This is a genomic window from Bacillus sp. CZDM1 (assembly GCF_055502545.1).
In genome coordinates this window covers 56,805-114,475 of the sequence record NZ_JBUESO010000001.1, presented here as the reverse complement: position 1 = coordinate 114,475, position 57,671 = coordinate 56,805, and the positions used below count along the sequence as shown (strand labels likewise).

Genomic DNA, 57,671 nt, shown 5'->3' with positions numbered 1-57,671 from the left:
TGGATCAATGGAATTTGATATCGAGACTCTTAGTCCGACGTACCGTCTTAATATAGGAAGAGGAGGGGAAAGTCAGGCATTTGCGATTGCTTTAAAACTTGGGATTCATCCGAAAATTATTGAGAGAGCACATCAAGTAACATATAAAGCAATCAAAAATTATGCCAATATGGAAACTGATATCTGGAAACAGAAGGAATTAGAAAAACAGGTAATTGTAAATAAATACAAAAATAGAAAAAAGACCGTTATACCGGAGGAGAAGATTCCTGAATTCATTCAAGGGGACAATGTAAATATTTCACCAACTAATGAGCTCGGGATTGTGTATAGCGGTCCTGATCAACGAGGAAATTATGTGGTCCAGGTGAAAGGTGAAAAATTATCCGTAAACCACAAAAGAATAAAGCTTTATATCGCAGCTAAAGAACTTTATCCGGATGATTATGATTTTGATATTATCTTTCAATCAAAAGAGAATAGGAAGAAAAGTAAAATACTTTCAAAAAAGCATGATGATGAAATAATCATTGATTATACGGATATATAGAAAACAGCCTTCCTATTTGGAAGGCTGCCTATTATTTGAGTATTTTTCAGCGAGCAGCTGTTTCACTTGGTTATAACTTAAGCCTGACTGGCTATTTAATCTTTTTACCTCTTCGATATCCGTTCCGACCACAGTTACTTTTTTTCCGTTAGTTTTCATTTAAATTATTCCTTCCTTATATTGTTTAGGGTAAAAGATTGTTTTTGAGCAATGAAAAGGACATTTTTGGTACATACTATAAAAAAAGGAGGCGGTTCCCATTTTTTATGGTAAAAGGGCTAAGGATGAAGAAATTGAAGTAATTATGCTTGAAACCGAAATCTATTCTTGCATGGACAATGCCTGTATTGGCTGGATGAGAAAGGAATTTGTGACAGACGATTTGCTTTGTCCAATGTGTGGAAATGAAATGGCTACAGAAATAAGAGAGCTTCCGAAAATATAATGAAGAAAGTATTCAAAAAGACTGTCAATAAAAGACAGTCTTTTATTCTTCGCCAAAATTAAAGAAATGTCCCTCGTATGCTCTTTGAGCAGATTCAGAGGTAGGGAAAAGAGCGTCATCGTCTTCAATCACATGAAAGGTTTCGTTTAGGAATAAGGCAAGTGCATTTGGATCCTTGGGATGGGTGACTATTTCAGCAGCTCGAATATTAGCAACAGTTGGTACATGCGGATTACGATAGATTACAAACACTTCGTCTCCTGGCTTAGCACTCGCAATATCAACAATATCCATATCCATTTACCTTCCTCTTTTACAGATTTTCATTTTGTTGACGAATTTCATCACCAGCCAACATGATCGTTGCATCCTCAATATCCTTATGTTCGTCTACAGAATCACCTGGAACATATTTTTGAGAAGGATAGATTCCCCCTTGAATGGATGTTTGCTTCTTTTTGGATGAAGTAGTTTCTTTTGCCACACAAACACCTCCTTTACTAAGCTTTTGCTAACTGAAATGTGTTTATTCCTTCCTTATTTTGAATACAAAAAAACTCCCCATTCTCTGGGGAGCATGCGCATTATATTCTATTCGTTTTTATTAGCTAAACAGCGGTCGCACTCCATTAAGTAGCTTTCTGCTTGTTCCTCCATGTGCTGCCCACATTCTGGACATTCCTTTTTTGGCAGAGTGCGGAAAAATTCAACTGGACTAATTAACATTATAAATACCTCCCCTTTTTCATTACAGTTTATTAACCTTTATTTTGTTGTAGTACAGCTTATTCAAAAAAAATTGTGTTTCCTCTATTCTTCTCTTTTTGATAAACAGCGATCACATTCCATTAAGTAGCTTTCTGCTTGTTCTTCCATGTGCTGCCCGCATTCTGGACATTCCTTTTTTGGCAAAGTGCGGAAAAATTCAACTGGATTCACTAACATATTAAAAATCTCCTCCTTTTTTAATACAGTTTATTTATTATCAACCTGTTGTAGTACAGTATAATCAAAAAAATTAAATTTGTGTAGTCCTTTTTGATAAATAATTTAATTTTTTTGAAAAATGATTCATTTATCCTGTATCAATATTCTGTGTAAGTTTTGTCCAGCTATGTATGTTGTAAATAAATTATTTGGTTAATATAATGTAAATTCGACAATTTTGTGAACAAAAACACTTCCCTCCCGTATTTGTTTCCATTACAATCAGAGTAGAAAGAGAATAGCTCAAAGGGGGAATGCCGTAAATGGACACAGTTTCTAGCGAATTTCATCCATTTTTAATAGTTATTGCCATAGGGTTAACCATCATGGCTTCATATACAAGTTTAGATATGTTTACGTTAATAAAAAATTCAAAGAATAATAAAAGACTTTTATATCTTGGCGGCTCTGTATCGATGGGAGTGGGAATATGGGTCATGAATTTTGTCGGTTTAATTGCTGCTGATATAACTCGTTTTTCTAGTTACCAAATACCCTTGACAATTTTATCCATTCTAATAGGGATTGCTTTTACTGGGATGGCCTTTATACCTTTATTTGGCAAGAAAATTCGTTCCACACATTTGCTTTTTGGAAGTTTATTTTTAACAATAGCTGTTTTTGCCATTCATATAATAAGTATTTATGCGATGAATCTGACGATTGAATATAATGTTCCAATTTTTGTAGTTTCGGGACTATTAATATTTGGGTCTTTTTTATTTTCTTTATGGATTCTTTTTACTTCTAAAACCTACTCAAAAGGAAGTCAGACATGGTTAAAACCAATTAGTGCCCTCATTATTTCAAGTGCGATTGTAGAAGGGCATTTTCTTTTAAAAAGGGCCTCCACGATTATTTCAACCAATAATCCAATGGATGAAATCATTAATGAAGAGACCTTTTTAATCTATTTGGTATTATTTGTAACAGTTTTAATCATAAGCGGGTTAATTGCCTCTAGTACCTTAATTAGTAAGCAGCTAGCTGAAACAGATACGAATCTAAATGATATCAAAGCTGCTTTAGATGCTTCGACAATTGTAGCCATTACAGATCCTACAGGTACGATTGTTTATGTGAATGATAAGTTTGAGGAAATCTCAAAGTATAAAAAGGAAGAAATTATTGGAAAGAACCATCGTATGTTAAATTCAGGATATCACCCTAAAGAGTTTTTTCAGGATTTGTGGAGGACTATTCAAGAGGGGAAGACATGGAGAGGTGAGATTAGAAATAAGGCAAACGATGGTTCCTATTATTGGGTAGATACGACGATTGTCCCTTTCTTAGATAAAAAGGGGAAGCCAATTCAATATATTGCCATTCGTTCTGATATAACCAATCGAAAGAATGCGGAGCAGGCTCTTTTAGAATCGATAAAGGAAACTCAGGATATTACATTCGCGCTTGATCAATCGTCTATCATTGCCATTACAGATGAAAAGGGAAAGATTACAAGTGTAAACGATAAGTTCTGTGAAATATCGAAATATAGCCGGGAGGAATTACTTGGTGAGGATCACAGGATATTAAATTCTGGCTTCCATGAAAAAGAATTCTTCAAAGATCTCTGGAGAACCATTGGTCAAGGAGTAGTATGGAAGGGCGAACTATGTAACAGAGCAAAAGATGGTACACAATATTGGGTTGACACGACAATTGTTCCATTTTTAAATGACAAAGGAAAGCCATATCAATATGTTGCCATACGTACCGACATTTCCGATCGGAAAAGAGCTGAAGAGCATTTAAAGGAATCAATTAAGGATAATACAGACATTCGTTTTGCACTCGACCAATCGACAATTGTTGCCTTTACAGATGCGAAAGGAATTATTACAAGTGTAAATGATAAGTTCTGTGAGATTTCAAAATATAGTCGGGAAGAGATTCTTGGAAAAGACCATGTTATCTTAAACTCAGGGCATCATCCAAAATTATTCTTTAAGGATTTATGGAAAACGATTGGCGAAGGAAAGGTTTGGAAAGGTGAAATAAGAAATAAAGCAAAAGACGGCACCAACTATTGGGTAGATACAACGATTGTCCCTTTCTTAAATGAGAATGGGAAGCCGTATCAATATGTGGCGATTCGCAATGATATTACAGAGCGTAAGAAAACAGAAGAGGTAATCCATCGACAGGATAAGCTTGCAGCCGTTGGTCAATTAGCTGCGGGTGTAGCACATGAAATTCGAAATCCGCTTACATCTATGAAGGGATATGCGGAATTTCTAACATTAGATGAGCAGGATCCTGAGCGCTTGGAATTTATGAATATTATTTTAGATGAAATTGAACGTGTCAATACCATTGTGGAGGACTTCATGGTTTTGGCTAAACCCAAAATGGTGGAATTAGAAGAAAAGAACGTGGTTCCAGTGATAAAAAATGTGGTATCGCTTTTAGAATTTGAAGCAAGGAAGAAGCATGTTAAACTTACGTTTGATTGTCCGCATGCAATTATCCAAATTGATTGTGACGAAAACCGCTTAAAGCAAGTGTTTTTGAACTTTATTAAAAATGGAATAGAAGCAATGCCAAATGGCGGAGAACTGCACGTAAAAACGATGATTCATGATAACAATGTCCAAATTTCTATACAGGACACAGGAGTTGGGATACCAGAAGAAAAATTAAAACAACTCGGTGAACCATTCTATACAACAAAGAAAAATGGAAACGGACTTGGATTAATGGTCAGCTTCAAAATTATTGAAAATCACAAGGGAAAAGTTTTTGTTGAGAGCGAGCCGAATAAAGGAACAACTTTCAATATCCTCTTACCCGCAAAGCCAGCATGATGAAAACGGAAGATACCCTCTTCTGTTTTTTTGTTACCCGAAACTTTTCGAAAAATAGACAATTATTTTTTAAAAAAACAAAGCTACTTTTAGGATAAATAGATTAATATGTTTATATAAGTATAAATGTTTGAATTGGGAGGGGAAAATGTGGGGGAAGCAAATTTTGTTAAAACGATTTGCGGTTATTGCGGTACAGGCTGCGGCTTAGTGTTAGAAGTCAAAGATAATCGAATAATGAAAATACGCGGTGATAAAGATGCACCGGTTAATAAAGGTCAAACCTGTGTGAAAGGTGCCTTTGCTTATGAATACGTTCATTCGAACAATAGATTAATCAATCCTCTTATTCGAAAAGCGGGGCAATTAGTAGAAACAACATGGGATGAGGCATACAAATTTATTGCAGATAAATTATCCTCGATTAGAGATACTTGGGGACCCAATGCAATCTCGATGTTTGCCTGTGCTAGAACAACCAATGAATCTAATTATGTTACACAAAAATTTATGAGGACAGTGATTGGCAGTAATAATATAGATGGATGTAACCGAACTTGACACGCACCAAGTGTTGCCGGTCTGGCAACTGTATTTGGAAGCGGTTTCCCAACGAATACGTTAGAGGATTTTGACAGAGCAGAAGTATTGCTGCTAATGGGATCAAATACCACAGAAGCACATCCGATTATTGCAAACCGAATAAAGAAAGCTATTAAAAACGGACTTAAAGTAATCGTCATTGATCCAAGAAAGATTGACATGGTTAAATTTGCTCACCGTCATTTGCAAATCAAGGTCGGCACAGATATCGCTCTGATTAATGCCTTCCTTCGGGTTATTATAAAGGAAAATCTATACAATGAAGAGTTTATTCAGCAATTTACGATTGATTTTGAGTCATTAGCAAAGCACGTAGAAATGTACACGCCTGAATATGCAGCTTCCATTACAGGTTTGAATGCTGAGGATATTGTAACTACAGCAAGGGAATATGCTAGTTCAAGTGGTTCAATGATAGCTTATACCCTAGGAATCACAGAGCACCATTGTGGTGTTAATAATGTCTTTGATATAGCAAATCTTGCTTTATTGACAGGTAATATCGGTAAAGAGGGAACAGGCATTATGCCATTACGCGGGCAAAACAACGTCCAAGGTGCAGGCGATATGGGGTGCCTGCCAAACCAACTGGCAGGAGCGATGAGTTTAGTCCATGATGAATACCGAGCACGTTATGAGAAAGAATGGAATGTTACGCTAAATCCTCATGTGGGTGACACACAAACAAGAACCTTTGACCGCCTCGAAAATGGTGAATTAAAGGCACTTTATATCATAGGAGAGAACCCATTGCTTGCTGATGTTCATATGAACCATACAAAAAAGCTAATGGAAAAGCTAGATTTGTTAATTGTGCAGGATATATTCCTAACTGAAAGTGCAAAAATGGCAGATGTGGTCCTGCCGGCTTGTTCATGGGGAGAGGTTGACGGAACCTATACCAATACAGACCGAAGGATACAAAGAGTTCGAAAAGCGGTAGAACCAGCTATTAATGTAAAAGAAGATTGGGTAATCCTCTGTGAACTAGCGACAATAATGGGTTATCCAATGAACTATTCAAGCAGTGAAGAAATCTGGAATGAAGTGAGAAGACTCGCTTGGGAAATGTATGGTGGTATTTCTTACGAAAGACTCGAAAAAGAATATAGCATCCATTATCCATGCCCGACGGAGGATCATCCTGGCACGTTTATCATGCATGAGAGATTTCATAATCAGGAGGCTGTTGTGAAAAAATCACCATTCGTACCAGTAGATTTCACAGAGCCATTGGAACTTCCCGATCATGAGTTTCCGTTTACATTAACTACAGGCAGACGTTATGAGTCGTATAACACACATTCGCAAACACGTTACTATGCTCCAGGTGTCAAGGTAAAGCAAACGGAAGAAACGGTGGATATCCATCCCGTTGATGCACAAACTTTGGGGATTACTGACGGTGAATTCGTTCAAGTCCGTTCCCGAAGAGGTGAGTTAACGGTTAAAGCAAAAATTACAGAAATGGTTGTTCCAGGACTTGTCTTCATGAGCTTCCACTGGAGCGAAACACCAACAAATGTTTTAACCCTAAACGAATACGACCCGATATCAGGAACAGCAGAATATAAAGCATGTGCAGTAGCGATATCTCGGATATAAAAAGGAGGCACGGAATTAATTTTCCGTGCTTTTTATATGTCGAAAAGCAAAAACAAGCCGGGGATTACCCGGCTTGTTTGACCATTTGTTTAACAGTTGTTGTTTTTCTTTGATAGTAGAAATAGTTCAGTGCAAAAGCAATAACGTAAAAGCCAATGAAGACATAGAATGCTGTTACGTAAGAACCAGTTGTATCAACGGACCATCCAAAAAGCTTAGGAATTAGGAAGGAACCATAAGCAGCAAATGCTGCTGAAAACCCAATTACTGGCGCTGCTTCTTTTGGAATAAACATGGTTGGGATCATTTGGAAAGTTGACCCAGAGCCAATACCTGAAGCAAGAAATAAAACAAGGAATGAACCTAAGAAACCTGCAAACTGATTAAGATTTAAGAAATAAATAACTCCTAATGCACCGATGGCCATAATCACAAATACATAAGCTGTTACTCTAGCTCCACCGAATTTATCAGCCAGCCAGCCGCCAACAGGTCTTGCTCCAGCTGCAACTAATGCACCAAGGAAGGCAAGTGAAATATATTCAGGGAACTGTGATTTTAATAGAAGCGGGAATGCCGCTGAATATCCAATGAAAGAACCAAATGTTGCGATATAAAGTGCTGTCATAATCCAAGTGTGTTTACGTTTTACAATAACAAATTGATCTGCAACAGATTGTTTAGCACCTGGTACATTATCCATTTTAAAGTAAGCAAGTAATGTCATGATCACAATCGGAATTACCCAAATAAATGCTGCATTTTGTAACCATATTTGTTGGCCATTTGCTAATACTTGACCTTTACCAGCAAATGCGAAAGCACCAGTTGTCACGATTAAAGGTGTAACAAATTGCACAACTGAAACACCCATGTTTCCTAAACCGCCGTTAATTCCTAGAGCTGTACCTTTTTCTTTTTTCGGGAAGAAAAAGCTAATATTTGCTGAAGAGGAAGAAAAGTTACCTCCACCAAGACCACAAAGTGCTGCTAACAATAACATAATTGAAAATGGAGTGTCAGGATTTTGTACTGCGAAGCCAATACCAAGAGCGGGAATGGCTAAGACGGCAGTTGATATGACAGTCCAGTTTTTGCCGCCTATTGAACCGACTGCAAAAGTATATACAAATCGAAGAGTTGCTCCAACAAGTCCTGGGACCGCTGCTAAAGTGAATAATTGTTCATCTGTAAAATTGAAGCCAATATCATTTAGTCTTATTGCAACCACAGACCAAATTTGCCAAACAATAAATGCAAGCATTAAAGAAGGAACGGAAATCCATAGATTTCGTTGTGCGTGTTTTTTTCCTTCTGCTTTCCAAAACTTTTCATCCTCAGGATTCCAATAATTAATTCGTGCCATTTATATCTCTCCCTAAATCCACATTCATTTTTTCTACGTGGAAGTTGTTTGTGTTTTCACTATAAATCAGATAGTAACATGATTTTTGTGACGTACGTCACAAAAATAGTGAAGGAAATGTGAACTCGGGAAGAAAGACAAAAAGTTGTAATAATTTAATCGAGAAAGCTGATTTTTTGAAAAAAAATAGACCTTCCAAAGAAGGTCTTATGGCTATGATTTCTTTTCATCATCGACTTCATGAAACATGCCAACATAATTTTTTGTTTCACCACTGTCATCTCGAATTGCAGTAATCGTTAACCATTCTCGATAGATTTCTTGGTTTTTTCGTTTATTCCAAATGAACCCTTCCCAGTAGCCTGCATTTAACAAACTATCCCACATCTTTTTATAAAAGGCATTATCGTGTTCTCCAGATTGAAGGACACTCGGTGTTTTTCCAATCACTTCATCCAGTGTATATCCCGTAATCTTAGTAAAAGCAGGGTTAACACTTATAATTATTCCATTTTTATCGGTAACCGTTATTCCATCAGTAGCATGGTCGACAATTTTGGCGGAAATTTCTTGCTTTTCACGATAGTAGAGCCAGACTACTAAGATTGAAGCTGCTAATGAAAACTCAGATAGCGACATGAAGCCTATTGCATAGTGTCCAGTCCAATTAAAGAGTATGGTCAAAATAATTGGCGGGAAAAAGCCGCCAAGACCACCCATCGCTGAGACAATACCATTCACGATTCCTGCTTGTTTCGAAAAATATAAAGGTACTAATTTAAAAATAGTACCGTTCCCAAGCCCTGCACAAATAGCCACGAATAAACAGCCAAATGAATAAATAGGCAATGAAGGCGTAAAGGCCAATAGAAAACCGGCGAAAGTAAGTCCAGTAAAAACACCCATCAAAATAAAAAATGGGTTTAATTTATCCCCTAGCCATCCGCCAACTGGCCGCATAAGAGTAGCCAATGCGATAAATCCGGCGGTCCGTAAGCCAGCATCAACCTTATCTAAATCAAAATGATTGACTAAGAAAGAAGGCAAATAGATTGTGAAGGCAACAAACGATCCGAACGTGATGAAATAAAATAAACTTAAAAACCAAAGCTTTTCATTTTTATAAACTTCTTTAATTACATCTGTTAAAGAGTTGTTAACCTTTCTCTCATTTTTATCACCAAAGAGAAAATTTAAGATCGCAAAGACCAAGACAACAACAAGAAATATTTGTATCGTTGTTCTCCAGCCAAATGCATTTGCTAGAACGGGTGAAGCGAACGATGTAAGTGCTGTTCCAATATTTCCGGAACCATAAATTCCATTAATAAATCCATGTTTTTCTTTTGGGTAATATTTAGGCAGGGAGGTAACACCAATAGAAAAAACAGCTCCGCCAATACCGAGCATTAATCCACCCAAAATTAACATGAATAACGAGTTAGCAATACTTAGAATCCCAATCGGAAGCAATAAAATTATAAAACTAATGGTGAAAATGGTTCTAGCACCAAATCGATTTGTCCAAAATCCAATTGGAACTCTTAGTAAAGACCCAAGGATTACCGGTACAGCCGTTGCCAAGGATATTTGCGTTGATGACAGCTTGATATCTGCTTGAATGTAAGGCATGAGTGATGAAATAAGTACCCATACCATAAAACCGGCAACAAGGCTTGTAGTTTGAAGATATAATTGTTTTGCACCTTGAGACATTCCAATCCCCCTTCATTTCCAATATGTGTAGTATTTCCATTAAAGAGCTATACAACCAAAACTTTTGTACAAATTCACTTATTGGTAAATTTTTCTTAGTGTATTATAGAACAATTTTCTAGATATAACTGTGAGGTATAGCACAAATCTACAAGTATAGTAAGATTTTTAAGAAAATGGAAAATATCTCCTCACTCGTGTATTATCATATTAATTTAATATAAATTCAATAAAAAAAATGATGATGATGATAGGGTGGAGGAAGCTTATGAATTTTCAACAATTAGAAACATTTGATCAGCAATATGAGTTGATGAAGGAACTTTCAGAGCGATTTTTGTCAAGAGCTCATCAAGTAGATTTAGAGGGAAGTTTTCCATTTGAGAATATTCAAGATTTAAAAGATAGCGGTTATACCTCATTAACTGTTCCTAAGAAGTATGGGGGAAGAGAAATTTCCTTATATGATATGCTTCGATTTCAAGAGCAAATTGCTGAAGGGGATGGTGCAACAGCGCTATCAATCGGCTGGCATATGGGGATTATCAAAAACCTCTCAGAAAAAAATTCTTGGAATGAAAACATTTTCAAAAAAATCTGTGAAGACGTAAAAAATGGTTCATTAATCAATAGTGCTGCAACAGAGCCAAAAACAGGAAGCCCGACACGTGGAGGAAAACCTGATACCTCAGCCTGTAAAGAGGGGGATAATTGGATAATAAACGGCAGGAAAACCTTTACTACCATGGCCCCCGTATTAGATTATTTTATTGTAAGTGCAACGATAAAAAATACAAATCTAGTAGGAAACTTCCTTATCCCTAGATCTTCAAAAGGAATACTTATTGAAGAGACCTGGGATAGTATTGCATTAAGAGGAACGGGAAGTCATGATTTAGTTCTTCAGAATGTATCCGTACCTAAGGAGTTCTTTGTAGAGCAACTAGGAAATGAGGGTAAGAAACCAAATGGCTGGCTTCTTCATATACCGGCTTGTTATCTTGGGATAGCGAAAGCGGCAAAAAAATATGCGATAGAATTTGCAATAGATTATTCTCCTAATAGTGTGGAAGGTACCATCATTGACTTACCGAACGTACGGCAAAAAATTGGGGAAATGGAATTGAAGTTGATGGAGTCAGAGTATTTCTTACATTCTGTCGCAAAGCAATGGGATGATTTTGACGAGCAGGGCAGGGGGGGAATGGGGCCAATCCTGGGAGCAGCCAAATTAAATGTTACAAATAATGCCATCGCAATAGTGGATTTAGCAATGAGATTAGTTGGAGCAAGAAGCCTATCATTAAAAAATCCTTTGCAGCGATACTATCGTGATGTACGAGCGGGGCTTCACAATCCGCCAATGGATGATATGACCATCCAAATATTAGCAAATCATGCCATCAAACAATTTGATTAATTTTTACTCACCTTGAACACTTTAACTAGTAAGGGGTGAAGAAAATGCCAAGAGGAAAAGAATTAAGCCAGCTTCCTAAATCAGATACCACAATTGATGTAGGAACAAATACAAAAGATTTACTTAAAAAAGGCTTCGACCAACAAATTACACCTCAGCCTAGTAATATAGATAAGGAAAACGAAGATATGATATAGGCGTTAAACTTCCCAATAAAAACTCCTCCACCTTTATTCGAAAGGTGGAGGTATTTTTTAGTCTTCAACAAGTTCCCCTATTTCAACAATCGTTCTTTCTTCAAGAGGACCTCTTAGGTGTACAGTAGCTGTTCTTCCATCCTCGTTTAATTGGTCAATCCAGACAGAAGTTCCATTATATTTAACTTCAATATCTGCAGAAGACGATAGAATTTGTTTAACACGGTTTACATTCATATTTTCACTCCTAATAATATTGTCATTTTATTTTTACCTTCATGAGGGTTTTCATTCGTTAATTTTGTAATCGCTTTCTTCTATTATTAATAGTTCTAAAAGGATAGCTTGTTTTATATTCTGTAAAAGATAAGACTAAAATCATATTGCATGCTCTAAATTTCCGGTTTATGATTACTTAGAAAAAGATACCTAAAATATTTGAAACTTAATGGGTTTCCTTTCGTCTTATATAAAAGAAGTTTAAATCACCTTGGACTGCCAGATATTTTAATTTCGAAATTAACCGAGGAATTTGACCAAGCTTCTAGAATGTTAGATTACTAGCAAAATATAGTGAAAATTGACGAAAGAAATTGGTTATTAATGGAAGTGAATTTGTTTTTATTTTGATGGATATGTGATATAGTAATTGAGGTTCGTTTACCAAAGTTATTGGTAAGTGAGAGGAGAATTAAAAATGAAAAAGATTAGACTGCCTGAAATAAAAAATAATGGATCCATTGCTTTCTTTGCAATTGCCGTTGTTTTATTTTGGCTAAAAACATATGCAGCATATCAAGTTGAATTTACCCTTGGAATCGATAATAACCTACAAAAATTCCTCTTGTTTATTAATCCGCTAAGTTCAGCGCTATTTTTCTTTGGTTTAGCTTTACTTTTCAAAAAGCGCATGAAATTAGTCATTATTATCACAAATTTTATTTTGTCGTTCTTATTGTACGCCAATATTGCCTATTACAGATTCTTTAGCGATTTTATTACGGTTCCAGTTTTAATGTCGACCAAAACAAATGCAGGTCAACTCGGAGATAGTGCTCTTTCATTAATGTCTCCATTTGATTTCTTATACTTCTTAGACTTTTTTATTTTGATTGCATTGTCTTTTACTTTATTTAAGAAGGTTACTGTTGAAAATCGAAAGTCATTTAAAGTAGTTCTCTTGTTTGCGGTCACTGTATTTTTGTTTAATCTTGGGCTGGCAGAAAAAGATCGTCCGCAGCTATTAAGCCGTTCGTTTGATAGAAATTACTTGGTAAAATATTTAGGTGCCTATAACTTTACCATTTACGATGTTATTCAAAATATCAAATCTTCCGGCCAACGGGCACTTGCTGACAGCAGTGATATAACGGATGTGGAGAATTATCGGAAAGCTAATTTTGCAGCACCTAATCCTGAGTACTTCGGTAAAGCTAAAGGAATGAATGTAATCTATATTGCAATGGAATCACTTCAAAGCTTTGCTATCGATTATAAAATGCCAGATGGCCAGGAAGTAACACCGTTCTTAAATTCCTTAGTTCATGGGAATGAAGCATTTTATTTTGAAAACTTTTTTCATCAAACTGGTCAAGGCAAGACGTCTGACGCAGAATTCCTGATGGAAAATGGATTATACCCAATGGCTCAAGGTGCAGTTTTCGTCAATAAAGCACAAAACACCTACCATGCAATGCCAGCCATTCTAAAAGGTAATGGCTATTATTCCGCTTCGTTTCATGGGAACTATAAAACGTTCTGGAACCGAAACGTTATGTACAAAGCTTTAGGATATGATCAATTTTTTGATGCCGAATATTACAATATGACTGAAGAAAATACTAAGAATTACGGTTTAAAGGATAAGCCATTCTTTACAGAATCAATGCCTTTACTAAAGAGCTTACCGCAGCCGTTCTATACAAAATTTTTAACACTTTCTAACCATTTTCCTTTTGAAATGGACCCAGAGGATACTGAGTTTCCTGCTGGAGATACTGGGGATAAAGTGGTCGATCAATATTTTCAAGCAGCACACTATATGGATGAGGCGATTGAACAGTTCTTTAATGATCTAAAAGCTTCAGGTTTATACGATAATACAGTCATTGTAATGTACGGGGACCATTACGGTATTTCTGAAAATCACAATGAGGCAATGGCGAAGGTCCTTGGTGTTGAGGAAATTACTCCAACCCTAAATACCGGCTTGCAGCGTGTTCCTCTACTTATTCATGTTCCTGGAATGAATGGAGGGATTCAGCAGCAATATGGTGGTCAGGCTGATGTGCGTTCAACCATTCTTCACTTATTAGGTATTGATACAAAAGACTACTTGGAACTTGGATCTGATTTATTTTCAAAGGATCACCGTAATTGGGCCTTATTTAGAAATGGAGATTTCGTCTCACCTGAAATCGTTCAAGTAAAAGGGAAATGCTACAGTAACGTAACAGGGGAAATACTCGAAGGTACTGAGGCATGCAAGGAAATTGCTGATAAAGCCGCAACAGAGCTTCAAATGTCAGATGAAATCGTTTATAAAGACCTTTTACGTTTCTACCAGCCAGCTGGATATACACCAATAGATCCTAATGATTTTGAATATTTAGCTCCGAAAGTGAAAAAAGGAGTAATTGAAAGTAACGCAGTAAAAGGCACCGAAGCTACCAATGAAACTGAAAGTACGGATGGTACAGAAGGTACTGGTGAAACTCAAACTGAAACAGAAACAGAAGGTATAAATGAAACTGAATCTGCAAATGAATAACAAGTGAATAAAAAAGTAAAAGTGGAGCTTTCATTAACAATGAGAGCTCCTATTTTTATTAGTAATTATGAATAAATATGTAGCCATACAATTATGTTTATAATATAATAAATGGTAAAAAAATTGCATGATGCATGGTGTGGAGGAGATTGATATGAGAGATGTAAGGTTAATTAACATATTTGAACATCATATTGCACAAAAATACTTGAATCGATCTGGCATTGCACATGCAATTGCAGTGGCCTATCATGCCTTTCATTTAGGCAAAGAACATCAATTGGATGTTGATATTGCAGCAAAGGCGGGGCTTTTACATGATATGGGGCACTACACCTGGTATAAAAATGGGAAATGGGATTATGATTTATATAAACAAAATGACATTCATCCAATTAAAGGGGCGGAGAGAGCTCACAAATTATTAATCCGTCTTGGTGAAAATCCAGTAAAGGCAAAAAATATCGCTTTAGCAATACTGTTTCATACCGATTCATTTTTACCATCAAACGATATTGTTCGTACACCTCTTCAGCAAATTGTGAAATGGGCCGATGAGAAAGACGAAGAAGAGGGTGGAATGCATCATTATCGAAGTATCGATTACGACCGGGCAAAGCAAAGCATTATCCGTTTAGATGACTGGATAGATACAGAACTAAGAAAAATAACAGAGTTGGATTAAAAAAAGCTGTGCTTTGGGCACAGCTTGAATTAATTTTTATTAAACTTTGTGGAAGCCTTCCTCAGTTAAAAACTCTTCTGCTTCACCATAGGTATCAAAGCTTTCTTCAAGATTTAATCCATAGTAAATATTCCAGGTATCGTTCTCGTTAATTAAGATCAGATGATTTTTTTCCTCGTTCACCCAACGTTCTTCAACCTGATTACCAATAATGGCTTCTTCAGCAAATGATTTTTCAACGGGTAATAAGGATTCAATGGAATCCTGAATTAACTTTTTTAATTCATCTGCAGAATAGTCACGGATATTAACCATTCCTTTATCATCGGTTTGATAGGTATGTAGGTTTCCTGCATAAACAAATCCGTTTCCATTTGGGTGAAGATGATAGACCACATTTTTTTTATCAGATGCGCTATTTGGCAGCTGGAAATTAACGCGTTTAAGTGAAACGTCTTTTCGCTCTAGTTCTGGGAATGACTCGATTATGGCTAATTTTTCGTTAAAAGTAAGCATTGATGCCTCCAATATTATCGTAATGTAACTATCATACAGATAGTTTAACTGAAGATACAACAATTTATTTAAAAAATGCTTCAGCGCCTAAACACTGAAGCATTTTTTATTGAAGCTGCATTTTTAAAATCCGCCGCCAATGAAAGCAGACCCGACAATTATTAAAAGTATAAACAAAACAACAATTAATGCAAATGCATTGTTGCTACCACCTTGTTGACCCATTCCATCTTCACCTCCACAGTTATCACTTCAATTTATGATTTAACGGGTTAGAAAGCTTGGACGAAGTTCATGGTTGTATTATTTTATAATAAAAAACCATTGAATGGGCACTAAAGTCATGTTAACATTATGTAAATAAATAAAAACGATTTTTGGAGGAGCCTGTCACCAAGGGATAACTATGTCCCTTGGTGACTGGCTCCTTTTGTATTTCCAAAAATTGAAAGTAAAAATAATGAAATGAATCGAGAGGTGGAATGATAGTGAAGAGTTAATATTGATACCGATAATTTAGCTAATAACCAAAAGGGTTGGTATCTCAGAAATAAGGAGGTTTTGTTTTGTCTTTTCTACACTTGGCGATTGTAGCACCATTAATCCTATCAATTTTTATCCCACTATTTTACAGAACATTTCGTCAAATACATACTGGCTGGTTTGTGTTACCTTTACCGATTTTATTGTTCGGCTATTTTCTCACTTTCCTGCCGGAAACAATGAGTGGGACATCATTTATTAAAATGATTAACTGGATTCCGTCTTTAGGAATTAATTTTACAGCAAAAGTCGACGGACTTGGCCTTTTATTTTCCCTGCTTATAACAGGGATTGGGGCATTGGTTGTTCTATATTCCATCTATTACCTAGCAAAGAATAAAGAAAAGCTCAATCACTTTTATGTATATTTACTTCTCTTCATGGCTGCCATGCTGGGAGTTGTCTTATCGGATAATTTAATTGTGATGTATGCATTTTGGGAGTTAACTAGCTTTTCATCTTTTTTATTAATTGGTTACTGGTACGAACGAGATAAATCCCGCTATGGTGCACAAAAATCAATGCTTATTACAGTATTTGGCGGACTTGCCATGCTAGGGGGCATCATCCTTCTTTACATTATGACTGGAACCTTTAGCTTCACCGAAATTATGTCTCAAGCAAATGAAATTTTTAACCACTCATTATTTGTGCCTGCATTACTTTGTATTTTACTTGGTGCTTTTACAAAATCTGCACAATTTCCATTCTATATTTGGCTTCCTGATGCTATGGAAGCTCCTACGCCAGTTAGTGCTTACCTACACTCGGCGACGATGGTCAAGGCAGGAATATATTTGGCAGCACGTTTTACACCTGTGTTTGGAGAACATATTCTATGGTTCTGGCTTGTTTCAGGTGTCGGAATACTGACCATGATATGGGGTTCTGTATTTGCCGTGAAGCAAACCGATTTAAAGGCGATATTAGCCTTTTCTACAGTCAGCCAATTAGGACTTATCATGTCCTTGCTTGGTGTTGGAGCAGCGGCCCATCATTATGATTTTTTGGATGAAAACATCTTTACGGTAGCTGTAACAGCGGCTATTTTCCACTTAATCAACCATGCAACCTTTAAAGGAAGCTTGTTCATGGCAGCTGGAATCGTCGATCATGAAACAGGTACGAGGGATATACGTAAATTGGGCGGTTTAATGCACTTTATGCCAATCACGTTTACAATATCTATTATTGGTGCATTCTCAATGGCAGGACTTCCTCCCTTTAATGGTTTCTTAAGTAAAGAGATGTTCTTTACAGCAATGGTTCATGTAACCGAAATGGATATATTTAACCTTGAAACCTGGGGGATTTTATTCCCAGTGCTGGCTTGGATTGCCAGCATCTTTACCTTTATATATAGCATGATTCTTGTTTTTCAAACCTTTACAGGTAAATATCAGTCGGAAAAATTTGATAAAAAACCGCATGAAGCGCCTATTGGATTGCTGATTTCACCGATAATATTAGTTTCACTAGTGATTATTTTCGGTTTTTTCCCAAATTTATTATCTGATAGTCTAATCTCACCAGCAATGTCCTCGATTCTTCCAAGTCTTTTAGAAGCGGGGGAAGAATTTAAGGTTCATATTTCCTTCTGGCATGGTCCTACAATTGAACTGTTTATGACACTTGGTGTAATTATTTTAGGATTATTTCTATATAAAACACATTCTAGTTGGAATAAAGTCTATAAAGGTATTCCAGAGAAGCTTGCTCTTAATCGATTCTATGACTTTGTATTAGAAGGATTACAATCAGTCTCCTATAAACTGACAAATACTTATATGAATGGATCAATTAGGTCGTATCTTGTATATATATTTGCATTCTTCATAATAATTCTTGCAGCCACCCTTATAGGAAAGAATGCCTTTACGTTTAGTACAAGTAATGTATCTTCGATAGGAGTATACGAAGTAGCCCTAGCCATTCTTGTTGTTTTGGGGTCGATTTGTATTCTATTTGCTAAATCAAGAATGACTTCTATCATTCTGCTTGGTGCTGTTGGTTATACTGTTTCTCTATTTTATGTTCTATTTAGAGCTCCTGATTTAGCTTTAACTCAACTTGTTATCGAAACAATTTCTGTAGCATTATTCTTGGTTTGCTTCTATCATTTACCGAAATTAAGGAAGTTTGAGACAAGGATGAGATTTAGACTAATTAATGCTCTCATCTCAGTTGGAGTTGGTGCAATTGTAACCTTAATCGCACTTTCCGCTCATAGCAGTAAGCTATTTGACTCTATATCAAAATATTATGTGGAGAATACGTATACAGAGGCTGCCGGCAAAAACATGGTAAACGTAATTCTCGTTGATTTTCGCGGCTTTGATACTCTTTTTGAAATCACAGTATTGGCGATTGCTTCATTAGGAATCTTTGGCATGATCAAATTAAGATTGAACAGGAGGAAAGAAGGATGAGAAAAACAAACAATATCATACTTGAAACAGCCATAAAAGTTCTTCTTTTCTTTATTGTCCTGTACTCAGTCTATATTTTCACTGCAGGCCATTATTATCCCGGTGGAGGGTTTATAGGAGGTTTAATGACAGCCGGTGCGATTGTACTTCTTTTAATTACCTATGATATCAAAACAGTTGAGGAGTTATTGCCAGTAAACTACCGGATTCTCACAGCGATTGGGCTGCTATTTGCAATTAGTACAAGTGCAGGTTCTCTCCTATTTGATGTCCCGTTTTTAACTCATGCATTTGGAGATGTTCAATTACCGATTCTTGGTGAATTATCACTTCATACAGCAACACTTTTTGATTTAGGAGTTTACTTTGTTGTTGTGGGAGTTACGATGACCATTATTCAAACGATAGGGGAGGATGAATAATGGAAATATTAATGGCATTTGTAATTGGTATTCTATTTATGACCGCCACCTATTTAATGCTTTCAAAAAGTCTATTACGCATTATTGTTGGTACTGGTCTATTAAGCCATGGTGCTCATCTCCTTATTCTAACCATGGGTGGACTCAAACGAGGAGCTGCACCAATTCTAGGGGGGAATGAGGAGAGCTATACAGATCCATTGCCTCAGGCGTTAATTTTAACAGCCATTGTTATCAGCTTTGGTGTGACAGCATTTTTCTTAGTATTGGCTTATCGATCCTATCAAGAGCTGGGAACAGATAATGTAGAAGAAATGAGGGGAACAGAGAAAGATGACTAACTTAATCATTTTACCTATATTAATCCCCTTATTTACTGGGGTAATATTAATTTTTCTGAATAAAAGAATCACCGCTCAGCGAGTTGTTGGAACGATTTCTTCAATAGGTACAATTATTGCAGCTTGGTTAATTGTACAAAAGGTACGGATTGATGGGATCCAATCCCTCAATGTCAGCAGCTGGGACGCTCCATTTGGGATAACTTTAGTATCTGACATGTTTTCAGCACTCTTAGTACTCACAACAAGTATTATTTCGTTTGTTTGTTTCATTTACTCCTTTAAATCGATAGGAGAAGAACGTGAAAAATATTACTTCTATGCTGTGTTTAACTTTTTATTAGTAGGAGTAAACGGGGCGTTTACAACAGGAGATATCTTTAACCTATTTGTGTTTTTTGAGGTTATGCTTATGTCTTCCTATGTATTGTTAGTACTTGGAGGAACCAAAATCCAACTTAGAGAATCCATTAAATATTTACTTGTCAATGTCATTTCATCAGCGTTATTTGTTATTGCGGTTGCCTATTTATATTCAGTAGTCGGGACGTTAAATATGGCGCATATTTCTACTCGAATAAATGACATTAGTGTAAATGGGATGCCAGGAATATTAACGGTTATTGCTGTCTTGTTTTTAATCGTTTTTGGTTTAAAAGGGGCCATTTTCCCACTCTACTTTTGGATGCCGGGATCCTATTATGCGCCGCCAGCCCCTGTATTAGCTCTTTTCGGCGCTTTATTGACAAAAGTAGGAGTTTATTCGATTACAAGAACGTATACGCTTTTCTTTTATCATGATATGGATACTTTTGGTCTTCTTTCCATTCTAGCGATTCTGTCAATTGTGTTCGGTGTTATTGGTGCAATTGCTTACTGGGATATCAAGAACATCATTATTTATAATATCATCGTCGCTGTAGGTGTTATCCTGTATGGGATTTCCGTCTTGAACACTGCTTCCATCACAGGTGCTGTTTACTATTTGATACACGATATGCTTATAAAAGCAGCCTTATTCTTGTTAATAGGTGTTGTCATTTCGATTACGGGAACTAGTAATTTAAGAAATTTCAGCGGGCTAATTACCCGTTACCCAGGTCTTGGCTGGACTTTCTTTATTGCTGCTCTGGCTCTCGCAGGAATTCCGCCGTTGAGTGGATTTGTTGGAAAGCTCCTTATTGTGCAAGGAGGGTTTGAGGGGGAGAGCTTTATTGGCGGCTTCATTACACTGATGTCCAGTTTACTCGTTCTTTTTTCGGTTATGAAAATCTTTATTAATGGTTTTTGGGGAAAGGACCGCACATACCGCGGAGAGGAAAAAGCACCTGTAAAACAATTGCTTATTGCTCCTGTTATTTTAGTAGTGATTTCAGCTCTATACGGAATTGGTTCTGAATCCATATTGCCGTATATTACGCAGGCAGCAGATACCTTATTAGATCCTAATATCTATATCAATGCTGTCTTAAAGGAGTGAAACGTTTTGGCATTTCAAATTTTATTGAATGTGGTGTTAGCCTTTTTATGGATGTTTATTAAGGTTTCCTACGATCCCATTAGTTTTATAAAAGGCTATATTTTTGGACTCCTTATTATATTTGTGCTTAGGCGTTCCTTTAGCAGCCGGTTTTATTTATTTAGATTATGGTCCTTCATAAAGCTGATCTTTATTTTTATCAAGGAACTCATTTTGTCCAATATAGCCATTGTAAAAGTTGTTCTAAAACCTAAATTAGATATGAGACCAGCTATTTTTGCAATGGACACGGAACTAACGAGGGATTGGCAAATCACACTTCTTTCTAGTTTAATTACCTTAACTCCAGGTACATTAGTGATTGATGTTTCAGAGGATAATAAAACCCTTTTTATTCATGCGATGAATATTGGGGAAGTAGAAGATGAGATTAACAGTATTAAGAATTCCTTTGAAAAGGCTATTTTGGAGGTGAGCAGCTAATGCTTGAAATCTTTATTCGAATAGCTTTGTTACTCTGTTCTATTTCGATGCTAGGATTAATTTATCGGGTAATAAAAGGTCCCAGTACAGCAGACCGAGTGATTGCATTAGATGCGATTGGTGTGAATCTTGTTGCCATTACAGCATTGATATCAATTGTTTTAAGCTCTCATGCTTTTCTCGAAATCATCCTATTAATTGGTATTCTTGCCTTTATCGGAACTGTGGCGTTTGCTAAGTATTTGGAAAAGGGGGTTATTATCGAACGTGAGCGTAATCATTGATTTTCTCATCGGATTTTTTATCTTAGTTGGATCCCTATTTTGCCTGATAGCTACTATTGGAGTGATTAGACTCCCTGATGTTTATACGAGGAACCATGCCGCCTCAAAAGCTGCTACATTAGGGGTAATGTCTATTCTATTGGGAACTTTTCTATATTTTTATGCACTTGAAGGTCATTTTAATTCCAGGCTTATCTTAGGCATTATCTTTCTTTTTATGACTTCTCCCATTTCTGGCCATTTAATTAACAGGGCAGCCTATAATTCAGGAGTGAAACTTTGGGACAAAAGTGTAAGAGATGACCTTAAAGAATATAATAAAAAAATAATGAAGAAGTCATCTTTAGATTAATATCGAAAAAAAAGTGTTCCAAGGACTGCTTGGAACACTTTTTAACATTTTATTTAGAATCTATAATTCGAACATATTCCCTAGGCTTAAAGGGCTCAAATAATTTCCATTGGACATTAGATATCTCGGTGTTTAAATTCGTATTCATCGGAGTATTTTCATTATTCATCGGAACTACATTCAAATTATTAATTTGAGATTCCATATTATTAACATTAAATTCTCGATGATTTTGCAGTTGTGCCTGCAGTAACCAAGCTGATGAAAATAAAAGTGAAAATATTGATAAACACACTCCGATTTTTATTTTCATTTTGTACAAACACCTCCCATTAGGATTAGTTTGTACAAAATTAAACCATTATAAAAACCATCTGTGGATTTTTCTGGTTTAAGAAGCAGATTTTAGAGTTTTAGGTGTTGATTTACTTCCAACCTTTTTTAATCCAACAATAAAGCGAATGGTAAAGATGACGGCAGCAGCTATAATAAATATTCCGCAAAGAGCTCCTACTTGGTCGGAAGCAGTCCATTGTGGCAAATGCTCGGCCCATCTACGCGGTGCACTGATTTTTCCTGCATATAAGAATGAACCTGCTAAACCGGTAAAGAAAATAAAATAGGTGAAAATCGCAAATTTATCATAACTATTTTGTTTCTGAGTTCCTTCGGTTTTATTAAAATAATACATAAATCCGAAAATCATCACAACGACGCCCATCCCCATATACGTATGGAAGTGACCTGGAACCCATTTTGTGTTATGCATAACATGATTGACAACAATGGTTGAGTCAATAATCGCAGGTACTGCACCGGCAACCCAGCCAAACATCGCCAAAAACATCATGCTTGAGGCAAAATCCCATTTAATTGCAGAGCGGTAGACAATCATTAATGCACCATATGCTGTAACAACCATAACAGGAAGACCGTTTGCATATGAAAAAACTTGACCGACAATTAACATCCATTTTGGTACGGCAAAATCCATAAGCAAGTGGTGTGTATAAATCATTAAAGTAAACAGTGTAGAACAATTCCAAGCAATCAAAAATGCCTTATTTGATTTCCAAGGACGTTGGGTATAGTTCGATAGAATTTCATAAACAGCGATAACGGCCATGTAGATGGTACAGTTTGCAAAAATATGTCCAAAAGCATAGGTTAAATGCTTAGCGAGCATTGGATCAATACTGATCGCTGGATTGATAATATTTAAAATTGAAGCAACCAGAACATAAGCACCTGCAAGAATGGCAATAGAATTCGTGATGATGACCATTGTTGTAGCAACTGCAGCAGGTGGAGGACCATAGCCTTTTTTTCCTCCGAAAATATAATCCCAGCCAAGAGTCTTATGCAATCCGCCATATTCTTTTGTTAATCTAGCAGCTAAGTAGAAGTACATTACTAAATACCCAATACCTAATGCCAGCATTCCAAATAAGAATAATAACGCACCTAATTTACCATATAGATTTGCTGAATAAGCTGGAAGCGGGAATAGGAAGGTCCAGCCGTCTGAAAAGTTAAAACCAAAAATAGCGGTCAGAATCATGACAACCCCTATCAAAGACAGTATTAAATTAGTGAAAAATACTTTTGAATTTAGATAGATATGTTTTGATAGGAAGTACCACATAATGGCACTGCCTCCTAAAGCGGCAATTCCAATCATCCCTGTTCCATGTATGGTCATAATCTTATAGAAAAACTGTGGTGATATTTTTACCACATTCCCCTGATTTAATAACATCATGACTCCAAAAATCATCATTAATACAAGAACAACGGAGGTAACCATTAAGGCTAAAGCAACGCCTTTATTATTAATACTACGAGCTTCAGTGATCATGGTCATTTCCTCCTTTTGCTTTGACAATTATGTCTTTCATCATCACGTGATGTCCGACACTGCAATATTCCAAGCATAATATTTTATACGTGCCTGGTTTGTCAAACGTAATCGTGAGCGTATTCGTGTATTCCGGCATTGCCTGTGTTTGGGCAATTAATTCTAACTCCGGGTCATAAATACCGAATCCGTGAGTAACATCTTTACTTGTTACTCGAAATTGAATCTCTTCTCCAACTGTAAAGTCTTCATCACTGAACTCCCATGCGTATTGCAGCCCAGCCACCTCAACAACCTTTGCGTGCTCTTTAGCAGACGCATGTTGGTTATGGTATGGTAGCTTGCTCAGTGACATAGCTGAAGCAAACCCCATTACTGCGAGCAGCCCCAGAAAATAAAATTTACGAATTTTGTAGCCCTTTTCTTGTATCGGTCCATATTCTCTTAATCTTCTCGATTCCCCGTACACAATAGCAAATGCCAAAGCAAGAAGAAAAACGAGAAATAAGGTGACGTACCATGCAATTGATTGGTACATATATATCCCCCCCAGTTAAATTGATTAAACAAGTAGTCCCCCAACCACATGTTTAATTCCAATTAACATTTTAATCTACAATTTGTGAATAAAAAGTGAAATAAATCATACCCTTCCTAACAAATCCTTCCTGAGACTAGTTCTTTATAGCTATCTTTTTTTTAACCCCCAATAATGTCCACTAGGGTACGAATACTTTGGTAAATAAACAATGGAGGTTAGATATGAAAACAACAATGATTGATATCGATAAGTTACTAGATTCTACTGAAAATCTAACATCTGAGAAAATCACAAATAAATTAAAAAAGATTGAAATTGATAAACTATTAGCTCAAACACAAGATTGGTCAAGATAAATTGAGAAATAAAGGAAAGAAGCTCTCGGAATAACCGGGAGCTTCTTCTATTTTTGATAAAAAATCTAAATAAGTAGGTCAAAGAAATTTGTCGCTTTAAAGCGAAAAAATAATTTTGGGTAATTCTATTGCTTTTAGGGCAAAAAAATACTAGAATAACTTTTATAATATAATAAATCTTTAGAAAATTAGAAAATGAGTTTTAGGGGGATGAACAATGAAAAAGCGTGTAAAAGTAGTATCCTTCGCTTTAGCAGGGATGATGATGCTTGCTGGGTGTGGCAGTAAGGAATCAACAGGCGGAACGGAAAAAGAAGGGGAAAAAGTATTTAAAGTTGGTATTTCTCAGTATGTATCACATACATCGTTGGATGAGGCCACAGAAGGATTTAAAAAGGCATTAAAAGATAAAGGCATTAACGTAGAGTTTGACGAGCAAAATGCCCAAGGTGAAGCGGCAAATGTCCAAACCATCTCTAATAATTTTGTTGGGGATAAAGTCGATCTCATTTTTGCAAATGCAACTCCTAGTGCAACGGGTGCATTGAATGCAACAAAGGAAATTCCAATTATCTTTACATCGGTTACTGACCCAGTCGGTGCTGGATTGGTGAAGGCATTTGACCAGCCTGGTGAAAATATTACCGGTACAACAGATAATCATCCTGAAGGAACAGCAAAGACGATTAACTTCATTACCGATGAGGTAAAAGCAAAGACAATTGGTGTCATTTATAATTCAGGTGAACAAAACTCTGTTGTTCAAGTGGAAGAAGTGAAAAAACTTGCAGAAGGCAAAGGTGCTAAGCTTGTAGAGGTTTCTGTCTCTACCTCTGCTGAAGTGAAACAGGCATCTGAATCATTAGTTGGTCGTGTCGATGCTATCTATATTCCTACAGATAATACAGTTGTCTCTGCTCTTGAATCCGTTATTTCAGTTGCAAACGACAAAAAGATCCCTCTGTTCGTGGGTGAGTTAGATTCAATGAAAAAAGGGGCAGTTGCTGCGAGCGGTTTTGAATATTTCGATATTGGATATCAATCAGGTTTAATGGCTGCTGAAATTTTAAGCGGGAATAAGAAGCCTTCTGAAATTCCAGTAGAATTACCAAGCAGCTTAACGCTTGTTATTAATAAGAAAGCTGCAGAAGCACAGGGGCTTGAAGTGAAAGAGGAATGGAAAGACCTTGGAGAGTTTTACGAAGGCGAATAATAAACATAGGCAATGCTGGGAGTCAGCCGCTAAAATGGTTGACTCCTTAATGCCTGTATATGGAGTTATATAACTAAGAACAAAGACTTTAAGAAAGGATGATCTCAATGTTTACAGCCATATTTGGATCATTTGAAGCAGGTATCATCTACGCGATTATGGCACTGGGCGTCTATCTTTCCTTTCGTATCCTGGATTTTCCGGATTTAACGGTAGATGGGAGTTTTGTTACAGGAGCAGCGTTATCAGCAGTCTTAATTGCTGGTGGGGTTAACCCGTTTTTAGCCACAGTAATGGCATTATTTGCAGGATTTGCAGCAGGGTGTATGACCGGGCTGCTACACACTTTTGGAAAAATTAATAATTTGCTATCTGGTATTTTAATGATGATTGCACTTTATTCTATTAATCTTAGAATCATGGGAAGATCAAATATACCGCTATTAAATACGGAAACTTCTTTTACACAAATCGGTACCTTTTTCGATAGTCTGGGTATAGATTCTTTCTTAAACAGTCTATTAACGATGGTTGGTCTGGGAGACAGCCTTCCTGGTACATGGGGAATTTTAATTTTTATGATTATTGTTACCTTTGTAATTAAATTGTTTACAGATTTATTTTTACAAACGGAAATTGGTCTTGCTTTAAGAGCGACTGGAAACAACAAACAGATGATTCGCAGTTTCTCTGCCAATACCAATCTCCTCACCATCTTGGGGCTTGGATTATCCAATGCACTAGTAGCTTTTTCGGGTGCCCTAATCGCACAGCAAGGTGGTTTTGCGGATGTGGGTATGGGAATAGGAATGATTGTTATCGGTTTAGCCTCTGTTATTATTGGTGAAGCCTTATTTGGTACTAAGTCGATTTCAAGGGCGACTCTAGCGGTTATCGGAGGAGCCATCATCTACCGTATTGTTGTTACTCTTGCATTAAGGGTGGAATTCCTAGATCCTGGTGATATGAAGGTAATCACAGCATTAATTGTTATCATTGCCTTAACTGCACCAAAATTAATTGAACACTCTAAAGAGAAAAAGCGCAAAGCCAAGAGAAGACAAGAAAAGCTGAATATGTTACAAGCATCGGCTGAGCGAAAGGGTGAGAACCATGCTGCACTTAAATCAGATTCATAAGATTTTTAACGAAGGTACTCCTGATGAAAAAATTGCAATCGACCATGTGAATCTAACCTTGAATCCAGGCGATTTCGTTACGGTAATAGGCAGTAATGGAGCAGGGAAATCGACCTTAATGAATATTATTTCTGGAGTTTTAATTCCAGATGTCGGTGATATCTATATTGATGGTAAAAATGTAACCACGATGTCGGAATATAAACGGTCGAAAATGATCGGACGTGTTTTCCAAGACCCAATGGCAGGTACAGCTCCTAGTATGACGATTGAAGAAAACCTTGCTATGGCTTACTCTCGAAATAAAACGAGAACCTTCAATAGGGGAGTCACTAAAAAAAGGCGTGATTACTTCCGCGAGGTTCTTGAATCCTTACATCTAGGCTTAGAGAACCGGTTAAGTGCAAAGGTAGGATTGTTATCTGGCGGAGAACGGCAGGCACTATCGTTGTTAATGGCTACCTTCACAGAACCCGCCATTTTACTTCTCGACGAACATACTGCTGCGCTTGATCCATCGAGAGCCGAATTAATAACCAACCTAACACGTGAAATTGTTGGCAAGTACCAGCTTACCACCTTAATGGTTACCCACAATATGCAGCAAGCCATTGATCTCGGTAATCGGTTAATTATGATGGATAAAGGTCAAATCATCTTGGAAGTCGATGCAGAAAACAAGAAAAATTTAACGATTGAAGGATTATTAGAGGAGTTTAAAAGAATTCGCGGTGTACAAATGGCCAGCGACCGTGCGGTTTTGTCCTAACTCCATATAGAAACAGCCTTTTAAAAGGGGTTGTTTCTTTTTTTTTGTACAAAACTTTACTACTCAAAAGCGTTATTGCTTTACCGGCCGCTCTTGATGGGACGAGTTAGTATCACGTAATATATATTCTGAATATTATTAATTAAATGATAATGGGAGGAATATAAATGAAAGAAAAACGTATAAAAGCAGAAGACCTTGCTAACGACTTTTTCCCGGTTAGGGATGTCGATTATATTGAAATTTACACAAATAATGCGAAGCAAGCCTGCCACTTTTTTTGTACCGCATTTGGGTTTAAACCAGTTGCATATTCCGGCCTTGAAACGGGAAATCGTGAAACCGTTTCCTATGTGCTCCAGCAACGAAATATTCGTCTTGTTCTCACTGGTTCCTACAAGGAAGATACACGAGTTGCTCAGTTTGTAAAAAAACATGGTGACGGTGTAAAGGACGTTGCACTTTTAGTTGATGATGTTGATAAGGCTTATACCGCGGCTGTGGAGCGTGGAGGAATTGCCCTAAAACCTCCATTTGAGTTGAAGGATGAAAAGGGGACTATTAAAAAGGCCGTTCTCGGTACATATGGAGACACCATCCATACGTTAGTAGAACGAAAGAATTATCAAGGTATTTTTATGCCAGGTTTTGATCCCTATTCCGTCTATCTGCCCATCGAAGATGCCGGTTTGATTGGTATTGACCACGTGGTTGGTAACGTTGAACGGATGGAAGAATGGGTTGAATATTATGCGAAGGTAATGGGATTTGTAGAGATGAAGCATTTCACTGATAAAGATATTACCACTGAGTATTCTGCGTTAATGTCTAAGGTTATGCACAATGGCGGCAGAATTAAGTTTCCGATAAATGAACCAGCAGAAGGGAAACGTAAATCACAAATTCAGGAGTATTTAGAATTCTATAATGGTCCTGGTGTACAACATCTTGCGATCCTTACGGAGGACATTGTCTCGACTGTAGCTACTTTGAAAAAGAATGGGGTTGAGTTCTTAAATACGCCAAGTACGTATTACGAGGATTTGGGACAGCGAATTGGCAAAATTGATGAAGAAATCGAGAAGCTCCGTGAATTAAATATTTTAGTCGACCGTGATGATGAGGGCTATCTGCTGCAGATTTTCACCAAGCCGATTGTCGACAGACCTACGTTATTCGTGGAGATTATCCAGCGTAAGGGTGCACGAGGATTTGGCGAAGGGAACTTCAAAGCTTTATTTGAATCGATCGAAAGAGAACAGGCTCGGAGAGGTAATTTATAATAAATAGAAATATTTTTTAAGGGGAAAAAGGGAGAGGGTGCCTCTCCCTTAAAAGAGTTTGATAGGAAAGAGGTGCAAGAATAATGGAAGTGTCACCAGACACGCTTGAATGGAGAGACGCCTATAAGCTCCTAATTGGCTCGATACTGCCTCGTCCGATTGCCTTTGTGTCAACCATAGATGAAAACGGAAATGCCAATGCTGCCCCCTTTAGTTTCTTTACCGCCATTTGTGCTGATCCGATGCTCATCTGTTTTTCCCCGATGAGAAGGGGAAGTGATGGAGGAAAAAAAGATACCCTTTTAAATATTGAAAAAACAAAGCAATTTGTCATAAATATCGTTAGTGAGAGTATGGCGAAGCAGATGAATGATTGCGCAGTTGAATTTGCTCCTGAAGTAGATGAACTAGAGGTAACAGGTTTAACAAAAGAGCCTGGTCGAGTGGTGAGGGTACCGCGTATAAAAGAATCTCTTGTGCATTTGGAGTGCGAACTCTATCAGGTGTTGGATTTTGGTGACCAGGCTGGTGCTGGAAGTCTAGTTATTGGTAAGGTTTTAAATATTCATGTAGAGGATGATTTATTTCATAAAGGGCGAGTGGATACAGAAAAACTTCAGCCGATTGGCAGAATGGCAGGTAATACCTATACCAATCCATTAGGAAAAACGTTTGATATTATTCGGAAATAGAAATTAGGTGACTATATGAGATTCGTAACCTTTGAAAAACGTGATGGGACAGTACGGTCAGGAGTAATGTTAGAATCTGACCTAGTTGTAGATATGAGCGAAGCTACTGATGGAAGTCTGCCTGAAAAGTTGATAGATTTTCTAGAGAAAAGTGAGCACAATATGATATCTGCTGAACAACTCTTACAACTTACTAACGGAGATAAAGGGGTTTATCCCATTCATGAGGTTAGGCTGATTGCACCGCTGCCAGCACCAAGAAGCTTCCGTGACTTTTATGCTTTTGAACAGCATGTAAAATCTGCCAGGGAGAACAGAGGTCTTGATATGATTCAGGAATGGTACCAAATACCTGTTTTTTATTTTTCAAATCACCTGGCGATTAAGGGACCTGAAGACAACATCTCTAAGCCAATCGAATGCAATTGGCTTGATTATGAGCTTGAGGTTGCTTGCATCATAGGGAAAGAGGGGCGTAACATCAAGGCTGATGAAGCAGAGGATTATATTTTTGGTTATTGTATCCTTAATGATTGGAGCGCGCGGGACCTTCAAAGACAGGAAATGAAGGTAGGATTAGGCCCAGCAAAGGGAAAGGATTTTGCAACCTCAGTTGGACCCTGGATTATCACCAAGGATGAACTCGAGGGCCTGAGATCAGGTAAAGGCTTTGATATTTCCATGAAGGCTAAGGTTAATGGTGTGCTTCTTTCTGAAGGGAATATGAAGGATATTTACTATTCGTTCGGAGAAATGATTGAGAGGGCCTCTGCGGGGGTTATGCTCTACCCAGGGGAAATGCTAGGTTCTGGTACAGTTGGGTCAGGATGTATCCTTGAACTCGGTACAGAGGTACATCGCTGGCTGCAGCCAGGTGATGTGATTGAATTCGAGATTGACAAACTCGGAGTGTTAAAGAATTCAATTGTGAATGATTGAAACGAGGTGAAATTATGTTTTATCGGCAAATGGGAAGGATTCCTCATAAGCGTCATACCATGTTTAAAAAAGACGATGGAAGTCTCTACCGTGAGCAAGTAATGGGTACACGGGGCTTCTCAGGAACACAATCAATTCTTTATCACCATTACATGCCAACCGAAGTACTAAAAGCAGAACTGATTGGCAGCTATTTGCCAGATTATGAGGAGCAAAAGTCGTTAAAGCACCGCCTTTTTTTGACAAACAAGACTGTCAAAAAAGGGGATGCTCTTTCAGCGCGGGAATATATTTTAGGTAATAAAGATTTATTAATTGGCACAGCTGCTGTTAACGAGCCAATGAAAAGCTATTACCGAAATGGTGATGGAGATGAAATGTTGTTTGTACACTACGGCTCAGGCAAGCTTGAGACCATGTTTGGAACGATATCCTATCGACAGGGCGATTATCTATTAATACCAATTGGAACCGTTTATCGGATGATTCCAGATGAGCAGGAAGAAACAAAACTGTTGTTTATAGAATCCTTTAGCCAGATTACAACACCTAGAAGATATCGAAATGAATATGGACAAATGCTCGAGCACAGTCCGTTTTGCGAACGTGATTTTCGTGGGCCAGAAAAATTAGAGTCCTATGATCAAAAGGGAGAGTTTGAGGTAGTAACGAAATCGCGGGGATCGCTGCATTCTCACCTATTGGGACATCATCCTTTTGATGTCGTTGGCTGGGATGGATACCTGTACCCATGGGCATTTAATGTCGAGGATTTTGAACCTATTACGGGGAGAATTCACCAGCCGCCGCCTGTTCATCAAACCTTCGAGGGGAATAACTTTGTAGTATGTTCCTTTGTACCTAGAATGTTTGACTACCACCCTGAAGCTATCCCTGCTCCTTATTACCATAGTAATGTGAATAGTGACGAATTACTTTATTATGTAAAAGGTAATTTCATGAGCCGCAAAGGGGTACAGCTTGAGTCCATTACCCTTCACCCGAGTGGGATTCCGCATGGTCCTCATCCTGGAAAGACAGAGGCAAGTATTGGAAAAAAAGAAACACTTGAACTTGCGGTAATGATTGATACCTTTCATCCACTCAAAGTGGTTAAGAAGGCAAGTGAGATTGAAGATTCTTCTTATATGTTTTCTTGGGTGGAAAAATAAGGGATAATTTATTTTGAACAATCCAATCATAGAATATTGGGTTGTTTTTTCTTGAGGAATAATCATAAGATAAGCATTTAATTGTTAGTAAGTGATAGTATTAAATAAAGACTTAATCATTGGAGGTGAAAATCATGAACTTTGACTCTATTCTATCAAAACTAAAAAGCCATACGCCTACCATCTTAGGGAGTGAGAAATTTTCTAAATATGCGGTAATGGTTCCACTTATTAAAAAAGAGGATGGTATTCATGTCCTGTTTGAGATTCGGTCCCTACAGCTGAGAAGACAGCCTGGAGAAATTTGTTTCCCAGGAGGGAGGATTGACCCGCAGGATATAGATGAAAAAAGTGCAGCAATCCGGGAAACAATTGAGGAATTAGGTATAAGTAGTGAGAATCTATCGGAGGTATATCCACTAGACTTCATGATTTCCCCTTTTGGAATGATGATTTATCCCTTCGTAGCGATGATTACAAGCCCCGACAAAATCCAGCCAAACCCTGAAGAGGTAGGAGAGATTTTCACGGTACCGTTAACCTATTTTATTGAAAATGCCCCGGATATTTATCATATTCATTTTAAGGTAGAACCTGAGGAGAACTTTCCATTTGATTTAATTGTTGGTGGTGAAAATTATAATTGGCGGACAAGATCATTGGATGAGTACTTTTACCTTTATGAGGAGAAGGCGATTTGGGGACTTACAGCTAAAATCCTTTCACACTTTATCGAAATAATGAAACATTGAAATTATCCAGGCTAATTAAAGTGAAATTATCCCTGATAATTTCACTTTTTTTTTTATTTTGTCCTCCCCAGAAACACAAATGTCCTTTTTGGGGAGAAAAAACACTTGATTATTTTCTGAATAGCGATAAAATTAAAATTATACTTTTTTGGGATAGGTGATGTTGTGATGAAGGTTGTAAAGTTTGGAGGATCCTCTTTAGCGTCAGGAAAACAAATCGAAAAGGTTTTTCAGATTGTGATGTCCGATCATGAGCGGAAAGTAGTGGTTGTGTCTGCTCCAGGTAAGAGGTTTTCTGAGGATGAGAAGGTAACGGACTTGTTGATAGAGTGCGCTGAACAATGTCTACAAGATAATAATCCAAAGGAAAAGTTTGACGCCGTTATGTCAAGATATTCCTCCATTGCAGCAGAGTTAGCTCTCCCGAATGATGTAATTAGTGAAATACATCACGATTTATCAGAGAGACTAAATGGAGATAAAAGTAAGCCTGACCGTTATATGGATCTTGTAAAAGCGAGTGGTGAGGATAATCATGCTAAATTAGTTGCGGCTTACTTTAGGGAGCAGGGAGTAGAAGCTACTTATGTAAATCCGGGAAAAGCAGGGCTGTTTGTAAGTGACGAGCCAGGTAATGCACAGGTTTTACATGAGTCGTATGAGAATTTATTTTCACTTCGCGAAGTTCCGGGAATCATAATTTTCCCAGGCTTTTTTGGCTATAGCAAAGAAGGTGATGTATTCACCTTTTCACGGAGCGGCTCCGATATAACGGGATCCATTTTAGCAAACGGTATTAAAGCGACTTTATATGAGAATTTTACGGATGTGGATGCAGTATTTTCGGTTAATCCAAACCTAGTCCATAATCCGAAGGAGATTAAAGAGTTAACGTACCGAGAAATGCGTGAACTATCCTATGCTGGATTTACGGTTTTGCATGACGAAGCACTCGTACCAGCTTTCCGTGCAGGGATTCCAGTTCAAATTAAGAATACGAATAATCCAAGTGCACCTGGAACGAGAATTGTCTATGCGCGCGATAATACGAATGGACCTGTTGTAGGTATTGCTAGTGATAAAGGGTTCTGCAGCATTTACGTCAGCAAATACTTAATGAATAGAGAGATTGGTTTTGGACGAAGGCTTTTAAGTATTTTAGAAGAATACGGGCTTTCTTATGAACACACTCCTTCTGGGATTGATGATGTGTCAGTTATTTTAAGAGAAGCACAGCTTGATCCCGATATGGAAAATGAAATTGCCTGGAGAATTGAATCTGAGTTACACTCAGATGAAGTGAAAATTCAGCACAGCCTTTCGCTGATTATGGTCGTGGGTGAGGGAATGCGCCGGAATGTCGGTACCATGGCGCGTGCATCTAAAGCATTATCGAAGGCAGAGGTTAATATTGAAATGATTAATCAAGGCTCCTCTGAGGTAAGTATGATGTTTGGTGTAAAAGAAGTGGACGAAAAGAGAGCAGTTCAAGCGCTGTACGATGAATTTTTCGCAGCAGTACCCGTTTAATAGAAAAAGCAGTCTAAAATTTACATTTTTAGACTGCTTTTTTAAGCATTTCTGCATTAATTCAGATATCTGCAATAAGTATCTTTTCATGTTAATTGAGGAAATTCTTGTTTATTCTTTAACTTAATCTTCGTTCTAACCCCAGCCCAAAGTGCAATAATCAGCCCTCCGCCGGTATCTGAGATTAAATCGATCATGGTATCGTCATTACCTCCGCCTTGTAACGTCATATTGAAAAATTGATCAGAGCTGAATTCATAAATTTCCCATAAGACGCCGCCAAATGCAGCAAAAGATAAGGTGAAAAGGAAAATAATCCAAGGAGATATTTCCACTTCTGCATCTCGGTGAACCAATCTTTCATATAAAGCGATTCCAGAAAACGCAAGAATTGCTCCACTTAGAAAATGCATAAACGTGTCCCACCAGCCAAGACCATACCAGCCTTGAATTGATCCAAAATATTGTGAACCGACCAAGAAAAGTAAATAGGAAATGACAATAGGCAAATTAAAATGGAGTTTTGTAAATAGGGCGAGTAGAAGGGGAACTGCTCCACAAACCATCCCCCCAATGGCAATGGTTGATTTAAAGGATTCCTCTGTTGAACGAAAATGAAAAAATAAATATGCCATAAAAGCTACATAGAGAAGACTGAGCAAAAGGACAAGCTTTCGATTCATTATTTTCACCTCAGATAGAATACGGATTACTATGATTATGCCCGCTACAACTCAATCTCACCCAAAGATTTCAAAAACTAAAGTAAATATTCATCATACGACCTATATGTATGATCTTAAAAGTTGAAAAGTCTCAGGAAACTGGAGACTTTTTTCTTGTTTACGGTTGACTGAAAATTATATATTTTCAAATAAATTGATTGACTACTATTCCAACTGTTATTACAATGTATATATAACAAAACTTGTTTTTGTATATAAAACATTAAAGGGGAGTGATAGTGAAATACCTCTAGTTTTTTTGCTTTTCATGTTTATATGAAATTGGAACAAATGGGATGGAATTAGTAGGGGGATATCAAGGGTTTTAACAATTCGAGAATGAATGGGAGTTGTTCTTTGTGAAAAAGTACTTATTATTTTTCGGTCTAATCACACTAGCCTTCATGCTTGCAGCGTGTTCCGGGGAAAAGTCTTCTGGGGACGCAGAAAAGAAAGACGGTGAAGTTGTAGAAATTAACTTTGGCGGCGGCTTTGCAACGGAAGAACCAATTTGGCTATTTGAAGCAGATCCTTCATTGGCTAAAAATCTTGGGAAAACATATAAACTTAATCTCTCTCAATTTAGAGCGAATGCAGATAGATTAAATGCTTATCAAGCAGATCAAATTGATGGGGGAACATTAGGACAAGGGGCGGCAATTCTATCGAGCTCTCAAGGGATTAAGATGAAAGTGGTAGCTGTTGTATCAAAAGATACACCTGATATAGGTTTCAACTCTGCATTCATGACATTAAAAGATTCGGAAATTAATGACATTAAGGACCTTAAAGGGAAAACAATCGGGCTTTCTGATTTTAAATCTCCAACCGATATGTGGGTTCGAAGTGCCTTGAGATCTGCTGGTTTAGATCCGGATAAAGATGTGAAATATGCAATAACTCCGATTCCAGCCATGACTGAAGCAGTCAAATCTAAAAAAATTGATTTAGGGATGTTTCCACAGCCATTTGGTGCTGCAGCGGAAGAAAGTGGAGAGTTTAAAACCATTTTTACCTCGAAAACTGGAGTTCCATTTGACGAAGACTTCCTAGTAATGTTTATGCACCCCGACTTTATCAAGGAAAATAAACAAGCAGTAAAAGATTTCTTAACTGACTACGCAAATATCGTAAAGTATTACCATGAAAACGGTAAAGAAGCGAGACAGAAGATAGTTGATAACACGAAAAAGGTCCAAGCTGACCCTAATATTTATGTGAACATGACCGATAATAACCGTTCTGCTTATATTAATAGGGATGGTTGGGAGAAAGTTCAGGAACTTATGCTAAAAGATAAATGGATTGATAAAAAGATTGACCTCGATGATTTAATTGATACATCTTTATTGCCATCTGAATAAGTAGTGCGGGGACATTTGTCCTCGCATTTATAAATAGGAGGAGAACAAATGACCAAAAAGAACGCGGCAATGGAAATTGAGAATTTGAGAAAGGTTTATTCCACTAAAAAAGAAGAAACAATTGCAATAAAAGATGTAAGTTTAACAATCCCTGAAGGTAAATTTGTTAGTATCGTTGGGCCGAGCGGCTGCGGAAAAAGCACATTTCTGCACATCGTCGGGGGATTTATTGAAAAGTCGTCCGGTAAAGTGAAAGTAAGAGGAAAAGAAGTTCAAAAGCCTGGCCCAGACAGGGGAATGATGTTTCAGGAATCTGCCCTGTTTCCATGGTTGAATGTATTTGATAATGTTGCTTGGGGATTAGATATTCAAGGGATGCCGAAGAAGGAGAAAAACGAGATTGTTGAAAGGTATTTGAAATTGGTGCGCCTATGGGATTTTCGAAATCAATTACCTTCGCAGCTATCAGGTGGGATGAGACAGAGAATTTCGCTTGCCCGCATACTAGCTTTCGATCCTGAAGTTTTGTTGATGGATGAACCTTTTGGTGCATTGGATGCACAAACAAGAGAGGAAATGCAGGTTGAATTGCTACGAATTTGGAGTGAATCGAAGAAAAGTGTTTTATTTGTTACCCATGATATCGAAGAGGCCGTATTCTTAAGTGATACCGTTGTTGTTTTTTCCGGCAGACCAGCTGTTATTTCAGAGATTATTGATATTAAGTTTCCGCGACCTAGAGATTTAAATCTCTATAAATCTCCTGAATTCAGAGATTATCGTAATCAAATTTGGGATCTGCTTCATCAAGAGCATCATAAACCAGTACAAATTGTATCGGAGGTAGTCAATGGATAATAAACTTCTCCGAATGATTGCTGTTATTGAGCTATTGGTTATATTTTTAATATGGGAACTCCTAGCTGTCTTTCAATGGTTCCCAACCTACTTATCCAGCCCTTTAGCCATTATTAAATCAATGGGTGAGCTTTGGGTGGATGGAGATTTATTAAATCATGTTGGTTCTAGTCTTTTTAGATCACTAATGGGCTTTTTGTTAGTTGTTATCGTGGGTGTTACTCTAGGAATCTTAGCAGGGTACTATCGAAGAGTGGGAACATTTTTTGATCCAATTGTTAACACCTTAAACCCAATACCAAAGATTGCATTACTCCCGATCTTAATGGTTTGGTTTGGAATATCAGATACAACTCGGATATTAATTATCTTTTTAACTGCGTTCTTTCCATGCTTTGTTGCAACAAGGGACGGAGTAAAATCAATCAAGCAAGTCTATCTTTGGTCAGGACAAAATATGGGAGCAAGTACTTTGCAATTATTAAGAAAAATTGTATTTCCTGTTACACTTCCAAAGATATTTGATGGATTAAGAGTTTCATTAGGATTGACCTTTGTCATGATGTTTTCATCAGAGATTATTGGCGCTGCAAACGGTTTTGGATTAGGTTTCTTGATTCTTAATGCTGATCTAGGTGGAAGAACAGACTATATGTTTGCTGGTGTAGCATTTATCGGATTACTGGGATTTATCTTTGATAAACTGTTACTTACCATTCGAGGCAAAGTATTATGGTGGGATGTAAATAAAGCATAATCTCAAGTTGATTATGAGAGGAACTTACAAGGGACTTGAAGAGGTGAAAGGATGATAAAAAAGTTTTGGAATAAAATATTAGACTATCAATCTATTTTTATTTTATTGATTGTATGGGAAGTTATCGCTGCACTTGGTATTATGCCAGAAAGGCTATTCCCATCCATGTTTGTTGTGATAGGGGTGGCGTACGATCTTGCCTTGTCACCACTGCTTTGGGATAACTTATCGGTAACGATGGTGCGTGTATTAAGTGGATTTACGATTGCAGCTGTGATTGGTGTCCCGCTGGGAATTATGATGAGCCGATTTAATGTAATGAATAAATTGATGCAGCCGATGCTTTCAATTGGCTATCCCATCCCTAGGGTTGCGTTATACCCCATTCTAGTTTTTATGCTTGGTATTGGTTCAGGTTCAAAGATTTTCTTAATCGTTTTGGAATGCTTATTTCCTATTATTATTAATACTTACTATGGTGCACTAAGGGTAAACCATATCTATGTATGGGCTTCACAGAATATGGGAGCCAATCATTTTAACATGTTTTGGAAGGTATTGCTGCCTGCAACAGCGCCATCTATCTTTACGGGCTTGAGAATTGCACTTCCTCTTGCACTCATTATTTCAATATTGACAGAAATGATTAGTTCAACAGAAGGAATGGGATATTTACTAAGTTTTATGTCTTCATCACTCGTTCAAGAAAATGTATTAGCATCCGTAATGCTGATAGCTATAGTAGGTTATTTAATGAGTGTTATTCTCGATGTAATACAGAAAAAGTTTATCTTTTGGCATTAACAAATTTTTATAAGAAGGAGGGGATATCGATATTCATTGCTCCTGTTGATGGAAATGAATATCGATATCCCCTGCTAAAAACTTAATTATGTTGGTGATAACCTGAATAGGAAGAAAGTTGGTCTGCCTGTTTTAGTAATGCTGGAATAACCGTTTCCGTAATAAAATCATCTTTACAGACGGCCACAGGTGCTACAACATTGATTGCAGCAATAATATGACCCTGTTTATTTACTATGGGAGCAGCAACAGAAAATATTCCGTTTTCAAATTCTTCATCGCTTGTAGAATATCCCTTTTCCTTAATTTCTGTTAATTCTTTTTCTAATGCTAGTAGTTCTGTTTTTGTCTTACCGGTATACGACTTTAATTCATTCCCGTTTAGCATGGCGGTTAATTTTTCTTCTTTCTGAAATGCAAGCAATACCTTGCCTAAAGCCGTAGCATGTGCAGGAAGTCTTGAGCCAACGGTAACATTGACAGTTGATACACCTTTTCCAGGAACCCTTGCGACATAAGCCACTTCATTACCCTCTAGTATTCCGAGATGTGTTGATAACCCCGTTTCGTCTCTGAGTTCTTCTAAGTAAGGTCGTGCTAAGTCTAACAAAGGCATTGTATTCAAATAGGTAAACCCTAGTTCAAGGACTTTAGGCGTCAGTTCATATCTTTTTGTTAGTTCATCCTGCCTAATATAACCTAAGGATTGAAGCGTGAACAAGATTCGGTAAGGAGTAGTACGGCTAACATTAAGCTTATTAGCTATTTCGGATAATGAAAGTGTAGGCATATCACCATTAAACATCTTTAATATTTCTAAACCTCGAACAAGAGAATTGGATAAGTATCGATCATTTTTATCTTCAGACATATATATCACTCCTAGTAAGACGGTAGTTGCTTCAAATAGATTCGCTGTTACATTACAAGATTCGTTAATATTATACAACATTTTCCTGTCCCGCGTCTTTTAACTATTATAAAAATATCGATTAATCCGAAAATTCCGTTGACTATTTGAAAAAATGTTATATTATGTAAAAGTAAAACGGTGTTTTGCCAAAAAAACAAAAAAGTATATAGGAGGTAGAAAAATGCCGTATTTACCCGTAGAGGATTTATCCATTCATTATGAGAAGGAAGGGAATGGAAACCCAATAATCATACTCCATGGAATGGGAAACAATTCTCAATCTTGGAAAAAACAATTAGCAGGATTAAGTGAAAAAAATACGGTTATCGCATGGGATGCACCTGGATATGGAAAAAGTTCAGACCCAAAAGAGGAATTCAAGGAGTTTCGTCAGTTTGCAGATATTTTAAAAGGTTTTATTGAAGCCCTAAACTATAAATCTGTAACTCTCTTAGGACATTCGATGGGTTCTGCGATTGCACTTGATTTTTGTTATCGATTTCCTGAAATGGTGGAGACTTTAATCATCTCAGATGCTACAAGGGGATCCGCATCGTTAAGTATGGAAGAAAATCAAAAGAAACTAGCAGCACGCCTTAATAATATTAATACATTAGATCCAAAGGAAATTGCAGCAAAAAGAGTGAAGGAGCTTCTATCCCCCAATCCTGACCCGGAAGTTAAAAAGGAAGCGGAAAGGATTATGTCACAGGTAAGACCAATGGGGTACCGCTCCGTTGCATATTCTTTATTTCATTTAAACCAAATGAACATATTATCCTCTATTACGACTCGGACACTCGTCATTTGTGGAGAACTCGATAAGGTAACACCGGTAAGTGAGTCAGAGATTTTCCACAATCAGTTAAAAAATTCAGAGTTCGTAATCATTCCGGGTACAGGACATTTATGTTATCAGGAAGATCCGAACAGCTTTAATAAAATTGTATTGGACTTTCTTAAATAAATCACAGTATATTGACCGCTCGAGGGAGGTGTTTGATTGATGACAAAGGATGAAAAAGAACGATATAATGCCAATGCATTAGTAAGAGGATTAGAAATATTAAAGTTGTTTGGTGAGGAACGGCAGACATTATCCTTGGTAGAAATTGCAAAAGAACTAAAGGTAAGTCGCACAGTCCCTTATAGGTTATTATTTACTCTTCAATCACTTGGATACCTAGCTCAAGATGAAGCTACCAAGCGATACAGTTTAACACCTAAAGTTTTAGAAATTGGATTTTCATACTTAAGCAGTTTAAAGCTTCCAGAAATTGCGCAGCCATATATTGAAACCTTAAGAGATGAAACAGGAGCATCCTGTCATCTTTCGATATTGGATGGACATGAAGTTGTTTATGTAGGGAGCGCCCCTGTTAGAGGTATTTCAGCCATTAATGTTAATATTGGACTTAGACTCCCGGCTCATGCAACAGCAAATGGAAAGGTCCAGCTTGCCTATCAATCGAAGGAGCAACTAAATATGGTTTTATATGGCTCAAACCTAAAACCATATACAGATAGGACTCAAACAGATTTACTAGATTTACAGGAAGAATTAGAAGGAATCCGTAATAAAGGATATGCGATTACCAAAGGAGAATTAACGTTAGGAATTCAATCAGTGGCAGCACCGATTTTCGATCGCACTGGAAAAGTTTTGGCAGCTGTTAATGTAGTAGCTACTGAAACAACCTTCCATAATGAATTTATTGAGAAGGTAGCACTGCCTCGAGCATTAGAAACATCAGCTAAATTATCCAGCTATATGGGCTATCAATTGAAAAACTAGATAGATAGAAAAGGCTTGCAAACGCAAGTTTTTTTTTGTGATTAATAATTGATTTAGTTTTGTATGTAAAACATTATTTTGGTGATGAAACATTTTTCGAAATATGTATTGACATAATATTCTTATAAATTTAAAATTAAATTAAGGAAAAACGTTGTTTCCTATATAAAACATAATTTATTTGAGGGGGAATTATATGTTGATGGGGAACAAAAGGTGGCTTTATATTGCAGTCCCAATCTTTTTCTTTTGGTTTTTTGGACAAATTGATAAGTTAGGCATTTCAATTATCCAAACAGATCCGGGCTTCCTGGAAGACCTTGGTATGACAGGGGCAGATAAGAACGCAAAGATTGGCTTCATCACTTTCATCTTTACAGTGTCCTATGCTTTTTCTAATCTATTTTGGGGTTTTATTATTGATAGACTAGGAGCTAGAAAAACAGCTATCATGGGCCTCTGTATTTGGACAATCACGATGATATTTGGGGGGCTGGCAACTTCCTATGAGATGTTTCTTGTAAGCCGAGTAATCCTAGGATTTGGTGAAGGGATGATGATTCCTGTATGTGGGAAATTTATATCCAATTGGTTTAACCATCGCGAACTTGGAAGAGCACAATCTTCGTGGCTGGCTGGAAACTACTTTGGACCTGCCTGCGGAGCGGTTATATTAAGCTTAGTAATCGCTACTTTTCATTGGGAAACTGCATTTTTCTTTTTAGCTGGATTAAACCTTTTTATTGTCATTCCGATGTTTGTATTTCTAACCAGAGATACTCCTGAAGAACATCACCGTATTGATCAAAAGGAATTAGCGTTTATTCGCACTCCCGATCCAAATGAAAAAATAAAGCCAAAGCAAAATTTTACGCAAGATTATCGTTATTGGATTGTTTGGTTTGGAATGCTTATGTCTTCATTTTTATTTTTTGGAATCAGTATTTGGCTCCCTACCTACTTAGTTGAAGCAAAAAACTTCTCAAGAGAGGCCATGACGGGTATCACATCATTATCTTGGCTGTTTGCACTAGGCTTCGTACTAGCTTGCGGATATTTAGCGGACAAAACGAAGCGTCCTAGCCTACTCGCTACTATATTATTCAGTTTGACTGCAATTTTTCTAGCGTTAGCCATAATTGCTCCACATCCTGTTATTGCAGGAATTTGTATGGGACTTGCAATGGGAACGCAGGGCGGGGTTTTCCATTTAAGTAATTTATTTATTGTTAAATATTCTACACCAGAAACGGCAGGTCGTGCTGCTGGCTTGATGGGGTTTACTAACATTTTAGGTGGTTTTTCAAGCTATATTATGGGTTGGCTTCGTGATCTTTCAGGTGGTGACTTTGGACCATCGATTGTGATGTTAATCGTGGCAGCAGGATTAGGTTTTGCAGCGTATCTCTTTACATTGAAAAAAGAAGCGGTCGATGTCCGCAGCCATAAAGTGAATTCTAATAGAGTTATAATTTAAGAAATGGTTACTAATATAAAACAGTGTTTTGAATTTTCTCAATATTTTTAATTGACAATTAAAGTATTGGGATTTAAAATTGGTTTATAAGGAAAACAATGTTTTGTATTTAAAACAAAATAAAAAATTTAAATTTATAGGAGAGTGTTTTTGATGGCAGAAGAAAAGTTTAATGTGGCAGAGTTTGAAAAGAAATATGTGGCTAGATTACAAGATCGTAGTTTAGATTGGAACGTTTTAAAATTTCAAGAAGAAATTGATCCAAAATACAAAAGAGCTCAAATGAGATATATCGGCCGTGGCGCTACAGCTAATAATGATTCAAATGTTATTGCAGCTGAACATTTCACATTAAGCACAATGGTTCTCCCAGCAGGATGTATTGGTCCCCTGCATTTACATGATGATGTTGAAGAAGTTTTCTTTATTCTTAAGGGCAGTGTGAAAGCGCTTATACAAGAGGTAGGAAAAGATGAAGTGCACGAAATTCGCTTAAATGAAAGGGATTGCATTAGCTCACCTCCAGGAGTATACCGCGGCATTCACAACGATGGTGATGAAGAAGCATTAATGCTTGTAATGCTCGGAGCAGTAAAACCAAACCTGCCAACTTATGTAGAAGGCAGTGCACTTGAAGAGCTTCGTATCCAACGTGCAAAAGAAAGAGAAGCAATTATCAACGGAAATAAATAAAAAGCATTTTATAAAAAATCTTCTTTGATGGGGATGGTCCTCTAACTTTCGCTGGGATCATCCCTATTAAATTAAAGTTGTAGTTTTAGAAGCATTAATGGAGGTGTAAATATGGTTGGTATTACCCACTTAAGACATATTGGTTTACTTACCCCAGTCCTACAAGAACAAGCTGATTTTTATGAGAAAATTTGGGGATTAGATAAAGTAGCGCAAGACGAAAAAACCGTCTATTTTCGTGGTGCTGGCCCTGAAAATCACATTTTAAGCTTACATGAAGGTGAAAAGAGAGGACTGCACCATATCGCTTTTGGAATGGTCGATAAAAATGCCGTTGATAGAGCAGCAGATTTCCTTGCTTCCAAAGGAGTAAAAATAATAACTGATCCTGGTTATCTAGATGAAGAAGGAAAAGGTTATGGACTGCGGTTTGTTGATCCTGAAAACCGCTGTATTGAATTATCAGCATGGGTTGAGATGCATACCACCATATGGAACAAAAAAAATGTTGACCCCGTTAAACTGAACCATGTCGTAATGAATACAGCAGACCTTGATATGATTACCGATTTTTATACAAATATTATCGGCTTTAAAGTTACCGATTGGAGCGAGCATCAGATGTCTTTCCTTCGCTGTAACCGGAAACACCATTCACTTGCATTTAATCAAGATAAACATGCTTCAGTAAACCATATCGCCTATGAAGTAGATACAGTTGATGAAGTTATGCGTGGAATTGCCAATGTGAGGAAGGCTGGGTATCAAGAGATTTGGGGACCAGGACGTCATGGCCCTGGTAATAATATTTTTTGTTACTTCCAGGATCCCGCAAAGTTTGTCATGGAATATACCTGTTATTTGGAGACGATTGAGGATGAAAGTGAATGGAGAGCTCGGGTTTGGAAGCGTGTCCCTCATTTGATGGACCAATGGGGAATTGCTGGACCTCCAAAACCAGAAACCCGCGCAGCGATGGGTGGAGAACCAGATCCAGGATGGGTAGACGTGAAAGCACTGCTCTAAAGGTTAGATAATAAGGGGTGTCGAAATGGACTTAGGTTTAAAAGGAAAAGTGGCTGTTATTATGGGAGGAACATCAGGTGTCGGTTTAAAAACAGCTGAGATGTTCCTCCAAGAAGGTGCCAATGTAGCAATTTGCGGCAGAAATAATGAGCGGAAAGAAAAAGCTTTAGATTACCTATTACAGTTCGGGTCCGCTGACTCTATTTATGGGGCAACCTGTGATGTAACGAATAAAGATGATGTTAATGCATTTATTAATGGTACTGCTGCTAATTTTGATGGTATTGATATCTTGGTGAATGCAGCAGGGCAAAGTGTAATGGGATATTTTTTTGACGTCAGTGACGAACAGTGGATGGAACAAATTCAATTAAAATACTTCGCCATCATTTATGCAGTTAAGGCAGTCCATCCATATCTTGTCAAGCGTGGCGGTGGAAGAATTATTAATATCAACGCTACACTAGCGAAAGAGCCTGAAAGACATATGATTGCGACAGCTGCAACAAGAGCTGGATTATTGAATTTAAGTAAAACTCTTTCTCAGGAGCTTGCACCAGATAATATTCTAGTAAACTCAGTCAGCTTAGGTTTAATACGAACGGATCAATGGGAGCGAAGAAGAATGAAAAATGCTTCTGATATAGATCCAGAAGAATATTATGCTGATTTAGCAAAGAAGCGAAATATTCCATTAGGTCGGGTAGGAGAAGCAGAAGAGGTTGCAAGTGTCATTCTTTTTTTAGCCTCAAAGCAGGCGAGTTATGTATCAGGTTCAACAATTGAAACGGCAGGAGCGCTCGGTAAAGCGCTTTAATATGATTAAAGGCAGGAGTAAATCATGAGTCCACAAGTTCAAATGGAATATACAACGGCAGATGCTGTTGTTCAAGAATTAGTCCGAGCAGGTGTAACTACAGCTTTCGGAATTGTCAGCATCCATAACATGCCGATCTATGATGCAATTCTTCGTGAAGGAAGCATTCACCTCGTTTGTTCTCGCGGTGAAAGCGGAGCAGTTAATATGGCTGACGGTTATGCCCGTGCAACTGGTAAATTAGGTGTCGTCATTACTAGTACGGGGACTGGAGCTGGAAATGCTGCAGGTTCACTTATTGAAGCTTGGGCAGCAGGCGTGCCTGTTCTGCATTTAACTGGTGAAGTGGCTTCTCCATACTTAGGTACAGGAAGAGGATATATTCACGAGTGTAAGGATCAGTTGTCGATGATGGAAGGAGCCTGTAAAAAGGCACTTCGTTTAAGAAAACCGGAGCAAACAGCTGCTGTAGTTAGACAAGCGATTCAAGATGCATTAGCTGCTCCGTCTGGACCAGTATCGCTTGAAATTCCCATCGATTTTCAATCTGCAATTATTCCAAATCATACTCTTGAAGAAGTCAGATTCGCAGCAACAACGAGCCATATAGCATTAGATTTACCCAAAGAAATCGTAGCCAAAATCAGTAATGCCTGCCGTCCTGTTATTTGGGCAGGCGGAGGAGTGATTTCCGCAGGTGCATCGAATGAAGTGAAGCAATTAGCAGAAATAATTGGTGCAGCTGTTATTACAAGTCAATCAGGTAAAGGAAGTATACCAGAAGATCATCCTCAGTGTATCGGTCACTTTGCTGCTTATGAGTTAACGAAAAAGTTATTAAAGGATTCTGATTTATTGATTAGTATTGGTGTAAGATTTAGAGGAAATGAAACGGCGAACTGGAAAGTATCTGTTCCGAAAGAACATATTGCCATAGATGCAGATTGGCAGGCTATTAATAGAAACTACGAAGCTACCAATGGGCTAGTAGGGGATGCCAAGCAAATCCTTAATACAATCATTCAAGACTTATCCCAAATAGAAATAAATCCTGACCCTGCATATCTAGATGAAGTACAGACGGTTCGTCAAGAATTGCGGGCAGCATTACGAGCAACTCTTGGTCCATATGAACAAATTCTAGATGGCATGCGAAAAGTATTGCCGCGAGATTCTATATTAGTACGCGATGTAACCGTCCAAGCAAATGTGTGGGGAAGTCGATTATTTGAAATCTATGAACCTCGTACTTCTATTCATGCCTCTGGTGGAGGAATTGGCCAGGGATTACCTACAGCCATTGGCGCACAAATGGCATTCAAAGACCGTCAAGTGGTGTTGATGGCTGGTGATGGCGGATTTATGGTGAATGTAGGAGAAATGGCAACTGCTGCTCAAGAAAATTTACCATTAATCGTGGTATTGTTCGATGATGCTGGCTATGGGGTACTCCGTAATATTCAAGATGCTGCCTACGGACGGCAAGTAGCAGTCGATCTCTTAAGTCCTGATTTTGTACTATTAGGACAATCTATGGGATTTGAATCTACTAGAATCGGCTCACCTGATGAATTTGCTTCAGCACTTGAAAAAGCAGTTGATACTAAAAAGCCAACCATTATTGTGGTTGATATGGAAGCTGTTGGACCAATGGCTAAGCCATTTGGAGGACCTCCAGGCGCAGCAGATGCATTCAAACCAAGAAAGCTTTAAGGGGGGAAAAGAATGATCTCAACATATCCATTTGTTTCAGGTAAGTACTTGATTGGCGGTAATTGGTATGAAACAGAAAAAAAAGCTAATGTCATCAATCCAGCAAATATAGATGAAGTTGTCGGGGAAGTAGCTTTATGTTCCAAAGCAGATGTCGATCATGCGATTGCAACTGCCGAAAAGGCATACGAGACCTGGTCGCGAAGTGATATTGAGGAACGAGCAAGCAGCATGCATTTGGCAGCGGAGGAAATAAAAGCAATCGTTGAAGAAAATGTAACCTTACTAGTACGAGAGAATGGAAAAGTACTAGTGGAAGCAAAGAAAGATTTGCTGCGCTGTGTAGATATTATGCACCAAGCAGCAGATGAATTGCTTGAATGGTGGAAGCCTGAAAGTTTGCCAGGCAATCAAAAGGTGCAAATTCGAAAACGTGCACGTGGTGTCGCTGCCATTATTTCACCTTGGAACTCGCCGATGATATTAACTTTTAAGCGAGTGATACCAGCTGTTTTGACAGGAAACACTGTAGTGGTTAAGCCAGCTACAAATTGTCCTCTGACAATTATGTCATTTTTAAAGGTGCTGGCTTCCTATTTCCCGGCAGGAGTTGTTAATGTCGTAACAGGTTCGGGTGGTGTGATTGGTGAGGCACTTTGTTCTGATCCAAGAGTAAAGACGATTGCTTTCGTGGGCAGTACCGAAACAGGAAAAGATATCATGCGTGCAGCTTCAGGTACGGTAAAGAACCTCTATATGGAACTTGGTGGAAATGATGCAGCCATTATTCTTGAAGATGCCAATCTTGATGAAGACAGTATTAAGCGCCTTCGATTTGGTGTACTTCGTGCTGCAGGCCAAGTATGCTCAGCTATAAAAAGGATCTATGTACATGAGTCAAGATATGAGGAAATCATAGAAAAGCTTAAAAAGGAATTTCAAAGAATCAGGGTTGGCAACGGAATTCAGCCTGATGTTGAGATGGGACCTTTAAATAATAAATCGCAATATGACTATGTTAAAGGATTAATTGAACGTGCAGCTGATTTGGGTGCAACTATCATTTCAGCTGGAATTCAGATAGACCCTGAATCATGGGATCAAGGTTACTTTATTTTACCAACGATTATTACAGGTGCAGATCAAAATAGTGAAATTGTTCGTGCAGAACAATTTGGTCCTGTCATTCCAATTTTGCCTTTTACAACAGTAGAAGAAGCCGTTAAGCTCGCAAATGACAGTGAATTCGGCTTAAGAGCGTCAGTTTGGACTGAGGATTCGGAACTGGCAATCCAATTAGCAGACCAATTAGAAGCAGGAGCTGTTTTTCATAATAACCATACCGTTTTCCAAGACCTCCATCTTGATTTCCCAGGTCTAAAAGAAAGTGGACTATCTCGTGAAATAAGACACTGTGGGTTAGAGTATTTTGCAGATTCCTACGGGTTAGCCAATTGATAAGGAGGAATGTCAGATGAATATCGGCCTAATCGGCGGTGGAAGCATTGGCAGATTCCTACTACAAAGCATTAATACTAATAAATTCTTGGTAAATTCTAAAATTGTTGGCATTTATACCCGCAATCCAAGTTCGGCTCAGCAGCTAGCATCTGAATTTGATACTGAAGTTTTTGAAGATATTCAATCACTATTACAGTCGAATATAGATTTAGTTATCGAAGCTGCTACTGTCGAAGTGGTAAAAGAGTATGCTGCTCAGGTTCTAAGCTGTGGTAAGGATTTAGTACTTAGCAGTGTTGGTGCTCTCAGTGATCTGAATTTTATTCAAACGCTTGAAGAAATCTGCAATGAGAATGGCAAAAAGATATACCTCCCCTCCGGTGCAATTGGAGGACTAGATGTCTTAAAAGCAGCGAAATCCAATGGCGAACTGTACAGTGTTTCGATTATTACAAGAAAGCCGCCCCAGGCTTTACCGGGTGCACCATTGGATATAGAAAAGATTCTTTTTGAGGGTTCTGCTCGTGATGCCATTGAGTTGTTCCCAAAAAACATCAATGTTTCAATCATTTTGTCACTTGCAGGATTAGGGCCAAATAAAACCCGAGTAAAAATCATTTCTGATCCTAGTATTAAGAATAATAGTCATAGTATCGAAGCAACAGGATCATTTGGCAGATTATCTCTAAAGGTAGAAAATGATCCTATGCCGAACAATCCAAAAACGAGTTATTTGGCTGCTCTTAGTGTATTGTCATCATTAAAAAATAAAGATGCTGTTATCCAAGTTGGCTAAATTATTTATTGGAAAAATACTTAATAATAACATACAGGGGTAAACGTTATTAATTGCTTTTTCCCCTGAATGAATGGCAACGTAAAAATATATTTAGGGGGAAAAGGCAATGTACAAAACGAACATAAATTTAGAAGAGATGTCTCAAAAAGAAGCCATTGAATACTTAAATGAAAGCGTTAAACCTGAAAATGGAGCCATTCCTGCCTATCTTCTAGGTGACCCAACGATATATGATTTAGAGCACAAAAAAATATTTTTAAAAACTTGGGTATTCATTGGACATGAATCGGAAATTCCGAACAAAAATGACTTTATCATAAGGGATGTATCTGGCTATTCCGTCATTATTTCTCGAGGTGCTGATAATCAAATCCGCGGCCTGTACAATATGTGTACACACCGGGGGATGAAGCTTTGTCGCGCAGATGCTGGCAATAAGTCATTATTTACTTGTCCTTATCATGGCTTTAATTTTAAAAACAATGGAGATTGTGTGGGTGTTCCGCTCCAAAAGGACATTTACGTGGATAGCTTAGATAAATCCCAGCTGGGTCTACACAAAATTAGAGTGGAGTCATACAAAGGGTTATTGTTTGGGACTTGGAATGATGAAGCAGAGTCTTTAGAGGCTTTTTTAGGAGATTTTAAATGGTATATTGATATATTTGCAGGAAGAGCAGAAATGGAAGTAATGGGACCGCCGCAACGATTCGTTATTCATTCTAATTGGAAAATCGGAGCAGATAACTTCGTAGGTGATTCCTATCATACGATGGTTACTCACGGTTCTATTGCCAAATTAGGAATGGTTCCAAGTGCGACTTATTCGAAAAAAGGTTATCAAATCCACACCACTAATGGGCATGGCTTAAACCTTGGTACACCGAATCCAGACTTTGCCTTCCCTGAAGAACTAAAGGATGAGTACAAAGCAAATCTAACAGAAGAACAATACGAGGTTCTATCTAATCTAAAGAATATGATTGGAAACATCTTTCCTAACCTATCGTTTTTAATTTCTCATACAAAAATTAAAGGCCAGTTAATCTCTAATACCTCAATGCGAATTTGGAGACCAATATCTGTGGACAAAATGGAAGTAATTACATGGTTTTTAGTTGAGAAAAATGCTCCAGAGGATTGGAAGAGACGCTCACGAGAATCATTTATTCTAACATTTAGCCCTTCAGGTATTTTTGAACAGGATGACACAGAAGTATTCACAGACATTACAGCTGCTGCCTCTGGTACGATGCCATTAGTAAAACAGCTGACATTTAATTACACGATGGGCTTGCACCGTAAACCAGTAACAGAATTCGTTGGCCCAGGTGTCGTTTATGATGATAAATTTACTGAAGCCAATCAAAGAAATTTTTATCGTTACTGGCTTGACTTAATGACGAAGTGAGATTGCTCTCACACTTTTCATGACCTTTATCAAAAAAATATTAAAGGATTGAGGGAGAAGTTATGACAATTGAGAGGATGCTAGCGACCTATGAATTTGAACAATGGCTTTATCGGGAAGCTAAACTGTTAGATGATATCGATTTTGATGGGTGGTTTAGCTTAATGCACCCAATATTAAAATATCAAATGCCGGTTCGTGTTAACAAAGAGGGTATAGAACGTCCAGATTATGCCTTGGATATGTTTGCATTTGATGATGACATTGAATTATTGAAAATTCGTGTGGATCGTCTAAAAACGGATTATGCATGGGCTGAAATTCCTCCTTCTCGGACTAGAAGATTAGTGAACAATGTGCGGCTGATAGATTATGTACCAAATGAAAAAGCAGTAGTAAACAGCTATTTGATGATTTACCGGAGCCGCAGCACCGATATTCATCACGATTTAATTTCTGGTGAACGACAAGATGAATTTATTTATGAAAATGGTGAATGGAAACTATCGAAACGCTTTTTCATTGTCGATCAAACGACGATTAATACACGAAATCTAGCTATCTTTGTGTAATGGCTTTAGCAGCAGGAAGGAGCAGTATTATATGGCTCAGTTAAGTGGTAAATCAGTTTATTTGACCGGTGGTGCCTCTGGTATCGGAAAGGCTGTAACAGAAGCCTTTGTGAAAGAAGGGGCAGTGCTTACCGTTCTCGATAAATCATTAGAGGGGCTGAATCAACTAAAGCAGCAGTTTGGTGATTCTGTGCAATGTATTGAGGGAGATGTTACGAATTATCAAGCACACGCTGATGCAGTTCGAATGGCCGTGGAAGCATTTGGGAAGTTAGATGTTTTTGTTGCGAATGCTGGTGTTTTTGATGGGTTTGCTAAATTCCAAACTGTTACTCCCGAAGCAATGTCAAATGCATATGACTTCCTGTTTGACATCAATGTAAAAGGATATTTCAATGGGGCAAAAGCGTCAGTGGAGGAATTGAAGAAAACAGGCGGTAATATGATTTTCACTGTGTCAGGTGCGGGGTTCTATCCTGATGGAGGAGGAGTATGGTACACCGCCAGCAAACACGCACAAATTGGATTAATGCGCCAGCTTGCGTTTGAGCTTGCTCCTGATATAAGAGTGAATGCTGTTGCTCCGGGAGGAACGTTGACAGCACTAAATGTCATTTCTCCGCTGCAGTCATTTGTAAAAATGGTAGATAACGAGACAAAAGAAAAAAGTATTAAATCACGAAACCCGCTTCGGATTGCAATGTCATCTGAAGATCATGTAGGAGCTTACTTGCTGCTTGCTTCCGATAACGCAAGGGCGATTACTGGAGAAGTTATCTCGAGTGATGGTGGATTATCTGTCCGTGGACTAGGTTGAAAAAAAGAATTAGAGGTGATCATTTTGACTGAATCTTTAACAGAAAAAAAGCCTTTGGCAGGTAATAATGAAATCAATCAACTTGCTTTTGTTGTTCGCGATATTGAGAAGCCGTCAGAATTGTTTGCTAAACTTCTAGGAATTCCAAAACCTGCATGGTTCCTAACAGGTGATAGTGCGGTTTCCAAAATGGTTTTTCGCGGCAAGCCAACGAATTCTCGAAGTAAATTAGTATTTATGAATACACCAACCGTACAGTTTGAACTAATCGAACCAAATGAAGAACCAGGTACAATGCGTGAATTTTTAGATACAGTTGGAGAAGGAATCCATCATATTGCCTTTGATGTGGATTCTATTAAGGAAAAGCTTCCGGTTTTTGAAGAAAGTGGATATCCATTACTCCAAAGTGGTGAATTTACTTCAAGTGACGGCAGGTATGTATATGTGGATACCTTGAATGACCATAAAACACTGGTAGAACTCCTTGAAAGTGCTGAACCACGGGATACAGAGCCAAGTAAAGAATCCTATGAACCTTTGCTTGGGACAAATCAGGTTGAGCAACTAGCGATTGTTGTAAAAGATCTCGATGCAGCAGCCGAGGCATACTGTAAACTACTAGGTGTTGAAAAACCACAAGTTATTCAATCCGGACAAAGCGAGCTTACCCAGGTTGTTTTTGAAGGAGAGCCAACCGAAGGTGATTCTAGATATATGTTTATTAACACTCCTCTGCTTCAAATTGAATTAATTGAGCCAGGTCTTTCTCCAAGCACTTGGAAACAACACCTTGAAACACATGGAGAAGGTGTTCATCATATTTCGTTTGTAATAAAAAACATGGATGAAAAAATTAAGCTTCTAGAGGATATGGGGTATCCCGTCATTCAAACCGGGAATTTCTACAATGGAAAAGGCAGATATGCATATATGGAAACCACCTCGGACTTTAAAGTAATCATTGAATTACTAGAAAGATTTGATTCGTAAAAAAAGTGCTAGACACCTCGGGTGCCTGGCACTTTTTTTGAAGTATAATCTATCTGTTCGCATCGACAATTTTTTTAGAGTATAGTGGAATAATAAAGTAAAATTGACTCAGTTTCGTGGAGGAATATATGCAAAGGGCACAAATACCAACTTATGAACGGATTGCAATCGACTTAGCGAATCGAATTTACGATGGTAAATTCAAAGTGGGAGAAAGGATTCACGGAAGATCAACATTGGCAAGTGAGTATAAAGTTTCTCCTGAAACAGTAAGAAGGGCGATAAAGATATTAGAAGATGTGGAGATTGTTCAATCAACAAAGGGCAGCGGGATTGTTATTTCTTCTCGTGAGAATGCCTATAAATATATTCATCGCTTTTCGAATTTGGCAAGCATCAAAGACCTTGAGAAAGAAATTAATACCCTAATTTCCGAGCGAGATAAATTAGATGAGCAGCTTTTTGATACAGTAAGGAAAATCATGGATTATTCGACAAAACTTCGACATACCAATCCATTAGCACCAATTGAAGTAGAGGTAGTTCCTGGTTGTGTACATATCGGAAAGACGATTTCAGAAGTGAAATTTTGGCAAAACACAGGTGGAACCGTGATAGGGATGAAGAGAAAGGGAGAATTGATTATCTCTCCAGGACCTTACGCATTGATTCTTGAAGGGGACGTTCTTCTCATTATTGGGGATGATGATACTTATGAGAGAGTTGTCCATTTTATGGAGGATTAAAAAAAAGCCGGCAGCGCCGGCTTCGATTATTTTATTAAACCTTCCTCTTTTAAAAACTCTCTTGCTACTTTTGCTGGTGATTCCTTCAGGCTGTCAACTTTGTAATTAAGCTTTCGCATTTTATCATCTGTCAGTATACCAGCAAGTGAATTTAGTACTTCTTTTAGTTCGGGGTGCTCTTTTAATGTCTCTTCTTTGACAATGGGAACAGCATAATAAGGAGGGAAGAAGTTTTTATCATCCTCTAATACCTTTAATCCAAATTCTTCAATTAATCCATCAGTAGAAAAGGCATCGATGACATCACTCTTATGATTATCAAGCGCAGTATAGCGCAATCCACCGTCTATCGCTTTTACATCTTTAAACTTCAAATTATAGGTCTTAGAAAGACCAATTAATCCATCCTCCCGATTTGGAAATTCAATGGTAGGACCCATAATCATGCCTTCACTTACTTTAGCAAGATCGGAGATGGTGTTTAAATTATATTGTTCAGCCGTATCTTGACGTACTGCTAATGCATAGGTGTTATTGAATCCAAGAGGTTTTAACATGTCGATACCAAACTTCTCCTTGAATTCTTTTTTTACATAGTCATAAACCTTGTCAGGATCACTTTGTGGGCTTTGATTGAGAATATTTACAAGTCCGGTCCCTGTATATTCTACAAACATATCTACATCACCATTTTTGATAGCACTAAAAGCTACCTGTGAGCCGCCGAGATTCATTTTTCTTTCTACCTCAAGATCTGTCTTACCTTCAATTAAATCAGCCAACATATTCCCAAGAATCAATTGTTCAGTGTAATTCTTAGAGCCTACGACAACTTTATCTGCGGCATTTGCCTTTGAATAAACGGTAAAGGCACCTGCAGCAACTATGAATATACTAGCAAATGCGATTACGATACGCTTTACTTTGCTGCTCGTTTTAGATGCGGATTTTCGTTTATTTGTGTAGGAAAATGACGTTTCAAGTTTACCAACAACAAAGTCGATTAAAAGGGCAAGGATACAGGCTGGAATTGCACCTGCAAGAATCATGTAATTATCAACGGTCTGTACACCAGAGAATACGAGATAACCTAGGCCTCCTGCACCCACGAATGCTGCGATGGTCATCAATCCGACTGCTGTTACGGCAGAAATTCTGATACCCGCCATAATCATCGGAAAAGCTAACGGCAGCTGAACCTTTTTCATTGTTTGACTCTTGGTCAGACCGATACCTTTGGCGGCTTCCAGAATGTCAGGATCTATATTCGTTAATCCTGTATAGGTGTTCTTTACGATTGGAAGAAGTGAATATAGGACAACCATTACTATGGCAGGTGCACTGCCAATACCAATAAAGGGAATTAAGAATCCAAGTAAGGCCAAACTTGGTATTGCCTGGATGACGTTCGTTGTTCCAATTATCGGCTTTGACAGCTTTGGCTGCCGTGAGATCAAAATGCCTAACGGAATCCCGATAATTACCGCAACGAGGACGGAAATAATACTTAAATAAATATGTTGGCCTAGTAAATCAATAATCTGTTCGTAGTTTCCACTTAAATAGTTATAAAAGTCACTCATTAAAAGGCCACCTCCAAATCAATTAGTTGACTGCTTAAAGCCGATAAAATACTGCTTCTGGTTATAAGTCCAGTTAATTGCTTCGAATGATTAATAACAGGCACATAGCCAATTTTATGTTCATTCATCGTTGCTAAAATGGAAATTAAGTTACTATCCTCAGATACAGCTAGTACATTTTTCTCCATAACACTATCAATCTCAGAATTTCGGTTTAGTAGTTGAATTCCTTTTAAAGTCACCAATCCTATTAAAATATTATTTTTGTCGGTTACCATTAAGCTGTCGACCTTGTTGGATTTCATTATCTCAATAGCCTGTAAAACGGTTCGCTTAGTAGTAATCTTTACAGGGTTAGGAATCATAATATCTTCAGCCATTAATAATTCAGGGTTATTCCAAACTCTTCTCTTTCCTATAAATCCTTCGACAAATTCATTGGCTGGGTTCTTGAGAATATTTTCAGGGGTGTCGAACTGGAGAATATCGCCGTCTTTTAATATACAAATCTTGTCGGCTATTTTTATGGCTTCGTCCATATCATGGGTGACAAAAATGATGGTTTTGTTGAGTTCCTTTTGCATTTGAACGAGTTCATCCTGCAGCGAGTTTCTTGTTACGGGATCCAAGGCACTAAAGGGCTCATCCATTAAAATAATATCTGAATCCGTTGAAAAGGCTCTTGCTACCCCAACTCTTTGCTGCTGTCCGCCACTTAATTCCTTTGGAAATCGGTCTAAGAATTCACTATGATTTAATCCAACTACATGGAGAAGTTCCTCCGTTTTCTCAGCAATTCTATTAGGGTCTTCACCTTTTAGTTTTGGGATTAATTCCAAATTCTCTCTAATCGACATGTGGGGGAAGAGACCTGTATTTTGGATGACATAGCCAATATTTCTCCTTAACTCGATGGCATTCATGTTGGAAATATCCTTACCGTTCACAAAAATCTTACCTGCAGATGGCTGAATTAATTTATTAATCATCTTTAGTAATGTCGTTTTCCCACAGCCGCTGGGTCCAATAAAAACAACGAGTTGACCAGCTTCAATATCAACAGAGAAAGGCTTAATAATCGTTTTATTTCTATATTTCTTTACAATATCTTTAAACTCTATCAAATTCATTCCTCCTAAAAAATAATAACGGTTGTGAATATCAACAACTTAATCATAACGCATAGGTTGTTGGTTTGTCGAATCAAGCTCTATTTTGTCGGTCGCCTTTTTGCTAGATAATAGAACGTAAAATTTTCAGAATATAAAGAAAAATGTTAAGATGGAAATAAAAAAGGAAGCTTAGTGAAAAGAGGGGGAAAGTAAATTGGAATATATAAAAGAAAAGCTTAGTATTAAATTTTTCCTCTTCCTTGGGTTGGCATTTGTTTTAATACACATTCCGATAATAGGTGATTATTTTAGAATTATTAATACGGTGATCCATGAATCTGGTCACGCATTTATTGCTCTATTTGGGGGTAATGTTGAATCCATTTCATTGTTTATGAATGGAGATGGAGTTACACACGGCACACAATCAATTTGGATTATTGACTTTATCACTTGTGCAGCAGGTTATTTGATTTCATCGTTGATGGCATATGTATCATTTTGGTTAATTAAAAAGAAAAAACATACACTTTTTATCGATATGCTTTTAGGTTTGATTGTAATCAATTTTATCTTATGGGTCCGTAATTTCTATGGTTTATTCTGGCTTGCATCCTTTGGTACTTTATTTCTAGCCTTGCTTATTAAAGGAAGTCAAAAGGTAATTCAAAACCTTGTATTGTTAATTTCCTGTGTCATTTTAGTAGAATCAGTAAGTACCGCATATGATATTTTCATCATTAGTTTAATTCAGCCGCATGCAGCTGGGGACGCAACAAACTTATCTCAATTAACAGCATTTATACCAGCTCAAGGATGGGGGATATTCTTCTTTGCTCAGTCACTTTTTTTCATCTTTCTTGGATTCAAGAGAGGATTGTTCAGTATTGGTGCGGTAGATGTACAGCCGAAATATCAGTTAGAAGGAACAAAAGATTATTATTAAAAAAGCTCACCATAATGGCGAGCTCCTTCTATATTAATAGTAAT

General features: G+C 37.6%; 62 protein-coding genes (2 of these 62 cut by a window edge). 44 read left to right on the top strand and 18 right to left on the bottom strand.

What is annotated here, in order from left to right:
• Positions 1-550, top strand: partial view of an endonuclease MutS2 gene (locus ACY3XC_RS00615; protein ID WP_464866868.1) — the end only. The gene continues 1,379 nt to the left of window position 1, outside the view; the window shows 550 of its 1,929 coding nt (coding positions 1,380-1,929); the start codon falls outside the window, past its left edge; it ends in the stop codon at positions 548-550.
• A 12-nt stretch (positions 551-562) separates the two neighbouring features.
• On the opposite strand, the gene ACY3XC_RS00610 is transcribed toward ACY3XC_RS00615, so the two are convergent.
• Entirely contained in the window at positions 563-709 is a 147-nt protein-coding gene (locus ACY3XC_RS00610) for a hypothetical protein (protein ID WP_179159135.1), read from the bottom strand.
• Positions 710-809: 100 nt separating this feature from the next.
• On the opposite strand from ACY3XC_RS00610, the gene ACY3XC_RS00605 reads away from it, so the two are divergent.
• Positions 810-995: a cold-inducible protein YdjO-related protein gene (locus ACY3XC_RS00605; protein WP_179159289.1), complete on the top strand. Its 186-nt coding sequence runs from the start codon at positions 810-812 to the stop codon at positions 993-995.
• Positions 996-1,037: 42 nt separating this feature from the next.
• On the opposite strand, the gene ACY3XC_RS00600 is transcribed toward ACY3XC_RS00605, so the two are convergent.
• From ACY3XC_RS00600 to yhfH (ACY3XC_RS00585), 4 genes are all read right to left on the bottom strand, one after another.
• Positions 1,038-1,289 (bottom strand): transcriptional regulator SplA domain-containing protein, encoded by a 252-nt coding sequence (locus ACY3XC_RS00600; protein WP_464867443.1) that lies wholly within the window; start codon positions 1,287-1,289, stop codon positions 1,038-1,040.
• A 19-nt stretch (positions 1,290-1,308) separates the two neighbouring features.
• Positions 1,309-1,479: a hypothetical protein gene (locus ACY3XC_RS00595; RefSeq protein WP_179159134.1), complete on the bottom strand. Its 171-nt coding sequence runs from the start codon at positions 1,477-1,479 to the stop codon at positions 1,309-1,311.
• A 107-nt stretch (positions 1,480-1,586) separates the two neighbouring features.
• The gene (yhfH, locus tag ACY3XC_RS00590; RefSeq protein WP_133367049.1) at positions 1,587-1,721 is read right to left on the bottom strand and encodes a protein YhfH; all 135 of its coding nucleotides are present in this window, start codon (positions 1,719-1,721) and stop codon (positions 1,587-1,589) included.
• An 84-nt stretch (positions 1,722-1,805) separates the two neighbouring features.
• On the bottom strand, positions 1,806-1,940 hold the full coding sequence (gene yhfH / locus ACY3XC_RS00585) for a protein YhfH (RefSeq protein WP_179159133.1): 135 nt from the start codon (positions 1,938-1,940) through the stop codon (positions 1,806-1,808).
• A 305-nt stretch (positions 1,941-2,245) separates the two neighbouring features.
• On the opposite strand from yhfH (ACY3XC_RS00585), the gene ACY3XC_RS00580 reads away from it, so the two are divergent.
• Positions 2,246-4,789 (top strand): PAS domain S-box protein, encoded by a 2,544-nt coding sequence (locus ACY3XC_RS00580; protein ID WP_464866866.1) that lies wholly within the window; start codon positions 2,246-2,248, stop codon positions 4,787-4,789.
• Positions 4,790-4,915: 126 nt separating this feature from the next.
• Entirely contained in the window at positions 4,916-6,997 is a 2,082-nt protein-coding gene (fdhF, locus tag ACY3XC_RS00575; protein ID WP_464866864.1) for a formate dehydrogenase subunit alpha, read from the top strand.
• 64 nt (positions 6,998-7,061) lie between these two features.
• Here fdhF and ACY3XC_RS00570 read toward each other — a convergent pair whose 3' ends face one another.
• Together ACY3XC_RS00570 and ACY3XC_RS00565 are read right to left on the bottom strand one after the other, a co-directional pair.
• Entirely contained in the window at positions 7,062-8,363 is a 1,302-nt protein-coding gene (locus tag ACY3XC_RS00570; protein ID WP_464866863.1) for an MFS transporter, read from the bottom strand.
• Positions 8,364-8,576: 213 nt separating this feature from the next.
• Positions 8,577-10,079 (bottom strand): nitrate/nitrite transporter, encoded by a 1,503-nt coding sequence (locus tag ACY3XC_RS00565; RefSeq protein WP_464866861.1) that lies wholly within the window; start codon positions 10,077-10,079, stop codon positions 8,577-8,579.
• A gap of 268 nt (positions 10,080-10,347) precedes the next feature.
• On the opposite strand from ACY3XC_RS00565, the gene ACY3XC_RS00560 reads away from it, so the two are divergent.
• Both ACY3XC_RS00560 and ACY3XC_RS00555 read left to right on the top strand, forming a co-directional pair.
• The gene (locus ACY3XC_RS00560; protein ID WP_464866859.1) at positions 10,348-11,499 is read left to right on the top strand and encodes an acyl-CoA dehydrogenase family protein; all 1,152 of its coding nucleotides are present in this window, start codon (positions 10,348-10,350) and stop codon (positions 11,497-11,499) included.
• 44 nt (positions 11,500-11,543) lie between these two features.
• The gene (locus ACY3XC_RS00555) at positions 11,544-11,696 is read left to right on the top strand and encodes a hypothetical protein (RefSeq protein ID WP_464866857.1); all 153 of its coding nucleotides are present in this window, start codon (positions 11,544-11,546) and stop codon (positions 11,694-11,696) included.
• Between the two features lie 57 nt (positions 11,697-11,753).
• Here the strand turns inward: ACY3XC_RS00555 and ACY3XC_RS00550 are convergent, their stop codons facing one another.
• On the bottom strand, positions 11,754-11,933 hold the full coding sequence (locus tag ACY3XC_RS00550; protein ID WP_095249662.1) for an H-type small acid-soluble spore protein: 180 nt from the start codon (positions 11,931-11,933) through the stop codon (positions 11,754-11,756).
• A gap of 460 nt (positions 11,934-12,393) precedes the next feature.
• Between ACY3XC_RS00550 and ltaS the strand changes: the two genes are divergently transcribed.
• Complete coding sequence (gene ltaS, locus ACY3XC_RS00545) at positions 12,394-14,466, top strand: lipoteichoic acid synthase (RefSeq protein WP_464866856.1); 2,073 nt, start codon at positions 12,394-12,396, stop codon at positions 14,464-14,466.
• 154 nt (positions 14,467-14,620) lie between these two features.
• On the top strand, positions 14,621-15,151 hold the full coding sequence (locus ACY3XC_RS00540; RefSeq protein ID WP_464866855.1) for an HD domain-containing protein: 531 nt from the start codon (positions 14,621-14,623) through the stop codon (positions 15,149-15,151).
• Between the two features lie 39 nt (positions 15,152-15,190).
• Here ACY3XC_RS00540 and ACY3XC_RS00535 read toward each other — a convergent pair whose 3' ends face one another.
• Positions 15,191-15,667, bottom strand: coding sequence for a hypothetical protein (locus ACY3XC_RS00535; protein ID WP_464866853.1), 477 nt, complete (start codon positions 15,665-15,667; stop codon positions 15,191-15,193).
• Positions 15,668-15,790: 123 nt separating this feature from the next.
• Positions 15,791-15,892 carry a YjcZ family sporulation protein gene (locus tag ACY3XC_RS00530; RefSeq protein WP_464866852.1) on the bottom strand — a complete coding sequence of 34 codons (102 nt, stop codon included), beginning with the start codon at positions 15,890-15,892 and terminating at the stop codon, positions 15,791-15,793.
• 341 nt (positions 15,893-16,233) lie between these two features.
• Between ACY3XC_RS00530 and ACY3XC_RS00525 the strand changes: the two genes are divergently transcribed.
• The 7 genes from ACY3XC_RS00525 to mnhG are packed head-to-tail and all read left to right on the top strand — an operon-like array spanning position 16,234 to position 22,001.
• The gene (locus ACY3XC_RS00525; protein ID WP_464866851.1) at positions 16,234-18,639 is read left to right on the top strand and encodes a Na+/H+ antiporter subunit A; all 2,406 of its coding nucleotides are present in this window, start codon (positions 16,234-16,236) and stop codon (positions 18,637-18,639) included.
• Positions 18,636-19,061: a Na(+)/H(+) antiporter subunit B gene (locus tag ACY3XC_RS00520; protein ID WP_179159120.1), complete on the top strand. Its 426-nt coding sequence runs from the start codon at positions 18,636-18,638 to the stop codon at positions 19,059-19,061. The genes ACY3XC_RS00525 and ACY3XC_RS00520 overlap by 4 nt, the downstream gene beginning before the upstream one ends.
• Positions 19,061-19,402, top strand: coding sequence for a Na(+)/H(+) antiporter subunit C (locus ACY3XC_RS00515; RefSeq protein ID WP_179159119.1), 342 nt, complete (start codon positions 19,061-19,063; stop codon positions 19,400-19,402). The genes ACY3XC_RS00520 and ACY3XC_RS00515 overlap by 1 nt, the downstream gene beginning before the upstream one ends.
• Positions 19,395-20,882, top strand: coding sequence for a Na+/H+ antiporter subunit D (locus tag ACY3XC_RS00510; RefSeq protein ID WP_464866850.1), 1,488 nt, complete (start codon positions 19,395-19,397; stop codon positions 20,880-20,882). Before ACY3XC_RS00515 ends, ACY3XC_RS00510 begins: the two co-directional genes overlap by 8 nt.
• 6 nt (positions 20,883-20,888) lie before the next feature.
• Positions 20,889-21,365, top strand: a complete 477-nt coding sequence (locus ACY3XC_RS00505) for a Na+/H+ antiporter subunit E (RefSeq protein WP_464866848.1) — start codon at positions 20,889-20,891, stop codon at positions 21,363-21,365.
• Entirely contained in the window at positions 21,365-21,649 is a 285-nt protein-coding gene (locus ACY3XC_RS00500; RefSeq protein ID WP_464866846.1) for a Na(+)/H(+) antiporter subunit F1, read from the top strand. Before ACY3XC_RS00505 ends, ACY3XC_RS00500 begins: the two co-directional genes overlap by 1 nt.
• A complete protein-coding gene (gene mnhG / locus ACY3XC_RS00495) occupies positions 21,633-22,001 on the top strand; it encodes a monovalent cation/H(+) antiporter subunit G (protein ID WP_464866845.1) in 369 nt (122 codons plus the stop codon). The genes ACY3XC_RS00500 and mnhG overlap by 17 nt, the downstream gene beginning before the upstream one ends.
• 49 nt (positions 22,002-22,050) lie before the next feature.
• On the opposite strand, the gene ACY3XC_RS00490 is transcribed toward mnhG, so the two are convergent.
• The 3 genes from ACY3XC_RS00490 to ACY3XC_RS00480 form a co-directional block, all read right to left on the bottom strand.
• Positions 22,051-22,314, bottom strand: coding sequence for a hypothetical protein (locus ACY3XC_RS00490; protein ID WP_464866844.1), 264 nt, complete (start codon positions 22,312-22,314; stop codon positions 22,051-22,053).
• A gap of 78 nt (positions 22,315-22,392) precedes the next feature.
• On the bottom strand, positions 22,393-23,859 hold the full coding sequence (locus tag ACY3XC_RS00485; RefSeq protein WP_464866843.1) for a cbb3-type cytochrome c oxidase subunit I: 1,467 nt from the start codon (positions 23,857-23,859) through the stop codon (positions 22,393-22,395).
• Positions 23,849-24,397, bottom strand: a complete 549-nt coding sequence (locus ACY3XC_RS00480) for a cupredoxin domain-containing protein (protein WP_464866842.1) — start codon at positions 24,395-24,397, stop codon at positions 23,849-23,851. Before ACY3XC_RS00480 ends, ACY3XC_RS00485 begins: the two co-directional genes overlap by 11 nt.
• Before the next feature lie 224 nt (positions 24,398-24,621).
• Here ACY3XC_RS00480 and ACY3XC_RS00475 point away from each other — a divergent pair, with 224 nt between their 5' ends.
• From ACY3XC_RS00475 to ACY3XC_RS00430, 10 genes are all read left to right on the top strand, one after another.
• Positions 24,622-24,756 (top strand): hypothetical protein, encoded by a 135-nt coding sequence (locus ACY3XC_RS00475; RefSeq protein ID WP_256989115.1) that lies wholly within the window; start codon positions 24,622-24,624, stop codon positions 24,754-24,756.
• A 217-nt stretch (positions 24,757-24,973) separates the two neighbouring features.
• On the top strand, positions 24,974-25,969 hold the full coding sequence (locus ACY3XC_RS00470) for an ABC transporter substrate-binding protein (RefSeq protein WP_179159112.1): 996 nt from the start codon (positions 24,974-24,976) through the stop codon (positions 25,967-25,969).
• Between the two features lie 107 nt (positions 25,970-26,076).
• Positions 26,077-27,108, top strand: a complete 1,032-nt coding sequence (locus tag ACY3XC_RS00465) for an ABC transporter permease (RefSeq protein WP_464866840.1) — start codon at positions 26,077-26,079, stop codon at positions 27,106-27,108.
• A complete protein-coding gene (locus ACY3XC_RS00460) occupies positions 27,083-27,877 on the top strand; it encodes an ABC transporter ATP-binding protein (protein WP_179159110.1) in 795 nt (264 codons plus the stop codon). Before ACY3XC_RS00465 ends, ACY3XC_RS00460 begins: the two co-directional genes overlap by 26 nt.
• A 167-nt stretch (positions 27,878-28,044) precedes the next feature.
• A complete protein-coding gene (gene hppD, locus ACY3XC_RS00455; RefSeq protein WP_464866838.1) occupies positions 28,045-29,160 on the top strand; it encodes a 4-hydroxyphenylpyruvate dioxygenase in 1,116 nt (371 codons plus the stop codon).
• 83 nt (positions 29,161-29,243) lie between these two features.
• The gene (locus ACY3XC_RS00450) at positions 29,244-29,852 is read left to right on the top strand and encodes a flavin reductase family protein (RefSeq protein WP_464866837.1); all 609 of its coding nucleotides are present in this window, start codon (positions 29,244-29,246) and stop codon (positions 29,850-29,852) included.
• A gap of 15 nt (positions 29,853-29,867) precedes the next feature.
• The gene (locus ACY3XC_RS00445; RefSeq protein WP_464866836.1) at positions 29,868-30,791 is read left to right on the top strand and encodes a fumarylacetoacetate hydrolase family protein; all 924 of its coding nucleotides are present in this window, start codon (positions 29,868-29,870) and stop codon (positions 30,789-30,791) included.
• Between the two features lie 14 nt (positions 30,792-30,805).
• On the top strand, positions 30,806-31,963 hold the full coding sequence (locus ACY3XC_RS00440; RefSeq protein WP_464866834.1) for a homogentisate 1,2-dioxygenase: 1,158 nt from the start codon (positions 30,806-30,808) through the stop codon (positions 31,961-31,963).
• Between the two features lie 134 nt (positions 31,964-32,097).
• Positions 32,098-32,715 (top strand): NUDIX hydrolase, encoded by a 618-nt coding sequence (locus tag ACY3XC_RS00435; RefSeq protein ID WP_464866833.1) that lies wholly within the window; start codon positions 32,098-32,100, stop codon positions 32,713-32,715.
• Between the two features lie 168 nt (positions 32,716-32,883).
• On the top strand, positions 32,884-34,245 hold the full coding sequence (locus ACY3XC_RS00430) for an aspartate kinase (protein ID WP_464866832.1): 1,362 nt from the start codon (positions 32,884-32,886) through the stop codon (positions 34,243-34,245).
• Between the two features lie 86 nt (positions 34,246-34,331).
• Here the strand turns inward: ACY3XC_RS00430 and ACY3XC_RS00425 are convergent, their stop codons facing one another.
• The gene (locus tag ACY3XC_RS00425) at positions 34,332-34,928 is read right to left on the bottom strand and encodes a DUF2238 domain-containing protein (RefSeq protein ID WP_179159103.1); all 597 of its coding nucleotides are present in this window, start codon (positions 34,926-34,928) and stop codon (positions 34,332-34,334) included.
• A gap of 401 nt (positions 34,929-35,329) precedes the next feature.
• Between ACY3XC_RS00425 and ACY3XC_RS00420 the strand changes: the two genes are divergently transcribed.
• The 4 genes from ACY3XC_RS00420 to ACY3XC_RS00405 are packed head-to-tail and all read left to right on the top strand — an operon-like array spanning position 35,330 to position 38,753.
• The gene (locus ACY3XC_RS00420; RefSeq protein WP_464866830.1) at positions 35,330-36,334 is read left to right on the top strand and encodes an ABC transporter substrate-binding protein; all 1,005 of its coding nucleotides are present in this window, start codon (positions 35,330-35,332) and stop codon (positions 36,332-36,334) included.
• A 48-nt stretch (positions 36,335-36,382) separates the two neighbouring features.
• Entirely contained in the window at positions 36,383-37,192 is an 810-nt protein-coding gene (locus ACY3XC_RS00415) for an ABC transporter ATP-binding protein (protein ID WP_179159101.1), read from the top strand.
• Positions 37,185-37,949 carry an ABC transporter permease gene (locus ACY3XC_RS00410; protein WP_179159100.1) on the top strand — a complete coding sequence of 255 codons (765 nt, stop codon included), beginning with the start codon at positions 37,185-37,187 and terminating at the stop codon, positions 37,947-37,949. Before ACY3XC_RS00415 ends, ACY3XC_RS00410 begins: the two co-directional genes overlap by 8 nt.
• Positions 37,950-38,000: 51 nt before the next feature.
• Entirely contained in the window at positions 38,001-38,753 is a 753-nt protein-coding gene (locus ACY3XC_RS00405) for an ABC transporter permease (protein WP_179159099.1), read from the top strand.
• An 82-nt stretch (positions 38,754-38,835) separates the two neighbouring features.
• Here the strand turns inward: ACY3XC_RS00405 and ACY3XC_RS00400 are convergent, their stop codons facing one another.
• Positions 38,836-39,624: an IclR family transcriptional regulator gene (locus ACY3XC_RS00400; RefSeq protein ID WP_179159098.1), complete on the bottom strand. Its 789-nt coding sequence runs from the start codon at positions 39,622-39,624 to the stop codon at positions 38,836-38,838.
• Between the two features lie 223 nt (positions 39,625-39,847).
• Here ACY3XC_RS00400 and ACY3XC_RS00395 point away from each other — a divergent pair, with 223 nt between their 5' ends.
• From ACY3XC_RS00395 to ACY3XC_RS00330, 14 genes are all read left to right on the top strand, one after another.
• Positions 39,848-40,633 carry an alpha/beta fold hydrolase gene (locus tag ACY3XC_RS00395; RefSeq protein WP_179159097.1) on the top strand — a complete coding sequence of 262 codons (786 nt, stop codon included), beginning with the start codon at positions 39,848-39,850 and terminating at the stop codon, positions 40,631-40,633.
• A 39-nt stretch (positions 40,634-40,672) separates the two neighbouring features.
• The gene (locus tag ACY3XC_RS00390; RefSeq protein WP_179159096.1) at positions 40,673-41,461 is read left to right on the top strand and encodes an IclR family transcriptional regulator; all 789 of its coding nucleotides are present in this window, start codon (positions 40,673-40,675) and stop codon (positions 41,459-41,461) included.
• A gap of 196 nt (positions 41,462-41,657) precedes the next feature.
• On the top strand, positions 41,658-42,938 hold the full coding sequence (locus ACY3XC_RS00385; RefSeq protein ID WP_464866828.1) for an MFS transporter: 1,281 nt from the start codon (positions 41,658-41,660) through the stop codon (positions 42,936-42,938).
• Between the two features lie 153 nt (positions 42,939-43,091).
• Positions 43,092-43,631 carry a cupin domain-containing protein gene (locus tag ACY3XC_RS00380; RefSeq protein ID WP_179159094.1) on the top strand — a complete coding sequence of 180 codons (540 nt, stop codon included), beginning with the start codon at positions 43,092-43,094 and terminating at the stop codon, positions 43,629-43,631.
• A gap of 111 nt (positions 43,632-43,742) precedes the next feature.
• Positions 43,743-44,657 (top strand): VOC family protein, encoded by a 915-nt coding sequence (locus tag ACY3XC_RS00375; protein ID WP_464866826.1) that lies wholly within the window; start codon positions 43,743-43,745, stop codon positions 44,655-44,657.
• A gap of 25 nt (positions 44,658-44,682) precedes the next feature.
• Positions 44,683-45,474 (top strand): SDR family oxidoreductase, encoded by a 792-nt coding sequence (locus tag ACY3XC_RS00370; RefSeq protein WP_464866825.1) that lies wholly within the window; start codon positions 44,683-44,685, stop codon positions 45,472-45,474.
• A gap of 24 nt (positions 45,475-45,498) precedes the next feature.
• A complete protein-coding gene (locus ACY3XC_RS00365) occupies positions 45,499-47,187 on the top strand; it encodes a thiamine pyrophosphate-binding protein (RefSeq protein ID WP_464866824.1) in 1,689 nt (562 codons plus the stop codon).
• Positions 47,188-47,199: 12 nt separating this feature from the next.
• Entirely contained in the window at positions 47,200-48,645 is a 1,446-nt protein-coding gene (locus ACY3XC_RS00360) for an aldehyde dehydrogenase family protein (protein ID WP_464866823.1), read from the top strand.
• A 16-nt stretch (positions 48,646-48,661) separates the two neighbouring features.
• Positions 48,662-49,444, top strand: a complete 783-nt coding sequence (gene nadX / locus ACY3XC_RS00355; RefSeq protein WP_464866822.1) for an aspartate dehydrogenase — start codon at positions 48,662-48,664, stop codon at positions 49,442-49,444.
• Between the two features lie 109 nt (positions 49,445-49,553).
• Positions 49,554-50,858 carry an aromatic ring-hydroxylating dioxygenase subunit alpha gene (locus ACY3XC_RS00350; RefSeq protein WP_464866821.1) on the top strand — a complete coding sequence of 435 codons (1,305 nt, stop codon included), beginning with the start codon at positions 49,554-49,556 and terminating at the stop codon, positions 50,856-50,858.
• Between the two features lie 62 nt (positions 50,859-50,920).
• A complete protein-coding gene (locus ACY3XC_RS00345) occupies positions 50,921-51,430 on the top strand; it encodes an aromatic-ring-hydroxylating dioxygenase subunit beta (protein ID WP_464866820.1) in 510 nt (169 codons plus the stop codon).
• Between the two features lie 31 nt (positions 51,431-51,461).
• Positions 51,462-52,247, top strand: a complete 786-nt coding sequence (locus ACY3XC_RS00340; RefSeq protein WP_464866818.1) for an SDR family NAD(P)-dependent oxidoreductase — start codon at positions 51,462-51,464, stop codon at positions 52,245-52,247.
• 24 nt (positions 52,248-52,271) lie between these two features.
• Positions 52,272-53,240 (top strand): VOC family protein, encoded by a 969-nt coding sequence (locus tag ACY3XC_RS00335; protein WP_464866817.1) that lies wholly within the window; start codon positions 52,272-52,274, stop codon positions 53,238-53,240.
• Between the two features lie 128 nt (positions 53,241-53,368).
• Entirely contained in the window at positions 53,369-53,986 is a 618-nt protein-coding gene (locus ACY3XC_RS00330) for a GntR family transcriptional regulator (protein WP_464866816.1), read from the top strand.
• A 26-nt stretch (positions 53,987-54,012) separates the two neighbouring features.
• Here the strand turns inward: ACY3XC_RS00330 and ACY3XC_RS00325 are convergent, their stop codons facing one another.
• The gene (locus ACY3XC_RS00325) at positions 54,013-55,569 is read right to left on the bottom strand and encodes an ABC transporter permease/substrate-binding protein (protein WP_464866814.1); all 1,557 of its coding nucleotides are present in this window, start codon (positions 55,567-55,569) and stop codon (positions 54,013-54,015) included.
• A complete protein-coding gene (locus ACY3XC_RS00320; RefSeq protein WP_464866813.1) occupies positions 55,569-56,699 on the bottom strand; it encodes an ABC transporter ATP-binding protein in 1,131 nt (376 codons plus the stop codon). Before ACY3XC_RS00320 ends, ACY3XC_RS00325 begins: the two co-directional genes overlap by 1 nt.
• A 196-nt stretch (positions 56,700-56,895) precedes the next feature.
• Here ACY3XC_RS00320 and ACY3XC_RS00315 point away from each other — a divergent pair, with 196 nt between their 5' ends.
• Positions 56,896-57,627 carry a M50 family metallopeptidase gene (locus tag ACY3XC_RS00315; RefSeq protein WP_179159081.1) on the top strand — a complete coding sequence of 244 codons (732 nt, stop codon included), beginning with the start codon at positions 56,896-56,898 and terminating at the stop codon, positions 57,625-57,627.
• A 33-nt stretch (positions 57,628-57,660) separates the two neighbouring features.
• Here ACY3XC_RS00315 and ACY3XC_RS00310 read toward each other — a convergent pair whose 3' ends face one another.
• Positions 57,661-57,671, bottom strand: the 3' end of a protein-coding gene (locus ACY3XC_RS00310; protein WP_464866811.1) for a hypothetical protein. It continues 328 nt past the right edge of the window; only the last 11 of its 339 coding nucleotides appear in the window; its start codon lies off the right edge, out of view — the gene reads right to left on this strand; its stop codon occupies positions 57,661-57,663.

Bases quoted from the DNA above. Each gene is read 5' to 3' on its own strand.
- ACY3XC_RS00610 (WP_179159135.1), bottom strand. From the start codon at position 709: ATGAAAACTAACGGAAAAAAAGTAACTGTGGTCGGAACGGATATCGAA.
- ACY3XC_RS00600 (WP_464867443.1), bottom strand. From the start codon at position 1,289: ATGGATATTGTTGATATTGCGAGTGCTAAGCCAGGAGACGAAGTGTTT.
- yhfH (WP_133367049.1), bottom strand. From the start codon at position 1,721: ATGTTAATTAGTCCAGTTGAATTTTTCCGCACTCTGCCAAAAAAGGAA.
- yhfH (WP_179159133.1), bottom strand. From the start codon at position 1,940: ATGTTAGTGAATCCAGTTGAATTTTTCCGCACTTTGCCAAAAAAGGAA.
- ACY3XC_RS00580 (WP_464866866.1), top strand. From the start codon at position 2,246: ATGGACACAGTTTCTAGCGAATTTCATCCATTTTTAATAGTTATTGCC.
- ACY3XC_RS00570 (WP_464866863.1), bottom strand. From the start codon at position 8,363: ATGGCACGAATTAATTATTGGAATCCTGAGGATGAAAAGTTTTGGAAA.
- ACY3XC_RS00565 (WP_464866861.1), bottom strand. From the start codon at position 10,079: ATGTCTCAAGGTGCAAAACAATTATATCTTCAAACTACAAGCCTTGTT.
- ACY3XC_RS00560 (WP_464866859.1), top strand. From the start codon at position 10,348: ATGAATTTTCAACAATTAGAAACATTTGATCAGCAATATGAGTTGATG.
- ACY3XC_RS00555 (WP_464866857.1), top strand. From the start codon at position 11,544: ATGCCAAGAGGAAAAGAATTAAGCCAGCTTCCTAAATCAGATACCACA.
- ACY3XC_RS00550 (WP_095249662.1), bottom strand. From the start codon at position 11,933: ATGAATGTAAACCGTGTTAAACAAATTCTATCGTCTTCTGCAGATATT.
- ltaS (WP_464866856.1), top strand. From the start codon at position 12,394: ATGAAAAAGATTAGACTGCCTGAAATAAAAAATAATGGATCCATTGCT.
- ACY3XC_RS00540 (WP_464866855.1), top strand. From the start codon at position 14,621: ATGAGAGATGTAAGGTTAATTAACATATTTGAACATCATATTGCACAA.
- ACY3XC_RS00535 (WP_464866853.1), bottom strand. From the start codon at position 15,667: ATGCTTACTTTTAACGAAAAATTAGCCATAATCGAGTCATTCCCAGAA.
- ACY3XC_RS00530 (WP_464866852.1), bottom strand. From the start codon at position 15,892: ATGGGTCAACAAGGTGGTAGCAACAATGCATTTGCATTAATTGTTGTT.
- ACY3XC_RS00520 (WP_179159120.1), top strand. From the start codon at position 18,636: ATGAGAAAAACAAACAATATCATACTTGAAACAGCCATAAAAGTTCTT.
- ACY3XC_RS00515 (WP_179159119.1), top strand. From the start codon at position 19,061: ATGGAAATATTAATGGCATTTGTAATTGGTATTCTATTTATGACCGCC.
- ACY3XC_RS00510 (WP_464866850.1), top strand. From the start codon at position 19,395: ATGACTAACTTAATCATTTTACCTATATTAATCCCCTTATTTACTGGG.
- ACY3XC_RS00500 (WP_464866846.1), top strand. From the start codon at position 21,365: ATGCTTGAAATCTTTATTCGAATAGCTTTGTTACTCTGTTCTATTTCG.
- ACY3XC_RS00490 (WP_464866844.1), bottom strand. From the start codon at position 22,314: ATGAAAATAAAAATCGGAGTGTGTTTATCAATATTTTCACTTTTATTT.
- ACY3XC_RS00485 (WP_464866843.1), bottom strand. From the start codon at position 23,859: ATGATCACTGAAGCTCGTAGTATTAATAATAAAGGCGTTGCTTTAGCC.
- ACY3XC_RS00480 (WP_464866842.1), bottom strand. From the start codon at position 24,397: ATGTACCAATCAATTGCATGGTACGTCACCTTATTTCTCGTTTTTCTT.
- ACY3XC_RS00475 (WP_256989115.1), top strand. From the start codon at position 24,622: ATGAAAACAACAATGATTGATATCGATAAGTTACTAGATTCTACTGAA.
- ACY3XC_RS00470 (WP_179159112.1), top strand. From the start codon at position 24,974: ATGAAAAAGCGTGTAAAAGTAGTATCCTTCGCTTTAGCAGGGATGATG.
- ACY3XC_RS00465 (WP_464866840.1), top strand. From the start codon at position 26,077: ATGTTTACAGCCATATTTGGATCATTTGAAGCAGGTATCATCTACGCG.
- ACY3XC_RS00460 (WP_179159110.1), top strand. From the start codon at position 27,083: ATGCTGCACTTAAATCAGATTCATAAGATTTTTAACGAAGGTACTCCT.
- hppD (WP_464866838.1), top strand. From the start codon at position 28,045: ATGAAAGAAAAACGTATAAAAGCAGAAGACCTTGCTAACGACTTTTTC.
- ACY3XC_RS00450 (WP_464866837.1), top strand. From the start codon at position 29,244: ATGGAAGTGTCACCAGACACGCTTGAATGGAGAGACGCCTATAAGCTC.
- ACY3XC_RS00445 (WP_464866836.1), top strand. From the start codon at position 29,868: ATGAGATTCGTAACCTTTGAAAAACGTGATGGGACAGTACGGTCAGGA.
- ACY3XC_RS00440 (WP_464866834.1), top strand. From the start codon at position 30,806: ATGTTTTATCGGCAAATGGGAAGGATTCCTCATAAGCGTCATACCATG.
- ACY3XC_RS00435 (WP_464866833.1), top strand. From the start codon at position 32,098: ATGAACTTTGACTCTATTCTATCAAAACTAAAAAGCCATACGCCTACC.
- ACY3XC_RS00430 (WP_464866832.1), top strand. From the start codon at position 32,884: ATGAAGGTTGTAAAGTTTGGAGGATCCTCTTTAGCGTCAGGAAAACAA.
- ACY3XC_RS00425 (WP_179159103.1), bottom strand. From the start codon at position 34,928: ATGAATCGAAAGCTTGTCCTTTTGCTCAGTCTTCTCTATGTAGCTTTT.
- ACY3XC_RS00415 (WP_179159101.1), top strand. From the start codon at position 36,383: ATGACCAAAAAGAACGCGGCAATGGAAATTGAGAATTTGAGAAAGGTT.
- ACY3XC_RS00410 (WP_179159100.1), top strand. From the start codon at position 37,185: ATGGATAATAAACTTCTCCGAATGATTGCTGTTATTGAGCTATTGGTT.
- ACY3XC_RS00405 (WP_179159099.1), top strand. From the start codon at position 38,001: ATGATAAAAAAGTTTTGGAATAAAATATTAGACTATCAATCTATTTTT.
- ACY3XC_RS00400 (WP_179159098.1), bottom strand. From the start codon at position 39,624: ATGTCTGAAGATAAAAATGATCGATACTTATCCAATTCTCTTGTTCGA.
- ACY3XC_RS00395 (WP_179159097.1), top strand. From the start codon at position 39,848: ATGCCGTATTTACCCGTAGAGGATTTATCCATTCATTATGAGAAGGAA.
- ACY3XC_RS00390 (WP_179159096.1), top strand. From the start codon at position 40,673: ATGACAAAGGATGAAAAAGAACGATATAATGCCAATGCATTAGTAAGA.
- ACY3XC_RS00385 (WP_464866828.1), top strand. From the start codon at position 41,658: ATGTTGATGGGGAACAAAAGGTGGCTTTATATTGCAGTCCCAATCTTT.
- ACY3XC_RS00380 (WP_179159094.1), top strand. From the start codon at position 43,092: ATGGCAGAAGAAAAGTTTAATGTGGCAGAGTTTGAAAAGAAATATGTG.
- ACY3XC_RS00375 (WP_464866826.1), top strand. From the start codon at position 43,743: ATGGTTGGTATTACCCACTTAAGACATATTGGTTTACTTACCCCAGTC.
- ACY3XC_RS00370 (WP_464866825.1), top strand. From the start codon at position 44,683: ATGGACTTAGGTTTAAAAGGAAAAGTGGCTGTTATTATGGGAGGAACA.
- ACY3XC_RS00365 (WP_464866824.1), top strand. From the start codon at position 45,499: ATGAGTCCACAAGTTCAAATGGAATATACAACGGCAGATGCTGTTGTT.
- ACY3XC_RS00360 (WP_464866823.1), top strand. From the start codon at position 47,200: ATGATCTCAACATATCCATTTGTTTCAGGTAAGTACTTGATTGGCGGT.
- nadX (WP_464866822.1), top strand. From the start codon at position 48,662: ATGAATATCGGCCTAATCGGCGGTGGAAGCATTGGCAGATTCCTACTA.
- ACY3XC_RS00350 (WP_464866821.1), top strand. From the start codon at position 49,554: ATGTACAAAACGAACATAAATTTAGAAGAGATGTCTCAAAAAGAAGCC.
- ACY3XC_RS00345 (WP_464866820.1), top strand. From the start codon at position 50,921: ATGACAATTGAGAGGATGCTAGCGACCTATGAATTTGAACAATGGCTT.
- ACY3XC_RS00340 (WP_464866818.1), top strand. From the start codon at position 51,462: ATGGCTCAGTTAAGTGGTAAATCAGTTTATTTGACCGGTGGTGCCTCT.
- ACY3XC_RS00330 (WP_464866816.1), top strand. From the start codon at position 53,369: ATGCAAAGGGCACAAATACCAACTTATGAACGGATTGCAATCGACTTA.
- ACY3XC_RS00325 (WP_464866814.1), bottom strand. From the start codon at position 55,569: ATGAGTGACTTTTATAACTATTTAAGTGGAAACTACGAACAGATTATT.
- ACY3XC_RS00320 (WP_464866813.1), bottom strand. From the start codon at position 56,699: ATGAATTTGATAGAGTTTAAAGATATTGTAAAGAAATATAGAAATAAA.